At 66.7% G+C, this 57,671-nt stretch carries 51 protein-coding genes (1 of these 51 running past the window's edge); 34 read left to right on the forward strand and 17 right to left on the reverse strand.

Annotated features, from left to right (window positions below):
- The 6 genes from KVT39_RS00005 to KVT39_RS00030 form a co-directional block, all read right to left on the reverse strand.
- Positions 1-258 (reverse strand): helix-turn-helix domain-containing protein (locus KVT39_RS00005; protein WP_217586768.1); only part of this gene is annotated, 258 nt, incomplete at its 3' end.
- A gap of 110 nt (positions 259-368) precedes the next feature.
- Positions 369-680 (reverse strand): hypothetical protein, encoded by a 312-nt coding sequence (locus KVT39_RS00010; protein ID WP_034179766.1) that lies wholly within the window; start codon positions 678-680, stop codon positions 369-371.
- A 61-nt stretch (positions 681-741) separates the two neighbouring features.
- Complete coding sequence (locus KVT39_RS00015) at positions 742-2,763, reverse strand: BCCT family transporter (protein ID WP_034180097.1); 2,022 nt, start codon at positions 2,761-2,763, stop codon at positions 742-744.
- A gap of 387 nt (positions 2,764-3,150) precedes the next feature.
- Entirely contained in the window at positions 3,151-4,338 is a 1,188-nt protein-coding gene (locus tag KVT39_RS00020; RefSeq protein ID WP_034179765.1) for a porin, read from the reverse strand.
- Positions 4,339-4,451: 113 nt separating this feature from the next.
- The gene (locus KVT39_RS00025; RefSeq protein WP_217586777.1) at positions 4,452-6,872 is read right to left on the reverse strand and encodes a glycoside hydrolase family 31 protein; all 2,421 of its coding nucleotides are present in this window, start codon (positions 6,870-6,872) and stop codon (positions 4,452-4,454) included.
- A gap of 27 nt (positions 6,873-6,899) precedes the next feature.
- Positions 6,900-8,171 (reverse strand): MFS transporter, encoded by a 1,272-nt coding sequence (locus KVT39_RS00030; protein ID WP_034179763.1) that lies wholly within the window; start codon positions 8,169-8,171, stop codon positions 6,900-6,902.
- Positions 8,172-8,638: 467 nt separating this feature from the next.
- On the opposite strand from KVT39_RS00030, the gene KVT39_RS00035 reads away from it, so the two are divergent.
- From KVT39_RS00035 to KVT39_RS00070, 8 genes are all read left to right on the forward strand, one after another.
- Complete coding sequence (locus KVT39_RS00035) at positions 8,639-9,583, forward strand: MurR/RpiR family transcriptional regulator (protein ID WP_034179762.1); 945 nt, start codon at positions 8,639-8,641, stop codon at positions 9,581-9,583.
- Complete coding sequence (locus tag KVT39_RS00040; protein ID WP_217586785.1) at positions 9,580-10,584, forward strand: isoaspartyl peptidase/L-asparaginase family protein; 1,005 nt, start codon at positions 9,580-9,582, stop codon at positions 10,582-10,584. Before KVT39_RS00035 ends, KVT39_RS00040 begins: the two co-directional genes overlap by 4 nt.
- Positions 10,585-10,609: 25 nt before the next feature.
- Positions 10,610-12,496, forward strand: a complete 1,887-nt coding sequence (locus tag KVT39_RS00045; protein ID WP_034179760.1) for a dipeptide ABC transporter ATP-binding protein — start codon at positions 10,610-10,612, stop codon at positions 12,494-12,496.
- Positions 12,497-12,625: 129 nt separating this feature from the next.
- Positions 12,626-14,188 carry a glutathione ABC transporter substrate-binding protein GsiB gene (gene gsiB / locus KVT39_RS00050; RefSeq protein WP_034179759.1) on the forward strand — a complete coding sequence of 521 codons (1,563 nt, stop codon included), beginning with the start codon at positions 12,626-12,628 and terminating at the stop codon, positions 14,186-14,188.
- A gap of 67 nt (positions 14,189-14,255) precedes the next feature.
- Positions 14,256-15,176, forward strand: coding sequence for a glutathione ABC transporter permease GsiC (gene gsiC / locus KVT39_RS00055; RefSeq protein WP_034179758.1), 921 nt, complete (start codon positions 14,256-14,258; stop codon positions 15,174-15,176).
- Positions 15,177-15,183: 7 nt separating this feature from the next.
- Positions 15,184-16,077, forward strand: a complete 894-nt coding sequence (gene gsiD / locus KVT39_RS00060; RefSeq protein WP_105391251.1) for a glutathione ABC transporter permease GsiD — start codon at positions 15,184-15,186, stop codon at positions 16,075-16,077.
- Positions 16,077-17,159 (forward strand): P1 family peptidase, encoded by a 1,083-nt coding sequence (locus KVT39_RS00065; RefSeq protein ID WP_217586787.1) that lies wholly within the window; start codon positions 16,077-16,079, stop codon positions 17,157-17,159. The genes gsiD and KVT39_RS00065 overlap by 1 nt, the downstream gene beginning before the upstream one ends.
- Positions 17,156-17,983, forward strand: a complete 828-nt coding sequence (locus tag KVT39_RS00070) for a M55 family metallopeptidase (RefSeq protein ID WP_034179755.1) — start codon at positions 17,156-17,158, stop codon at positions 17,981-17,983. Before KVT39_RS00065 ends, KVT39_RS00070 begins: the two co-directional genes overlap by 4 nt.
- A gap of 35 nt (positions 17,984-18,018) precedes the next feature.
- Here the strand turns inward: KVT39_RS00070 and KVT39_RS00075 are convergent, their stop codons facing one another.
- Complete coding sequence (locus KVT39_RS00075) at positions 18,019-18,798, reverse strand: alpha/beta fold hydrolase (protein ID WP_175748531.1); 780 nt, start codon at positions 18,796-18,798, stop codon at positions 18,019-18,021.
- A gap of 142 nt (positions 18,799-18,940) precedes the next feature.
- On the opposite strand from KVT39_RS00075, the gene KVT39_RS00080 reads away from it, so the two are divergent.
- Complete coding sequence (locus tag KVT39_RS00080) at positions 18,941-19,720, forward strand: helix-turn-helix domain-containing protein (RefSeq protein WP_034179753.1); 780 nt, start codon at positions 18,941-18,943, stop codon at positions 19,718-19,720.
- A gap of 454 nt (positions 19,721-20,174) precedes the next feature.
- Here KVT39_RS00080 and pcaG read toward each other — a convergent pair whose 3' ends face one another.
- From pcaG to KVT39_RS00095, 3 genes are all read right to left on the reverse strand, one after another.
- Entirely contained in the window at positions 20,175-20,768 is a 594-nt protein-coding gene (gene pcaG, locus KVT39_RS00085) for a protocatechuate 3,4-dioxygenase subunit alpha (protein WP_034179752.1), read from the reverse strand.
- A 3-nt stretch (positions 20,769-20,771) separates the two neighbouring features.
- Positions 20,772-21,479, reverse strand: a complete 708-nt coding sequence (gene pcaH, locus KVT39_RS00090) for a protocatechuate 3,4-dioxygenase subunit beta (protein WP_034179751.1) — start codon at positions 21,477-21,479, stop codon at positions 20,772-20,774.
- A 278-nt stretch (positions 21,480-21,757) separates the two neighbouring features.
- Positions 21,758-22,321, reverse strand: coding sequence for a YiiX/YebB-like N1pC/P60 family cysteine hydrolase (locus tag KVT39_RS00095; RefSeq protein WP_217586789.1), 564 nt, complete (start codon positions 22,319-22,321; stop codon positions 21,758-21,760).
- A gap of 120 nt (positions 22,322-22,441) precedes the next feature.
- Between KVT39_RS00095 and KVT39_RS00100 the strand changes: the two genes are divergently transcribed.
- The 4 genes from KVT39_RS00100 (at position 22,442) to KVT39_RS00115 (ending at position 25,097) form a co-directional block, all read left to right on the forward strand.
- Positions 22,442-23,179, forward strand: coding sequence for a helix-turn-helix transcriptional regulator (locus KVT39_RS00100; RefSeq protein WP_034179749.1), 738 nt, complete (start codon positions 22,442-22,444; stop codon positions 23,177-23,179).
- 77 nt (positions 23,180-23,256) lie between these two features.
- On the forward strand, positions 23,257-24,243 hold the full coding sequence (pcaQ, locus tag KVT39_RS00105; protein ID WP_217586797.1) for a pca operon transcription factor PcaQ: 987 nt from the start codon (positions 23,257-23,259) through the stop codon (positions 24,241-24,243).
- Positions 24,244-24,369: 126 nt separating this feature from the next.
- Complete coding sequence (locus KVT39_RS00110; protein WP_105391246.1) at positions 24,370-24,729, forward strand: type II toxin-antitoxin system RelE/ParE family toxin; 360 nt, start codon at positions 24,370-24,372, stop codon at positions 24,727-24,729.
- 71 nt (positions 24,730-24,800) lie between these two features.
- Complete coding sequence (locus KVT39_RS00115; protein WP_011355454.1) at positions 24,801-25,097, forward strand: XRE family transcriptional regulator; 297 nt, start codon at positions 24,801-24,803, stop codon at positions 25,095-25,097.
- A 141-nt stretch (positions 25,098-25,238) separates the two neighbouring features.
- Here KVT39_RS00115 and KVT39_RS00120 read toward each other — a convergent pair whose 3' ends face one another.
- From KVT39_RS00120 to KVT39_RS00130, 3 genes are all read right to left on the reverse strand, one after another.
- The gene (locus KVT39_RS00120) at positions 25,239-26,513 is read right to left on the reverse strand and encodes an APC family permease (RefSeq protein ID WP_217586799.1); all 1,275 of its coding nucleotides are present in this window, start codon (positions 26,511-26,513) and stop codon (positions 25,239-25,241) included.
- A gap of 135 nt (positions 26,514-26,648) precedes the next feature.
- Entirely contained in the window at positions 26,649-31,091 is a 4,443-nt protein-coding gene (locus KVT39_RS00125) for a DEAD/DEAH box helicase (protein ID WP_034179745.1), read from the reverse strand.
- 225 nt (positions 31,092-31,316) lie between these two features.
- Entirely contained in the window at positions 31,317-31,841 is a 525-nt protein-coding gene (locus tag KVT39_RS00130; protein ID WP_034179744.1) for a metal-dependent hydrolase, read from the reverse strand.
- Between the two features lie 398 nt (positions 31,842-32,239).
- Between KVT39_RS00130 and ggt the strand changes: the two genes are divergently transcribed.
- The gene (gene ggt / locus KVT39_RS00135) at positions 32,240-33,961 is read left to right on the forward strand and encodes a gamma-glutamyltransferase (RefSeq protein ID WP_034179743.1); all 1,722 of its coding nucleotides are present in this window, start codon (positions 32,240-32,242) and stop codon (positions 33,959-33,961) included.
- A gap of 213 nt (positions 33,962-34,174) precedes the next feature.
- Here the strand turns inward: ggt and KVT39_RS00140 are convergent, their stop codons facing one another.
- Positions 34,175-34,375, reverse strand: a complete 201-nt coding sequence (locus tag KVT39_RS00140; RefSeq protein ID WP_034179742.1) for a hypothetical protein — start codon at positions 34,373-34,375, stop codon at positions 34,175-34,177.
- A 338-nt stretch (positions 34,376-34,713) separates the two neighbouring features.
- Here KVT39_RS00140 and KVT39_RS00145 point away from each other — a divergent pair, with 338 nt between their 5' ends.
- Positions 34,714-35,871, forward strand: coding sequence for a YfaP family protein (locus tag KVT39_RS00145; protein ID WP_051983645.1), 1,158 nt, complete (start codon positions 34,714-34,716; stop codon positions 35,869-35,871).
- A 50-nt stretch (positions 35,872-35,921) separates the two neighbouring features.
- Positions 35,922-37,085 (forward strand): polysaccharide deacetylase family protein, encoded by a 1,164-nt coding sequence (locus KVT39_RS00150; RefSeq protein ID WP_051983622.1) that lies wholly within the window; start codon positions 35,922-35,924, stop codon positions 37,083-37,085.
- Positions 37,086-37,229: 144 nt separating this feature from the next.
- Here the strand turns inward: KVT39_RS00150 and KVT39_RS00155 are convergent, their stop codons facing one another.
- Positions 37,230-38,531 (reverse strand): TolC family protein, encoded by a 1,302-nt coding sequence (locus KVT39_RS00155; protein ID WP_235212449.1) that lies wholly within the window; start codon positions 38,529-38,531, stop codon positions 37,230-37,232.
- Between the two features lie 401 nt (positions 38,532-38,932).
- Between KVT39_RS00155 and KVT39_RS00160 the strand changes: the two genes are divergently transcribed.
- The 7 genes from KVT39_RS00160 to ppk2 all read left to right on the forward strand — a co-directional run bounded on the left by KVT39_RS00160 (position 38,933) and on the right by ppk2 (position 46,512).
- The gene (locus KVT39_RS00160) at positions 38,933-39,106 is read left to right on the forward strand and encodes a hypothetical protein (RefSeq protein ID WP_175748526.1); all 174 of its coding nucleotides are present in this window, start codon (positions 38,933-38,935) and stop codon (positions 39,104-39,106) included.
- Between the two features lie 222 nt (positions 39,107-39,328).
- A complete protein-coding gene (locus KVT39_RS00165; protein ID WP_034179738.1) occupies positions 39,329-39,514 on the forward strand; it encodes a hypothetical protein in 186 nt (61 codons plus the stop codon).
- Positions 39,515-39,646: 132 nt separating this feature from the next.
- Positions 39,647-41,767 carry a peptidase domain-containing ABC transporter gene (locus tag KVT39_RS00170; RefSeq protein WP_034179737.1) on the forward strand — a complete coding sequence of 707 codons (2,121 nt, stop codon included), beginning with the start codon at positions 39,647-39,649 and terminating at the stop codon, positions 41,765-41,767.
- The gene (locus tag KVT39_RS00175) at positions 41,764-42,768 is read left to right on the forward strand and encodes a hypothetical protein (RefSeq protein ID WP_034180095.1); all 1,005 of its coding nucleotides are present in this window, start codon (positions 41,764-41,766) and stop codon (positions 42,766-42,768) included. Before KVT39_RS00170 ends, KVT39_RS00175 begins: the two co-directional genes overlap by 4 nt.
- A gap of 12 nt (positions 42,769-42,780) precedes the next feature.
- Positions 42,781-44,076, forward strand: coding sequence for an HlyD family secretion protein (locus tag KVT39_RS00180; protein WP_034179736.1), 1,296 nt, complete (start codon positions 42,781-42,783; stop codon positions 44,074-44,076).
- A 4-nt stretch (positions 44,077-44,080) separates the two neighbouring features.
- Entirely contained in the window at positions 44,081-45,466 is a 1,386-nt protein-coding gene (locus tag KVT39_RS00185; protein ID WP_034179735.1) for an OmpW family protein, read from the forward strand.
- Between the two features lie 95 nt (positions 45,467-45,561).
- Positions 45,562-46,512, forward strand: a complete 951-nt coding sequence (gene ppk2, locus KVT39_RS00190; protein WP_034179734.1) for a polyphosphate kinase 2 — start codon at positions 45,562-45,564, stop codon at positions 46,510-46,512.
- A gap of 55 nt (positions 46,513-46,567) precedes the next feature.
- Here the strand turns inward: ppk2 and KVT39_RS00195 are convergent, their stop codons facing one another.
- Together KVT39_RS00195 and KVT39_RS00200 are read right to left on the reverse strand one after the other, a co-directional pair.
- Entirely contained in the window at positions 46,568-46,858 is a 291-nt protein-coding gene (locus KVT39_RS00195) for an H-NS family nucleoid-associated regulatory protein (protein WP_034179733.1), read from the reverse strand.
- Positions 46,859-47,122: 264 nt separating this feature from the next.
- Positions 47,123-47,710, reverse strand: a complete 588-nt coding sequence (locus tag KVT39_RS00200) for a YigZ family protein (RefSeq protein WP_034179732.1) — start codon at positions 47,708-47,710, stop codon at positions 47,123-47,125.
- A gap of 497 nt (positions 47,711-48,207) precedes the next feature.
- Between KVT39_RS00200 and KVT39_RS00205 the strand changes: the two genes are divergently transcribed.
- The 11 genes in view from KVT39_RS00205 to KVT39_RS00255 are tightly spaced (at most 14 nt apart) and all read left to right on the forward strand, a layout consistent with a single transcriptional unit that may run on beyond the window.
- Positions 48,208-48,906 carry a beta-ketoacyl synthase chain length factor gene (locus KVT39_RS00205; protein WP_034179731.1) on the forward strand — a complete coding sequence of 233 codons (699 nt, stop codon included), beginning with the start codon at positions 48,208-48,210 and terminating at the stop codon, positions 48,904-48,906.
- Positions 48,890-49,684: a 1-acyl-sn-glycerol-3-phosphate acyltransferase gene (locus tag KVT39_RS00210; RefSeq protein WP_034179730.1), complete on the forward strand. Its 795-nt coding sequence runs from the start codon at positions 48,890-48,892 to the stop codon at positions 49,682-49,684. Before KVT39_RS00205 ends, KVT39_RS00210 begins: the two co-directional genes overlap by 17 nt.
- Positions 49,659-49,958: a phosphopantetheine-binding protein gene (locus tag KVT39_RS00215; protein WP_034179729.1), complete on the forward strand. Its 300-nt coding sequence runs from the start codon at positions 49,659-49,661 to the stop codon at positions 49,956-49,958. Before KVT39_RS00210 ends, KVT39_RS00215 begins: the two co-directional genes overlap by 26 nt.
- Before the next feature lie 3 nt (positions 49,959-49,961).
- Complete coding sequence (locus KVT39_RS00220) at positions 49,962-50,213, forward strand: acyl carrier protein (protein ID WP_034179728.1); 252 nt, start codon at positions 49,962-49,964, stop codon at positions 50,211-50,213.
- 14 nt (positions 50,214-50,227) lie between these two features.
- Positions 50,228-50,845 carry a hypothetical protein gene (locus tag KVT39_RS00225; RefSeq protein ID WP_235212448.1) on the forward strand — a complete coding sequence of 206 codons (618 nt, stop codon included), beginning with the start codon at positions 50,228-50,230 and terminating at the stop codon, positions 50,843-50,845.
- Positions 50,842-52,533 (forward strand): AMP-binding protein, encoded by a 1,692-nt coding sequence (locus KVT39_RS00230; RefSeq protein WP_034179726.1) that lies wholly within the window; start codon positions 50,842-50,844, stop codon positions 52,531-52,533. The genes KVT39_RS00225 and KVT39_RS00230 overlap by 4 nt, the downstream gene beginning before the upstream one ends.
- On the forward strand, positions 52,530-54,233 hold the full coding sequence (locus KVT39_RS00235; protein ID WP_034179725.1) for a glycosyltransferase: 1,704 nt from the start codon (positions 52,530-52,532) through the stop codon (positions 54,231-54,233). Before KVT39_RS00230 ends, KVT39_RS00235 begins: the two co-directional genes overlap by 4 nt.
- On the forward strand, positions 54,220-55,827 hold the full coding sequence (gene hutH, locus KVT39_RS00240) for a histidine ammonia-lyase (RefSeq protein WP_034180094.1): 1,608 nt from the start codon (positions 54,220-54,222) through the stop codon (positions 55,825-55,827). The genes KVT39_RS00235 and hutH overlap by 14 nt, the downstream gene beginning before the upstream one ends.
- Positions 55,824-56,246, forward strand: a complete 423-nt coding sequence (locus KVT39_RS00245) for a thioesterase family protein (RefSeq protein ID WP_034179724.1) — start codon at positions 55,824-55,826, stop codon at positions 56,244-56,246. Before hutH ends, KVT39_RS00245 begins: the two co-directional genes overlap by 4 nt.
- Positions 56,243-56,917 carry an outer membrane lipoprotein carrier protein LolA gene (locus KVT39_RS00250; RefSeq protein ID WP_034179723.1) on the forward strand — a complete coding sequence of 225 codons (675 nt, stop codon included), beginning with the start codon at positions 56,243-56,245 and terminating at the stop codon, positions 56,915-56,917. The genes KVT39_RS00245 and KVT39_RS00250 overlap by 4 nt, the downstream gene beginning before the upstream one ends.
- Positions 56,917-57,671, forward strand: partial view of an MMPL family transporter gene (locus tag KVT39_RS00255; RefSeq protein ID WP_217587927.1) — the 5' portion only. Its footprint extends 1,651 nt past the window's final position; only the first 755 of its 2,406 coding nucleotides appear in the window; its start codon is at positions 56,917-56,919; its stop codon lies beyond the right edge, outside the window. Before KVT39_RS00250 ends, KVT39_RS00255 begins: the two co-directional genes overlap by 1 nt.

A 57,671-nucleotide genomic window follows, 5' to 3' on the forward strand; every position in this document is an offset into this window, starting at 1 on the left:
ATCGAATACCGCGCATGTGCGCTGGTATGACAGCTCATGGCGCCACATGTGTTGCAGCACCGACATCTTGAAGTCAGCGCTGTACGTCTCGTGCTTCTTGCGCAGCCCTGCTTTGCCATGTACCCGGAAAGCGCTCACCCAACGCCGCAGTGTTGAATACCCAACTCCGTACTTCCGGCCGAGCGACTCGCAACTGCCTTCGCCGCTCAGATACGCCTTGACCAATTGTTGCTTGAACGACGGGTCATACTTCGTCATGAAAAAACCCCCCAAGGGTTGGAGTGATGTCCAACTCTTGGGGGTCAATTCAGCCGGCCTGCGCATTGCTGTTCGCGCACGACGCAACAGCGCCGCGCGACATGTACGCGTCAGCGTTTCCTCGCGCGCAGCATCAGCCACGCGCAACCTCCGGCAACCAGCACGAGGCCGAGCAGGACGGCTTCGACGCCGAGCGCGAAACCCGGCGGCATTTCACCGCTGTTCGGCACGGGCGACAGGTTGCCGCCCATCGCGATGGCGCCGCCGGCCAGCAGCGCCATGCAGACGATCCAGTAGGCCTTGCCGCGCGGCGCCGCGGCCCGGATCCGCCACAGCGCGATGCCGGTTCCGCCGAGATAAAGCACGGCGAGCGTGCCGAGCGCGACGAGGTCGGCGGCGCGGCTTTGCAGAAGCCCGTTCATCGTGCGGCTCGGTCGGACGTGGCGGACCGGCGCGGCGCAGCAAGGGCGGCGGCGTGCGCGCTCATTCGGCCTCCGTCGCGTGCCCCGGTGCGCGGCTCAGCAGATGCGTGCGCTTGTCGGCCGCGAGCGACACGTAGCGTTCGTACTGGCGCAGCACGTCGGCGATCACTTCGTCGCCGCGCAGGTATTCGACGTCGTAGCCGAGCCGCCCGTCCTCGAAGAACGTGACGATCCCATACACGTGCGCGCGCGCTGCTTCCGGCTCGGCTGCCTCGCGTACCAGGAACGCGGCCGCGGATTTCACCGTCACGCGCACGCCGTACACGAAATCGCGGTGCTCGGCGGTCGGCACGGTGAGCCGCACGGCGTCGTCGCTGTCGCGCTGCACGTGCGCATCGACGCCGCTCGCGCGGAGTTCGTCGGCGACCTTGCGCAGCGCGGGCTCGACCGTCTCGGCGACGAACTGGCGCGCCTCGGCCTCGGTCGTCTGCCGCAGGATGTGCGTCAGGCGGTGGCGCCAGTGCTGGCCGGTCCAGAAACTCGCCGCAGGCGCGATCTCCTGCGAATAGTGCGCGCGGTCGGCCGCGAGCCCGCGCCACAGCCCGTAGCAGAGCGCGAGCATGATGATGGCGACCGGCAGCGCGGCGATCAGCGTCATCGCCTGCAATGCGCCGAGCCCGCCGGCGACCAGCAGCACCGCGGCCGTCACGCCGAGCAGCACGGCCCAGAACAGCCGTTGCCAGACGGGCGAATGCGCGTTGCCGCGCGTCGCGATCTGGTCGATCACGAACGCGCCCGAATCCGCGGACGTGACGAAGAACACCGCGATCAGCACGATCGCGGCGATCGACAGCAGTTGCGACAACGGCAGGAAATCGAAGAAGCGGAACAGCAGCGCATCGACGTTGGTGGCCGTTTGCGCGAGCGCGCCGGCCGCGCCGTGCGTGTCGAGCCAGATCGCGCTGTTGCCGAACACGGTCATCCACACGAGGTTGAACGCGGTCGGCACGAGCAGCACGCCGATCACGAACTGGCGGATCGTGCGGCCGCGCGAGATGCGCGCGATGAACATGCCGACGAACGGCGACCACGAGATCCACCACGCCCAGTAGAGGATCGTCCAGCCGCCGAACCAGCCTTCCTCGCGCGGCGACGCATACGCATAGGTGCGAAACGACAGGTCGACGAGATTCGACAGGTACTGGCCGATGTTGTCGCCGAGCGCGCGGAACAGGAAGGCCGTCGGGCCCGCGACGACCACGAACGCGAGCAGCAGGAACGCGAGCAGCAGGTTCAGCTCGGACAGCCGGCGCACGCCCTTGTCGAGGCCGCTGGCGGCCGACAGGCCCGCGAGCAGCACCACGATCGCGACGAGCCCGATGCGAAACAGATTGCTGCCGGTCTCCCAGCCGACGACCGTATGCAGGCCCGCGCTCATCTGCATCACGCCATAGCCGAGCGTGGTCGCGATGCCGGCGACGGTGCCGACCAGCGCGAACGCGTCGACCGTGTGGCCGATCCAGCCGTTGATGCGCTCGCGCAGCACCGGATACAGCCCCGAGCGCAGCGTCAGCGGCAGGTTGTAGCGAAAGCCGAAGTACGCGAGCACGAGCCCCATCAGCCCGTAGATCGCCCACGCATGGAAGCCCCAGTGGAAGAAGGTCATCAGCATCGCCTCGCGTGCGGCGGCAGGCGTGCCGGGGTCGACGGTCGGCGGCTTCAGGAAGTGCTGCATCGGCTCGCCGACGCCGAAGTACATGAGGCCGATGCCCATGCCGGCCGCGAACAGCATGGCCGTCCACGATACGAAGCTGAACTCGGGTTCGGCGTCGTCGGGGCCGAGCCGGATGTTGCCGAAATCGCTCGCGGCGATCAGCACGAGAAACACGAGGAACGTGGTGACGGCCAGGACGTAGAACCAGTCGAAGCGCATGACGACCCATTGCTGGCCGGCGGAGAACAGCGTGCCGGCTTCGCTCGGGAGCAGCGCACAGACGGCCAGCAGTGCACCGATGACCGCGAGCGCGGGCAGGACGACCTGCGGCTTGAATGTCGTGCGCGGGGAGGGACGGGAATCTGGCATGTCGGGCATCCAGTTGTGGGCGCAACGAGGCGCGACGCCGTCCGGCGCGCACATTGCGCGGCGGACCCTGCTACGGCGTGCGTCGAGTGTACCGCGGTGTCAGGACTGCAAGAAGGAGCATGCAGAAGGGAAAAACCTGACGGATTGTAAGGTATTGCGGCGATCGAGAACACCCGCGCGGTTTGCGTGGCGGGCGGACGGGACGTGGAAAGCCCGGTGGACGCCGGGCCTCGGGCGCCCGGATGGCGCGTGCAGTGCGCATCGTCCGGGGTGCGGGCAGCGCACTGAAGGCGCTGCGGTGCGGGTTCTCAAGAAAACGCCGGGCCGCCCCAAGTTTTCTTGACTCCCCTCGGGGGGCCTGGCGCGAAGCGACAGGTCTGGGGGCGCTCAGAAAGTGACGGCGATCCCGGCCATGCCGACGAACTGGCCGTGCGTCGTCGACGGCGTGAGCTGCTGCGAATCGCCGACGATCGGCGCCGCATCGATGATGTGGCCGGCACCTTGCGCGCCGAGCGTCTGCCCGCTCGAATGCGTGTACGCCTGCAGCGCATAGAGCGTCGTGCGCTTCGACAGGCTGTACGACTCCTTCAGCGAATACTGCTGGTAGCGGGCCGCGCTCGCGACGCCGTTCGCCTTCGATGCCAACGTGTATGCGAATGCGCCGGCCACCGAGAACGCCGGCGTGAAGCGGTACGCGGCAAGCGCACCGTAGGTGTTGAACACGGCCGTGTCGGTGAACGCGGAGCCGTTGCCGGGCAGGTACTTCACGTTCGAATAGTTGATGCCCATCGTCAGGTCGCCGAGCGTGTAGTTGCCGGCCGCCGCGACCTGCTCGACGGCCTTCGCGGTCAGGTAGCCCTGGTTCAGCACGGACACCGCGAAGCTGCCCGACGACGCGGTGGCCGGATTCAGGAAGCCTGCCGACGAGCCCGAGCTGTTGATGCGCAGGTAGCCGGCCGCGATCCCGACCGGCCCGTTCGCATAGCGCAGCGCGGCGCTGAACGTGTTGCCCTTGCCGGTCGCGCCGGCAATGCCGCCGAATGCGTACATCGCGCTCGCGCTCAGCCCGGCGAAGGTCGGCGACGTATAGGTAACCGAATTGTTCACGCGGATCGTCGTGTCGAGGCCGTCGATGTCGCCCGGATGCGCACCCGTCGCGCCGGTCAGCCAGCTGCTCGACGCGTACGGGCCGACGAACAGGAAGTAGGGCGTGTACTGGCGGCCGGCCGTCAGCGTGCCGTAGCGAGCGTTGCGCAGGCCGACGAACGCCTGACGATTGAATATCGTGCCGGCGGCGGCCTGCGCGCCGTTGTTCAGGTTGAAGCCGGACTGCAGGTCGAAGATCGCGTGCGTGCCGCCGCCGAGATCCTCGTCGCCGCGCAGCCCGAACTTCGACGCATACAGGTTGCCGTCGCGCATGTAGATGTTCGAATGGCCCTGCTGGTTGTTCACGTACGCGATCGAATCGTCGACGACGCCGTACAGCGTCACGCTGCTCTGCGCGCGGGCAGCGGTCGTGCCGAGCGATGCGGCCGATAAAATCAGGATTGCATAGCGATTGGCGGGTGCTTTCATTGTCGATCTCCAGATCTCTTCATCAGTTCAACGGGGCGGGAGGCTGAAGTGCCTCCTCTGTGGCGGGGGGCGGGCCGCGCGAACGACCCGCCCGATCGGTGCGGCGTGCGCGGTCAGTGATCGAACGCGACGACGATGCGGCGCCAGGCGCCGTCCTGTACATCCTGCACGACGCGCGCGCCGCGGACGGCGAGCGGGCCCTGCAGCGATGCAGGCAGCAGGATCTCGACGCGGTCGGCCGGGCGGGCCGGTCGGCCGTCCCAGCGGACCGACACGCCGAGCGCGCCCGACGCCTCGCGGCCGGCCTCGATCCGCCACAGTCCGTATTCGCCGTCGCGCCACGCTTCCGTCTCGCCGTCGTCCTCGACGCATTCGCCGTACGCGACGCCGTCCTCGATGCGCGGCGCGACGAGGAAGCCGCGCGTGTCGCCGCGCGCGCCGAAATGCTGGTCCGCGACGTTCAGCGGCAGCACGCGGCCTTCACGCAGCAGCATCACCGGCGTATCGAGCGGTGCGGGCAGCGTGACGCTTGCGCCGCCGTCGAACGACTGCGCGCTCGCGCAGCACGTCCAGCGCGCGCCCGACGGCAGGTAGACCGTGCGCTCCGTGCGGCCGGGATCGACGACCGGCGCGACCAGCAGCGCGTCGCCGAGCATCATGTCGTCGCACTCGTCGTAGCAGCGCGCATCGGCGGGGAAATCGGCGAAGGTCGGCCGCAGCACGGGCTCATAGCGCGTCGTCGACAGCCACAGCAGGTGATAGAGGTACGGCAGCAGCCGGTAGCGCTGCTTGATCAGCGATGCGACCTGCGCGGCGATCTCCGGATACATCCATGGTTCGTTGACGGTGCCGTCGTCGTTCCACGAATGGATGCTGAAGCGCGGCATGAAGATGCCGAACTGCACCCAGCGCAGCAGGAGTTCGGGCGACGGCGCGGGCCCGGAGAAGCCGCCGATGTCGTGACCGATGTTCGACACGCCCGACAGCGCGAGCCCGAGGCCCATCTTCAGGTTGTAGCGCAGCGTTTCCCACGATGTGTAGTTGTCGCCGGACCAGGTCTGCACGTAGCGCTGCATGCCGGCGCCGCCGGAGCGCGACACCAGGAACGGCCGCTGCGTCGGCGCATGCGCGCGCTGCGCGTCGCGCGATGCGCGCATCATCAGCATCGTCTGCAGCACCTTAGCCTCGCGCGCGGGGAACGGCTGGCCAAAGCCGTGCGCGATCGCATCCGGTGACCAGATCTCGTATTCGTTGTTGTCGTTCCAGGTCGACTCGATCCCGTATTCGAGCAGCGCCGACGTGACCTGCTCGCGCCACCAGCGGTACGCGTCCGGCTGCGTGAAGTCGAGATACGCGCCGACCTCGTCCCAGAACTGCACCCACGCAGGCTCGCCGGACGCGGAGCGGATCAGCAGCCCGCGTTTTGCGGCCTCGTCGAATGCGGGATGGTCGCGCAGCAGGCACGGCTTGATGTTCGCGCACAGGCGGATGCCGTGGTCGCGGTAGTGCTTCACGAAACCCTTCGCGTCGGGAAACTTGTCGCGGTTCCAGTTGAACACGTAGCGCTTCGCGCCGATCGACGTATAGCCCGACGACAGGTGGAACGAGTCGCACAGGATGTCGTGCGCGTCGCACTGCTCGACGAACTGGTTCATCTGCTGCTGCGCGTCCGGCGCATCGGTATAGCTCATCGTCGAGCCCGAATAGCCGAGGCCCCATTTCGGCGTGCGCGCGGGGCGCCCGGTGAGCCACGTGAAGCGCCGCGCGGCCGCGAGCGGCGTATCGGGCGATGCGATGAAGTAGTAGTCGAGATCGCCGTGCTCGGCGACGAAATAGCGGTACGGGCCGTGATAGTTGTCGAGCTCGCGGCCCATGTCGAACGAGCAATCCGACAGCGTGTCGTAGAAGAGGCCGAAGCCCTGGCACGCAGCGGGTGACCACGTGATGTAGAACGGGATGTGCTTGTACAGCGGGTCGGTGTGCTTCGCGCTGTAGCCCATCGCGTCGATGTTGCGCATCTCGAAGCGCGCGCCCGTGCGGTCGAGGTCGCCCGCACGTTCGCCGAGGCCGAACACCTTGTCGCCGCGCTCGCGGGCGACGTAGTGATACGCGCGCTCGTCCCACCAGCCGAAGTTGTACGCCTGCGTCGCGCGATCGGCGAGCGCGACGCGCCATGCGCCGTCCGCGCCGCGCATCGACCACGTGCAATGGCCGCCTTGCCAGCGCACCGCGAGCCGGATCTGCGCGGTTTCGATGCGCAGGCCGTCGTCGTCTTCGGCAACGCTGTAGGAAGGTAGCGCGAAGCCGTCCAGGTCGAGACGGTCGCGCCCGTCGAGCGGCACGTCGTCGAGGCCCGGCGCGATCGACCACGTGCGCGGGTTGCGTGCCGTCGCATCGGGCAGCACGCGCACGCGCACGATGTCGTCCTCGAGCACGAAGATCTCGAGGGTCGCGCCCGCGTCGGACGCGAGCAGCAGGCGGTTCGCGTGCCGGGCGGCGATACGGAACACGGGCGGATGAAGAAGCGAAGTCATGAATGCGATTCCTGGTGAGAGCGAATGTCAGGCGTGCCGTGCGAGCAGGCGTTCCTGCTTCGACTGCCCGCGGATCAACACCGCGAGCAGCGTAACGCCGATGAGGTCGAACAGGCCGAGGCACGCGAACAGCGGCGCATAGCCGATCTTGTCGGCGAGCGCGCCGACCAGCAGCGAGAAGCCGAGCCCGCCGATCCACGCGGCCATCCCGGCGAAGCCGCTCGCGGTGCCGACTTCCTCGGAATCGAACACGTCGGCCGACAGCGTGTTGACGAGCGCGGAGATCATCTGGTGCGCGAAGCCGCCGACGCAGAACAGCGCGATGGCCGTGTACGGCGACGATACGAGGCCGATCATCGCGGGCCCGAGCATCAGCACCGCGCCGAGCGCGACGCCGGCGACGCGCGACCACACGAGCGGCAGCTTGAAGCGGTTGGCGAGATACGGCGACAGATAGCCGCCCGCGATGCCGCCGGCGTCGGCCGCGAGAAACGGCATCCACGCGAAGATCGCGATCTGCGTGAGCGGCATGTGGCGCTCGGTCGCGAGGTACAGCGGAATCCAGAAGCTGAAGGTCTGCCACGCGGGTTCGGCGAAGAAGCGCGGCAGCGCGATGGCCCAGAAGCGCCGCGCGGTGACGACGTCGCGGATGCGGCGCTTCGACACCGGCGGCATCGTGGCCTGGCCGTCGCGGATCAGCGCGCGCTCCTGCGACGTGATGCGCGGATGATCGGCCGGCGACCGGTACTGCGTGTACCAGAGCGCGGCCCACACGAAGCCGAGCGCGCCGGTGACCATGAACGCCGACTGCCAGCCGAACCGCATCGAGATGAACACGACGAGCGGTGGCGCGATTGCTGCGCCGAGCGACGTGCCCGCGTTGAAGTAGCCGACCGCGACGGATTTCTCGCGATCGGGAAACCATTCGGCGACGGCCTTCATCCCCGACGGAATCGCGGCGGCTTCGAACAGCCCGAGCAAGCCGCGCAGGATGCCGAGCGACAGCCAGCCCGACGCGAAGCCGTGCGCGACGCCGACCACCGACCACAGCATCGCGAACAGCGCGAACCCGAGCCGCAGCCCGATCAGGTCGACGATGAACCCGCACACGGGCTGCATGATCGTGTAGCCGATCTGGAACGCGCCGACGATGTACGAATACTGCTGCGTCGAGATCGCGAATATCTGCTTCAGCTCGGGGGCGAGCACCGCGAGGGAGTTTCGTGCGAGGTAGTTGAGGATCGTGCCGAGACACACGAGCACGATGATCCACCAGCGCAACGCCTTGACTGTTTTCACTGCTGTCTCCTGTTGGGCAGGGCGGGCATGCGGCACCTGCCTGATCCATGCAAGCCGTCCGGTCAGGGAGGCTTTTTCAGCTTATTTGTACGATGTCCGATCTTGATGGGCGCCGATTTTGCCGGTTTTCATCGAAATGACGCTGTTCGAGTGAACATTTAGTCGTCGCCAGATACGGATGTTATCTGACGACTGATCATTTTCGAACATCCTATGTTCGAATGCGAATCCGGTCAACGTGAATTTGCATTCGAATGAACTTGATCGGGGTTTTCCCGAGGAGAGGGGGAACGGCGTGGGCGGAAGCGCATGGCGGTTGCGTGCCAAAGCCCGTGCGGCGGGGCTGTGCGATGGCCTGGCGATCCGTGGGCGCAGGACGGGACGTGACAACCCTGATGAAAATTTATTTTTTTCTCGGTTGCGGATTGTGTAAATTGATTTTCATCTTCCTTGCAACAACCATTCGCATGACGCCTCTCGTTTCGCACGACGCCAGTCACGACGAACCCGCGATCGCCGAGCGGATCGCGTCGGCGATGCCGTTGATGACGCCGATCCACCGGCGCATGGGCGAATTCGTGCTCGCGAATCCGTTTCGCGCGGCGACGATGCGGATCGACGAACTCGCACAGGCCGTGAATGCGTCGATCGCGACCGCGAACCGCTTCGCGAAGGCGCTCGGCTTCGACGGCTATCCGGCGATGCGCGCGGCACTCGTGCGCGGCTTCGAAGCGACGCTCGGGCCGGTCGAGCGGTTGCGCTCGGCGCAGGAGCAGGAGTCCGGCGTGCGCGGCGCGGCATGGATCGACGCGGTGTTCGACCAGGCCGTCGCGAACATCGAGAACACGCGCGCGCAACTGGACGCGGCCGATGTCGAGGCTGCGGTCGAGGCGATCGTCGGCGCGCGGCGCGTGCTGATCCTCGGCGCGGGGTCGAGCGCGTTTCTCGCCGGGCTGATGGAGCACGGGCTGTCCGTGTGTCACGACAGCGTGCAGTCGCTCGCGCTGCTCGGCGGCCCGTCGCACGCGGCGCGGCGCCTGTATACGGCCGACTCGCGCGATCTCGTGATCGCGCTCGCGTTTCCGCGCTACGTGAAGGACACGATCGAGCTGGCCCGCCGCGCGGCGGCGCGCGGCGCGCGCGTGCTCGGCATCTCCGACGGCCCGCAATCGCCGCTTGCGCCGATCGCGTCGCTGAACCTGTACGTCAAGGCCGAACGGCGCTTCGCGGCCACGTCGGAAGCGGCGGTGCTCACGATGATCGAGGCGCTGATCGACGCGGTCGCGCTGCGCACGCACCGGTCCGCGAAGTCCGCCGCCGAGATGACCGAATTCCTGCTGCCGTGGCTCGTGCAGCCGCAAGCGGCGCTGTCGGCCGCCAACCCTTCTTCCCCCCGTCCGAAAAAATCATGACTTCTCCCGCGATCGTCGCGATTCACGGTGGCGCAGGCACGATCCTGCGCGATGCGATGGATACCGAAACCGAACGCCGGTACCGTGCCGAACTGACCGCGATCCTGCAGGCCGCGCAGCAGGTGCTGGCCGACGGCGGCAGCGCGCTCGACGCCGTCACCGTCGCGGTGCGGATGCTCGAGGACTGCCCGCTGTTCAACGCCGGACGCGGCGCCGTGTATACGGCCGAAGGCAAGCACGAGCTCGACGCGGCGGTCATGGACGGCGCGACGCTCGGCGCCGGCGCGATCTGCTGCGCGACGCGCGTGCGCAATCCCGTGCTGGCCGCGCGGCGCGTGATGGAGGCGAGCGAACACGTGCTGTTCGCCGGCGCGGGCGCCGATGCGTTCGCGGCCGCGCAGGGGCTCGAACTCGCGGAACCCGGCTATTTCGACACCGAAGCGCGTCACGCGCAGTGGCTCAAGGCGCGCGCGGCGGCCGGCATGATGCTCGATCACGACGCGGCGACGTTCGCGTTCGGCAAATCGCAATCGCAGCCGCAGCCGCAGCCGGCCGAACCGCTCGATCCGGACCGCAAGCACGGCACGGTCGGCGCGGTTGCGTGCGACCTGCACGGCCACATCGCGGCGGCGACGTCGACGGGCGGCATCACGAACAAGCAGCCGGGGCGTGTCGGCGATTCGCCGATCATCGGCGCGGGCTGCTATGCGGACGATGCAACCTGCGCAGTGTCGTCGACGGGCACCGGCGAGACGTTCATCCGGCTCGCGACCGCGCACGACGTTGCCGCGCAGATCGCGTATCGCGGCGCGTCGCTGGCCGACGCCGCGCACGACGTCGTGATGAACAAGCTGCCGCGCCTGGCGGGCCGCGGCGGGATCATCGCGGTCGACGCGCACGGCAACGTCGCGATGCCGTTCAACACCGAAGGGATGTACCGCGGCTACGCGCGTGTGGGCGAAGCGCCTGTCGTCGGCATCTATCGCGACGACGCAGCCTGATTCCGGATCGCACGAGGAGATACGCATGACTTCGAGCCGTAACCCGTCCGGCCTGGCGCTGCCCGAGCAGCGCGTCGTCGCCGTGGACGACCTGTCGGTCACGTTCCGCCGCGAAGGCGCGACGTTCGACGCGGTGCGCAACGTGTCGTTTCACGTCGATCGCGGCGAGACGCTCGCGATCGTCGGCGAATCGGGTTCCGGCAAGTCGGTCACGTCGCTTGCGCTGATGCGGCTCGTCGAGCATGGCGGCGGCGCGATCACGAGCGGCCGGATCGCGTTCCGGCGCCGCGGCGGTGCGCTGCTGGATCTGGCGCAGGCGAGCGCCGCGACGATGCGGGGCATCCGCGGCTCGGACATCGCGATGATCTTCCAGGAGCCGATGACGTCGCTGAACCCGGTGTTTACGGTCGGCGACCAGATCAGCGAGGCGATCGCGCTGCACCAGTCGAAAAGCGCGGCCGAAGCGCGCGCGGAAGCGCTGCGGCTGCTCGATCTCGTGCGCATCCCGGAAGCGCGCCGGGTGTTCGTGCGTTATCCGCACCAGTTGTCGGGCGGGATGCGGCAGCGCGTGATGATCGCGATGGCGCTGTCGTGCCGGCCGGCGCTGCTGATCGCCGACGAGCCGACGACCGCGCTCGACGTGACGATCCAGGCGCAGATCCTGCAACTGATTCGCGGGCTGCAGGACGAGATGAACATGGGCGTGATCTTCATCACGCACGACATGGGCGTGGTGGCCGAAGTGGCCGACCGCGTGCTCGTGATGTATCGCGGCGAGAAAGTCGAGGAGGGCGAATCGGAGCGCATCTTCGCGACGCCCGCGCATCGCTACACGCGTGCGCTGCTCGCGGCCGTGCCGCGGCTCGGCTCGATGCAGGGCACCGACATACCCGAGAAATTCCCGCTGCTGAAGGTGGACGGCACCAGCGCCGCGCCTGCGGCGAACGACGATGTGCAGCCGCCCGTCGACCCGGCTTCGACGCCGATCCTGCGCGTACGCGATCTCGTCACGCGCTTTCCGGTGAAGAGCGGCGTGTTCGGCCGCGTGTCGCAGTACGTGCATGCGGTCGAGCGCGTGAGCTTCGAGCTGCGCGCGGGCGAGACGCTCGCGCTGGTCGGAGAGTCGGGCTGCGGCAAGTCGACCACCGGCCGTTCGCTGCTGCGCCTCGTCGAATCGCAAAGCGGCTCGATCGAATTCGACGGCCGCGACATCAGCGCGCTGAAGGGCCCGGACCTGCAGGCGCTGCGCCGGAACATCCAGTTCATCTTCCAGGATCCGTTCGCGTCGCTGAATCCGCGCCTCACGGTCGGTTTCTCGATCATGGAGCCGCTGCTCGTGCACGGCGTCGCGAGCGGCCGCGAAGCGCAGGCGCGCGTCGACTGGCTGCTCGACAAGGTCGGCCTGCCGCCCGAGGCCGCGCGCCGTTATCCGCACGAATTCTCGGGCGGCCAGCGCCAGCGGATCGCGATCGCGCGCGCGCTCGCGCTGAACCCGAAGGTCGTGATCGCCGACGAATCGGTGTCGGCGCTCGACGTGTCGGTGCAGGCGCAGATCGTCAACCTGATGCTCGACCTGCAGCGCGAGCTCGGCGTCGCATACCTGTTCATCTCGCACGACATGGCCGTCGTCGAGCGCGTCAGCCATCGCGTCGCGGTGATGTATCTCGGCCAGATCGTCGAGATCGGCCCGCGCCGAGCGGTGTTCGAAGCGCCGCAGCATCCGTACACGAAGAAGCTGATGAGCGCGGTGCCCGTGGCCGACCCCGCGCGCCGGCATGCGCCGCGCCAGCTCGCGGCGGACGAAATTCCGAGCCCGATCCGCGCGGTCGGCGACGAGCCGGTGGTTGCGCCGCTCGTCGCGGTCGGTCCCGATCATTACGTCGCGACGCATCGCGTCGGCGGCGCGTACTGAACGCGCGGGAGGTTGCATATGGACCGCAGCTGCGCACGAGCAAGGCAACGGCGTCTTTTTCCCGAGCGGGGGCAGTCACGCCGCGATTTCCACCACGCGTTACCGAATCATCCACAGGAGCCAAACAAGATGAACAAGCCGCATTCGTTCCCGATGTTCCGTCCGCGCGCGCTGATCGTCGCGGGCGCCAGCGCGTTCGCGCTGTCGGCCGCGCTGCCCGCATTCGCGCAGCAAACCGCGGTGATCGCGGTCGGCGAGACGTTCACGACGATGGACCCGTACGATTCGAACGACACCGTGTCGCAGGCTGCCGCGAAGTCGTTCTACGAGGGATTGTTCGGCTTCGACAAGGACATGAAGCTCGTCAACGTGCTCGCGACGAGCTATACGGCGTCGCCGGATGCGAAGGTCTATACCGTCAAGCTGCGCCAGGGCGTGAAGTTCCAGGACGGCACCGATTTCAACGCGGACGCGGTGAAGGTGGTGTTCGACCGCGTGACCGATCCGGCGAACAAGCTCAAGCGCTACAACCTGTTCCGCGTGATCGAGAAGACCGAGGTCGTCGATCCCTACACGGTGCGGTTCACGCTGCGCGAGCCGTTCTCGGCGTTCGTCAACACGCTCGCGCATCCGTCCGCGGTGATGATCTCGCCGACGGCGCTGAAGAAATGGGGCCGCGAGATCGGCCTGCATCCGGTCGGCACCGGGCCGTTCGAGTTCGTCGAGTGGAAGCAGACCGACGACATGAAGGTGAAGAAATACGCCGGCTACTGGAAGAAGGGCTATCCGAAGATCGACATGATCGACTGGAAGCCCGTGATCGACAACAACACGCGTGCGGCGCTGATGAAGGCCGGCCAGGCGGATCTGGCGTTCCGGATTCCGTACGAGCAGGTCGCGGACCTGAAGACCAATCCCAAGCTCGACGTGATCGAGCGGCCGTCGATCGTCGTGCGCTACATCTCGCTGAACACGCTGCAGAAGCCGTTCGACAATCCGAAGGTGCGCCAGGCGCTCAACTACGCGATCAACAAGGATGCGCTCGCGAAGGTCGCGTTCTCGGGCTTCGCGACGCCGGCGCCGGGCGTCGTGCCGCCGGGTGTCGAGTATGCGACGAAGACCGGCCCCTGGCCGTACGACCCGGCGAAGGCGCGCACGCTGCTGAAGGAGGCAGGCTATCCGAACGGCTTCGAATCGACGCTCTGGTCCGGCTACAACAACACGACGTCGCAGAAGGTGATCCAGTTCGTCCAGCAGCAGCTCGCGCAGGTCGGCGTGAAGGTGCAGGTGCAGGCGCTCGAATCGGGCGAACGCGTCGCGAAGGTCGAGAGCGCGCAGGACCCGGCGAGCGCACCGGTGCGGATGTTCTACATCGGCTGGTCGTCGTCGACCGGCGAGGCGAACTGGGCGCTGACGCCGCTGCTCGCGTCCGCGTCGAAGCCGCCGAAGCTGTTCAATACCGCGTACTACCAGAACGGCATCTTCGACGACGCGCTGGAGAAGGCGCTGGCGACCACCGACCGCGCGAAGAAGGCCGAGTACTACGCCACCGCGCAGAAGCAGATCTGGGCCGACGCACCGTGGATCTTCCTCGTGCAGGAGAAGATCGTCTACGCGCGCAGCAAGCGCCTGCAGGGCATGTACGTGATGCCGGACGGTTCGTTCAACTTCGACGAAATCTCGCTGAAATAAGCGCGTTCGCGCGCGTCACGGCGCGCCGGCTGCGGGATGCCGGCGCGCCGCACTGGTTCGGTGCCCTATGCTGAATTTCATCATCAAACGCCTGTTCGGCCTGCTGCCCACGCTCGCGATCGTCGCGGTGCTGGTGTTCCTGTTCGTGCACCTGCTGCCGGGCGATCCCGCGCGGCTCGCGGCCGGCGCCGAAGCCGACGACGCGACGGTCGCGCTCGTGCGCGCCGATCTCGGGCTCGACAAGCCGATGCCAACCCAGTTCGCGAACTTCTTCGTGAAGATCGCGCACGGCGACTTCGGCGTGTCGACGCGCAGCAAGCGGCCGGTATCGACCGAGATCGGCGAGCGCTTCATGCCGACGCTGCTGCTGACGCTCGTCAGCATGGCGTGGGCGACGCTGTTCGGGATGGCGATCGGGATCGCGTCGGCGGTGTGGCGCAATCGCTGGCCCGACCGCATCGGCATGACGATCGCGGTGTCGGGCATCTCGTTTCCCGCATTCGCGCTCGGCATGCTGCTGATGGAGATCTTCTCGGTGAAGCTCGGCTGGCTGCCGGTCGTGCCGGACGGCACGTGGAAGAGCTACGTGCTGCCGTCGGTGACGCTCGGCGCCGCAGTCGCGGCCGTGATGGCACGCTTCACGCGCGCGTCGTTCGTCGAGGTGCTGAACGAGGATTTCGTGCGCACCGCGCGCGCGAAGGGCGTGCACGAGCCGATGGTCGTGCTCAAGCACTGCCTGCGCAACGCGATGATCCCGGTCGTCACGATGATGGGGCTGCAGTTCGGCTTCCTGCTCGGCGGCTCGATCGTCGTCGAGGCCGTGTTCAACTGGCCGGGACTCGGGCGCCTGCTCGTCGATTCGGTGACGATGCGCGACTACCCGGTGATCCAGGCGATCGTGCTGCTGTTCTCGCTCGAATTCATTCTGATCAACCTGACCGTCGACGTGCTGTACGCGGTCATCAACCCGACCATCCGGTTCAAGTGAGGCGCGTATGAACGCGACTGTCCAGACCGCGGCGCCTGCCGCATCGACCGCGATCCGCACGCCGTGGCGCGAATTCTGGCGCAAGTTCCGCAAGCAGACGGTGGCGCTCGTCGCGGGCGGCTTCGTGCTGGCGCTCGTCGTGCTGGCATTCGTCGGCCCGCACATCGTGCCGTTCGATCCGGAGAACTATTTCGACTACGACGCACTGAACGCGGGGCCGTCGGCCGTGCACTGGTTCGGCGTCGATTCGCTCGGCCGCGACATCTTCAGCCGGATCGTCACCGGCACGCGCATCTCGCTCGCGGCCGGTTTCTTCTCGGTCGCGCTAGGCGCGTTTATCGGCACGGTCTTCGGGCTGCTCGCCGGCTACTACGAAGGCTGGTGGGATCGCATCACGATGCGCATCGCCGACGTGCTGTTCGCGTTCCCGGGCATCCTGCTCGCGATCGGCGTGGTCGCGATTCTCGGCAACGGGATGATCAACGTGATCTGCGCGGTCGCAATCTTCAGCATTCCGGCGTTCGCGCGGCTCGTGCGCGGCAACACGCTGATGCTCAAGCACATGACCTACGTCGAAGCTGCACGCAGCATCGGCGCGTCGGACTGGACGATCATCATGCGGCACATCCTGCCGGGCACCGTGTCGTCGGTCGTCGTCTACTTCACGATGCGGATCGGCACGTCGATCATCACGGCCGCGAGCCTGTCGTTCCTCGGGCTCGGCGCGCAGCCGCCGACGCCGGAGTGGGGCGCGATGCTCAACGAGGCGCGCGCGGACATGGTGACGGCGCCGCACGTCGCGATTTTCCCCAGCCTCGCGATCTTCCTGACCGTGCTCGCGTTCAACCTGCTCGGCGACGGGCTGCGCGACGCGCTCGATCCGAAGCTGGAGCGCCGCTGATGCCAGCTGCACCGATGTGGGCCGCGACGCAGCCGGCCGGGCCGCGCGGCACGATCGCCGACGTGCCGGGCGTGACGGTCGGCCATTGCACGCTCGATGCCGGCAACGTGCAGACCGGCGTGACCGTCGTGAAGCCGCATCAGGGTGACGTGTACCGCAGCAAGGTGCCGGCCGGCGCGGCCGTGATCAACGGTTTCGGCAAGAGCGTCGGGCTCGTGCAGGTCGACGAGCTCGGCACGCTCGATACGCCGATCGCGTTGACCAACACGTTCGGCGTCGGCGCGGTCGCGCAGGCGCAGATCCGCGCGGCGATCGCCGCGAATCCGCAGGTCGGCCGCGACTGGCCGACCGTCAATCCGCTCGTGTTCGAGTGCAACGACGGTTATCTGAACGATATCCAGGCGTTCGCGGTCACCGCCGCGCATTACGACGACGCATGCCGCGCCGCGTCGCGCGACGTCGCACGCGGCGCGGTGGGCGCCGGGCGCGGGATGTCGTGTTTCGACCTGAAGGGCGGGATCGGTTCGGCGTCGCGCGTCGCCGTCGCGGCCGGCAGGCCCTATACGGTCGGCGCGCTCGTGCTCGCGAATTTCGGCCGGCTGCCGATGCTGACGCTCGGCGGCGTGCCGCTCGGGCGCATCGTCGCGCAGCGGCATGCGGCCGCTGCCGCGCACGCGGCGCCGCCCGAGCAGGGCTCGATCATCCTGTTGCTTGCCACCGATGCGCCGCTCGATGCGCGGCAGCTGTCGCGGCTCGCACGCCGCGCGGGCGCGGGGCTGGCCCGCACGGGCTCCGTCTACGGGCATGGCAGCGGCGACATCGCGCTCGCATTCTCGACCGCGTACACGATCGCGCACGACGCGTCGACCATCGCGCTGCCGGCCCTCGTGGCCGATGCAGCGCTCGACCCGCTGTTCATGGCCGCGGCCGAAAGCGTCGAGCATGCGATCGCCGATGCATTGCTGCAGGCCGTGACGGCCGCAGGGCGCGACGGCCACGTGCGGCAATCGCTGCGCGATGCTGTGCCCGATCTCGATCATCTGTTCAACGAACACAACGAAGGGCGTCTTACCCAGTCATGAAGATCCTGATCTCGACCGACATCGAGGGCGTCGCCGGCGTATTCGCCACCGAGCAGACGCGCGCCGGCAATCCGGAATACGAGCGCGCGCGCCGCTGGATGACCGCCGAGGCGAACGCGGCGATCGAAGGCGCGTTCGCGGGCGGCGCGCAGGCCGTCTGGGTCAACGATTCGCATGGCGGCTATCGCAACCTGCTGCCCGACGGGCTCGATGCACGCTCACGCGTCGTGCTCGGCAAGCCGCGCACGCTCGGGATGATGGCGGGCCTCGAACAGCAGCCGGACCTCGTGTTCATGATCGGCTATCACGCGAAATCGCAGACGCGCGGCGTGCTTGCGCATACGATCAACAGTTTCGCGTTCACGCAGGTATGGCTGAACGGCGTCGAGCTCGGCGAAGCCGGGCTGTACGGCGCGCTGGCGCGCGAATATGGCGCGCACGTCGTACTGGCAACCGGCGACGACGTGTTCGCCGAGGAAACGCAGCCGCTGTTTCCGGACGCACGTTTCGAGACGCTCAAGACGGCCGGCGGCGCATCGAGCGGCGACACGCTCACGCCTGCCGCGTCGTGTGCGCGCATCGCGACCGCCGCGCGCGAAACGGTTGCGCACGCGCTGTCGGCGGGCTTGCGCGCCGGCACTCATCGGCCCGCGCCGGCCGCGTGCACGCTGCGCGTGCAGACGGCCGCGCTGGCCGACCTGTTCTGCGTGCTGCCGTCGCTCGAGCGCGTCGATGCGGTGACGCTGCGCTTCGACGGGCCGTCGGTCGAGCACGTGGTGCGCACGCTGAACAGCCTGTCGGCGATGTCGTTCATGCTGCGGTGATGCGCGCCGCAACGATGCCGCTTGCGTGCGGCGGGTCAGTCGATGGCGGCGGGGTGTGCCGTCGCGGCGAGCAGGAACGCCTCCATCGCCGCGACCAGCGCGAGCGGCGTCTCGTTCATCGGATAGTGGCCCGCGTTGCGCAGCACGTCGACGCTGGCGCGCGGATAGCGCCGCAGGTAGGTGCGCGCCATCAGCGCCGCGTCGAACGCCGGATCGTGCTCGCCGATCAGCACTTTCACCGGATGGACGCCCACGATCCCGTCGCTGAAATCCGTATCGGCCCACGCGCGAAAGTACGCGCCGAACGCGTGCGGCGACGAACAGGCTGCCGAATACGCGGCTTTCCACTCGACCCAGGCGGCGGGTAGCCGGCCGCCTGTGCTGCGATCGACGATGGTCCTGCGATCGGCAAGATTGTCGGCGGCGCGCTCGAATAGCGCGCGCCGCTCGGCGTCGAACGGCAGGCCGCCGCACGGCACGGGCGCGATCGGCACCAGCGCGCGCACGCGGTCGGGTGCGACGGCGGCGATCTTCTCGATCGCCATGCCGCCCATCGAATGGCCGACGAGGCTGAAGGCCGGGAAGCCGAGCGCGTCGGCGAGCGCGAGGGCATCGGCGGCGATCTCGTCGATCGTGTAGTCGCCGCGTGCGTCGCGCATGCGGCCGTAGCCGCGGTAGTCCATGAACACATAGCTGAAGTGCTCGCGCGACAGCCATGCTTCGACGGGTTCGAACGCGCGGGCGTCGCCGAACCAGCCGTGCAGCACGAGAACAGGGTGGGGGCCGTCCCCCACGCGATGAAACGTATTCGGCATGTCCGCTCCGGTGAGGTTGCAATCCGGCCGATCAGGCCGGCGGGTCTTGCGGCCGTCAGGTCGCGCAAGCGTGGAGCGGATCGTAGATCGATCGAAGGAGACCCGCCTTCGATATCGGGTCATTGATGATGGAATTCGGGCCGTGAGAAATACGCTGCTAGATCCCTACGAACACATTCCCCGGAGCGTGGTCGTGACCGCCAACGACTATGCGGCGGGCACGACGTTTCCGGAGCACGCGCACGGGCGCGGGCAATTCGCGTTCGCGTCGCGCGGCACGATCAGCGTGTCGACGCCGCACGGCCGCTGGCTGGTGCCGCCGCAGCGCGCATGCTGGGTGCCGGCCGGCGTGCGGCACGAAATGACGATGACCGGGCCGGTCACGATGCTCAACGCGTTCGTGTCCGGCGACGCCGCGCAGGAGGCCGGCCTGCCCGGGCAGTGCGGCGTGTATGGCGTGTCCGCGCTGCTGCGGCAGCTGATCGACGATGCGATCGACCTGCCGGCCATGTACGACGTAGACGGCCGTGCGGGCAAGCTGATGGCGCTGCTGATCGCGGAAATCGCGACGATGCCGCGCCTGTCGCTGCATGCGCCGCTGCCGGCCGACGCACGGCTCGCGAAGGTGTGCCGGCACCTGTTCGCGTCGCCGTCGATCGCGGCCGATCTCGACCGGGTGGCCGCCGACGCGGGCGTGAGCCGGCGCACGTTCACGCGGCAGTTCCGCGCGCAGACGGGTGTGAGTTTCGCCGCATGGCGTCAGCAGGTGTGCATGCTCGCGGCGATTTCCCGCCTGAGCGACGGGCAGCCGGTGACGCGCGTCGCGCTCGATCTCGGGTATGCGAGCGCGAGCGCGTTCACGTCGGCGTTTCGCCGCATTCTGGGCGACACGCCAAGCCGGTATCTGGAGATTCGGCGCTAGGCGGAAGGAGTCGGCGCCACGCCCGTTCGTCACGGCCGCAAAAAAAATACGCGCCTGCCCGATTCGGTCAGACGCGTTTAAAGGCACTCGGTCAGGAAAAAACGCGCACGGCCAGCAGGGCGGTGTCGCGCATTGCTTGCGAGATTATTTCTCTTTTAGATTTAATCCTGCTGGCTCGTTGCGGATACCAAAGAATACGCCGCATAACGCGCAAACGATATCCTGTCGGCCCGACGATTCATGTGCTGCCGCAGCATGCGTTTCAATCGCGCGTTTGATGTGGGGGGCAGAAGGCCGGAGCAACGGACATCGGCAACTGTGTCCCGGCGTGCTGCGGCGCAGCATCGAAAGATTGCGACTGGATAGAAAAAACGCCGCGTGGCGCGATGCCTGTCGGTATCGCGCCACGCGGCAGTGCGTCTGCATCCGGAACCGGCCTGTGCCGGCACGTGCGTCAAACGTCGAAGAACACTGTCTCGTCGGGCCCCTGCATGCGGATGTCGAAGCGGTAGACGATCGGGCGGCCCGGCTGCGCGTCGCGTTTCGCGACGAGCGTCGCACGGCGCTCGGCCGGCACTGCGTTCAGCACGGGGTCGGCTGCGTTCGCCGCGGCTTCGTCGTCGAAGTACACGCGCGTGAATGCATGGGAGAGGATCCCGCGCATCATCACGGTCACGTTGACGTGCGGCGCTTCGTCGGCGGCGATGCGGCCCGGCTTCACCGTCTCGACGACGAAGCGGTGCTGCGCATCGGTGCCCGTGCCGACTCGCGCGAAACCGGTGAAGCCGGATTTCGCGATGTCGTCGCGCGACGTCGGGTAGCGGCCCGCGCCGTCCACCTGCGTGAATTCGAGCACCGCGTCGCCGACGACGTTGCCGTCGCCGTCGAACACCTGGCCGACCAGCAGCACGTGCTCGCCTTCGGCGTGCGACGCGGCGATCGTCGGCGTGAACAGGCTTTTCAGGTCGTAGTCGTATTGCTGCGGGCACAGGCCGTACGCGAAGTACGGGCCGACCGTCTGCGAAGGGGTTTGCTTCAGCGTCGTCATGGTTCAGCGCTCCATCGGGGTAGCGTCGCGGCCGCGCAGCACGATGTCGAATTCGTAGCCGAGCGCATAGCCTTCTTCGGTGATGTCCATCGAGAAGCGCGAGATCAGGCGATCGCGCGCGGCCTCGGGCGTGCCCTGGAAGATCGGGTCGTACGCGAGCAGCGGGTCGCCGGGGAAGTACATCTGCGTGACGAGACGCGAGCCGAAGTAATCGCCGAACAGCGAGAAGTGGATGTGATTCGGGCGCCACGCGTTCGGATGGTTGCCCCACGGATACGCGCCGGGCTTGATCGTCAGGAAGCGGTAGCGGCCTTCGTCGTCGGTCAGGCAGCGGCCCGCGCCGAGGAAGTTCGGGTCGAGCGGCGCGTCGTGCTGATCGACCTTGTGCACGTAGCGGCCGGCCGCGTTTGCCTGCCACACCTCGACGAGCGTGTTGCGCACGGGCTTGCCGCCTTCGTCGAGCACGCGGCCCGTGACGACCATGCGCTCGCCGAGCGGCTCGCCGTTCTTCACGGCATTCTTCGTCAGGTCGTGGTCGAGTGCGCCGAGATCTTCAGCGCCGTAGACGGGCGCGTACTGGTCGCGCAGCTTGTCCTTCAGCGGGATCAGCGGGCGGGTCGGGCCGCGCTTCACCGACGAGCGGTATTCGGGGTGGACATAGGCCGGATGCGACGGCCAGTCGCGCGGCGTGAGGATCGTGGGGGAATCCATCGGGCGTCTCCTGATAGGTATTTCGCGAAGTGCGATGGCAGGACTTTAGCCAATCCAGGAAGTTATGAAAAATGACCTTTTTTCGCGAGAAGCATAACCGTTCGTTATGTGCGATGCGCCAATGAAAAATCCGCCGGACAGGATGCCTGTCCGGCGGATGAAAACGATCGGGCTTTGCGTCGTCGGTGACGACCCCGCGCACGGCCCTCCAGCCAGCCCGTCGCTATTTTTTGTCTTTTGTTCTTGTTGTTATCCGGCCTCCCCGAGCCTGCCCGTCGTCATTTGTGGCCGGGATCGAACACGATCCCGTCGAATTCGAGCGACAGCGTGCCGCTGCGCAGCAGTGCGGCCGGTGTCGCGGCCCGGTCGGCGCCGAGCACATCGTTCACGTACTGCGCGCAGAACCCGCGCCGCACCCGCAGGTTGAAGCGGTTGCCGAGCAAAGCGTCGATCCGCTGTTCGGCCATTGCATGCAACCGGCGCTGCTCGTCGGCGGTCGGTGCCGCGACGCGGCGCGCCAGCGCGATGCGTCCGCCGTCGGCATGGGCGACGAAGCGCGACAGCGGCGTGAGCTTCGTCCACGCAAACGCGGGCTCGGCGATCACGGGTTCGTCGCCCGACGTATCGACGACGATGCCGAAACGATTGGCCCATGCGCCCGTCGTGCCTGCCGCGTTGCGCGGCGAGCCGGCCGGCACACGGATGAACACGAGATCGCCGACATGCGCGCCGGCGGCCAGCGTGCGGACGGTGGCGAGCGGCATCGTGCGATCCGTGTCGCGTGCATCGCGCGGTGCGGTGTGCTGCGGTTCGTAAGCGGCGGTTTCGGTTCGGGTGGCCATTTCGGCTCCGTCGTTGAGTGACAGGACGGAGCGGATTATGCAGACAAGTATCCAAAAGTGTTCATCTTCATGCGGAGGTAGCCTAATATCCGACCTTGAGCATCGTTTTTCGATACCAAAATGACCGAAACCGCCCAACTCATCGAAACGCTGAAGCGCCAGTTGAAGGCGCAGGGAATGACCTACCGCGACGTGGCGCGTGCGCTCGACGTTTCCGAGACGAGCGTGAAGCGGCTGTTCGCGAGCGGCCGCTTTACGCTGGAGCGTGTCGCGGAGATCGCGCAGTTGCTCGGCTATACGCTGGCCGAGCTCGTGCAGGAGGCATCGGCGTCGGCGCCGAGGCTGCACGTGCTGACCGAGCAGCAGGAGGCGCTACTCGTGTCGGACGAGAAGCTGCTGCTCGTCGCCGTCTGCGCGATCAACTACTGGACCGTGCAGGACATCGTGTCGGCCTATCGATTGACGAAGGCCGAGTGCGTGAAATACCTGTTGATGCTCGACCGGATGAACGTCGTCGCGCTGCTGCCGGGCGACCGGATTCGCGTGCGTGTCGCGCGCGATTTCGACTGGCTGCCCGGCGGGCCGATCCGTCGTTATTTCCATGCGCACGCGCTCGGCGATTTCCTCGACAGCCGTTTCGACGGCGCGGGCGAGACGATGACGTTCTCGCAAGGGATGCTGACGGAGGCGGCCGCCGCGGAACTCGAACTGGAATTGCGCCGGCTGCGCAGCAAGGCGGCCGCGTTGCATGCGGAATCGTCGTCAGCGCCGCTCGGGCAGAAGCACGGGACGGGCTTGCTGATCGCAAAGCGGGTCTGGGAGCCGACCGGTTTCCACGCGCTGCGGCGTGGCGCGTGACGTTTCACCGAATGCTTGGGCTTATCCGGAAAGTTATGCAAAATGGCATTTCATCGTCATTCGCATAACCACCCGTTATGAATAACCGTATCGCCGACGGCCGCGTCAAGCTTCGGCACCTGCAGTGCTTTCTCGCGGTCGCGCAGCTGGGCGGCGTGCAGAAGGCGGCCGAAAGCCTCTCGATCACGCAGCCGGCCGTGTCGAAGACGATCGCCGAACTGGAGGCGATCCTCGGCGTGAAGCTGTTCGAGCGCGGCCGGCAGGGCGCGCAGCCGACCCGCGAAGCGCAGTTGTTCATGCCGCACGCGAATGCGTGCGTGCTGGCGCTGCGGCAGGGTGTCGGGCTGCTCGCGCGCGAGGGCGGGGCCGCTGCCGCGACGCTGGAAATCGGCATGCTGCCGACTGTCGCGGCATCGCTTGCGCCCGCGTTGATGAAGGCGCTGGCGGAGCGCTGGCCGCGCATCGTCGTGCGGATCGCGACGGCCGCGAACGCCGATCTGCTCGAGCGCCTGAAGTCCGGTGCGATCGAATGCGCGATCGGGCGACTGTCGGAGCCGGAGCGGATGATCGGGCTCGCGTTCGAGCAGTTGTACAACGAGCCGCTCGTCGCGGTCGTGCGCGCAGGGCACCCGCTGCTGTCGAGCACGGCGCCGGCCACCGAGCTCGCGCGCTATCCGGTCGTGTTGCCGCCGTACGGCACGCTGATCCGCCAGTCGGCCGAGCAACTGCTCGGCACATGCGGCGTGCCGCCGCTGGATTCGTTCATCGAGGTGCTGTCGGTCTCGGTCGCGCGCGCGCTGGCGCTCGAGAACGACGCGGTCTGGTTCGTGCCGCTCTACGCGGCCGAATACGATCTGTCGGCCGGTGCGCTGGCGCGCCTGCCGCTGCCGTCCGCGGGTACCGACGAGCCGGTCGGGCTCATTCTGCGCACCGATGCGCAGCCGTCGCCGGTCGCACGGACGCTGATCGATGCCGTGCGCGACATCGCGCGGTCGCGGTTCGGCGACAAGCGCCCGCACCGGACGCCACGCGCCGCGCGCAAGCCGGGGCGCGGCGATCGCTGATCCTTCGTGCCGGGCGACAGCCCGGCTCAGTCTTTTTCTCCGTTTCCGGATTGGCCATCCGGCCAGTAGCCGTCCTCGCGGTGCTTGGCATATCGTATCGTTTTTGGTACGATCGGTGACAAGACGATGGCGAGACAGCAGATTCAGGTCACGCTCGGCGTGCGGTTCTTCAGCACGGCATGCGGCAACGAGCCGGTACGCGAATGGCTCAAGGCGCTTGAGCGCGCGGAGCGAAGGGCGATCGGCGAAGAGATCAAAACCGTTCAATTCGGCTGGCCGCTCGGCATGCCGCTGGTTCGGAAGATGGCGAAGGATCTGTGGGAGATCAGGATCGTGCTGCCCACGCGCAACGCTCGTGTCCTCTTCACGGTTGTCGGCGACACGATGGTCCTGCTGCACGGGTTCATCAAGAAGTCGCCGGCCACGCCGTCGGACGATCTCGACGTCACCGTCGCGCGCCTGACAGCGCTGACGCACGCCATTTGAATTCCCGGTTGCGCCGGAACGCACCGTCTCCGACGGTCGGGCAGCCGCAACGCCATGCACTGGAGTACGACATGACGACCACGAACAACCCGCATATCGGCAGCGATTTCGATACCTTCCTCGAAGAGGACGGCAATCTCGAAGCGGCCACCGCCACCGCGATCAAGCGCGTGATCGCGTGGCAGATCGGGCAGGAAATGAAGGCGCAGCACATCACGAAAACCGCGATGGCCGCGCGGATGAAAACCAGCCGTGCCGCGCTCAACCGGCTGCTCGACGAAACCGACACGAGCCTCACGCTGGCGACGCTCGCGAGCGCGGCCGCAGCACTCGGCAAACGGCTCAGCTTCGAGCTGGTGCCGGCCTGACCGGCGTGACGAAACGGCGCGCGGTCGGTTTGCGGCGATCGTCCGCGTGATGCGTGCAGCGAATTGGCCGGTGATCCGGCCTGCGATTCACCGGCGCGTCGCCGTGAGCGGGCAGGCGTCGGCCCAGGCGCATACGGCGGGTCATTTGCGCGGCCCGGTCACCTGCAGATAAAGCAGCGCGCCGCCCGCGAGCAGCAGCGGGCAGAGCAGATACCAGCCCGTCGTCAGGAACAGCCCGGCAACCGCAATCAGCGAAATCCACGCGCAGCGGTAAGCGATGCCGCCGCGCGGCAGCAACTTCAGCGCGGCGGCCGCACCGAGCCCATACACCATCACGAAACACCCGGACGTCACGAGCACGAGCGGTTTCGGCCCGACGTCCGAGATCGTCGTCGCGGCCAGCGCGACGGCCGCGAGCACGGCGATCACGCCGAGGCTGCGGCGCGGGACGCCGCCGACCTGGCTGCCTTGCGCGAGCCACGCGGGCAATGCGCCGTCGCGCCCGAGCGCCGCGCCGAGCTTGGCCGCGCCCGCGAAATACGCATTCATCGTGCCGAGCGTGAGCAGCAGCGCGGCCGCGGCCGCGAGCACCTGCGCGTGGCCGCCGATGCCGCCCGCGATCAGTTCGGCGAGCGGTGCGCCCGATGCGCCTGCAGACGGCCCGAGCACCGTCACGCTCGCGGCGGCGACCGACAGATACAGGAACCCGACGACCACGACCGCGATGCCGGCCGAGCGCGGCATGTCGTGCGCGGGCCGGCGGAATTCGGCCGCGAGATGCGTGATCGCTTCCCAGCCGGCGAAGCTCCACACGAGCAGCGCGGCAGCCTGGCCGACCGCGAGCCAGCCGTGCGGCGCGAACGGCTGCAGGTTCGAGGTGCGCGCATGCGGCGCGGACGCCAGCACCGCGGCGAGCAGCAGCGCGACGAGCAGTGCCGACAGTACGAGCTGCATGCGGCCTGATACGGTGACGCCGAATGCATTCGCGGCCGACACGGTGGCGATCAGTGCGGCAGCCGTGACGATGACCGTCGTGTGCCCGCCGCCCGTGACGGCCGCGACGTACGCGCCGCCGAACATCGCGGCGGCCGGCGCGCCGGCCGGCACCGCAAAGTAGAAGCACCAGCCGACGATCGCCGCCGCCTTCGGCCCGAATGCGCGCCGTGCGTAGGTCGACACGCCGCCCGCGTCGGGATAGCGTGCGCCGAGTGCGGCGAAGGTGGCCGCGAGCGGCCCGGACAGCACGACGAGCGCAGCCCACGCGAGCAGCGACGCCGGGCCGGCGACCTCGGCGGCCAGCGCAGGCAACGCGATCACGCCGGTGCCGAGCACCGCGCCGATATACAGTGCGGCACCCTGGAAAATGGTCAGCGAGCCCGCGTGATGAGCGGCGGGCGAGTCGGCATGCGCAGGCATGAGCGGCAGTCTCCGGAAGTCTTGTTGTGTGTGGGCGCGGGAGCCCGCGCGGTCAATCGCACGATGCTACCCGAACGATGGCGGCAGCGCGGCCCGGCGATCAGTAGTCTGCGCTGCGCCGTCTGTCAGCCGATGTCAGCAGTGGCGCGCGAGCCGCAGGCGCGCATCCTCGCGCGCGGCGGGCGACAGTTCGGGCGCGTAGTGGAATGAACCCGACACGAGCGATGCGACGGGCACACCGTCGCGGAACAGCACGCGATTGCCGGCCAGCGCCGGCACCTTGTCGCCGGGCAGCAGCGTGCCGGCGAGATTCAACGGGTCGGCGCCCGTCACGCATATGTACTGCCCGTCGCCGGGTTGCCGCCGCAGTTCGCGCAGGATCGGAATCGCCTCGGGCAGCGCGAACTGCTCGCCCGCGAGCCCGGCGACGAAACGTCCACCGCGAATCTCGCCGCGCGCTTCGAGGCGCTGCAGCACGCGCGCGAGTTCGCGCCAGCTCGGCAGCCAGTCGGCCTCGCGTTCGAGCAGCCGCCAGAACACGACGCCGTAGCGGCGCAGCAGCGTCCACGCGATGTGTTCGAGCGCGTCGGGATCGGTCGCGGCCGGGCCGCGTTTCGGCGCCGGCGCATCGTCCGGCGGCGCGTGACGCTGCACGAGCGCCCAGCGGCCCGCATCGTCCATCCCGCCGATCAGCGCACCGCCGCGCCGCGTGCGCGGCGCATAGGTCGCGCTGCGCTTGACGGCCGGCTTCAGCAGCGCGCGCAGGCCCGCGTAGCTGTCCGCATTCACGAGGCCGGCCGACACGAGCTCGCCGAGTGCCTGTTCGAGTTCGACGGGCAGCATGTGCAGGTCGTCGAGCAGCGCATCGAAGAACATCGCGCCGTGTGCGGCGAGCGCGTCGCGTACCTGCGTGGCCCGCGCGGACAGCGCCGGTTGCGCGTCGGGGTCGCGCAGTGCCTGCCATGCGGCGAGGTGGCGGCGCGGCAGCAGCACGATCGGCGTTGTCTTCACAGGCGTGCCGGCCGTGCGCGCCGGTGCGCCGATGCGGGTCCACACGAGCTTGCCCGAGCGGCACAGCTCGTCGAGGCCGCCCGCCATGTAGTCGGTGAGCCGTGCGGGCAGCAGCGCGTCTTCCCACGCGCTTGCCGCGGCTTCGTAGCCTTCGAGTTGTTCGACCACGGCCGCGAGTGCGTCGCGGCCCGTGCCGCGCGTGTCCGGCGTCAGGTGTTGCCAATGGAACAGGAAGCGCATGAAGTCGGCGCGCTCGACCGGTTCGATCTCGCGGCGCAGCCGCTTCACCGTATAGCGATGAATGCGCGCGAGCAGATGGCGTTCGCACCATTCGTCCGTCGTCGCACCCGGCGTGAACCGGCCGCGCATCACATAGCCTTCGCGCTCCAGCGCCGCGAGTGCCGTCGCGATCGACGCCGGCGGCAGGCCGAGCGGTGTCGCGATCGCGTCGAGCGCAAGCGGCCCGAAGCCGGTGAGCCGCGCGCGGACCACGTCGACGAGTGCGGCATCGGCTTCCCACGGTTGCGCGCAGGCGGCCGGCACTTTGATCGCAGGCGCCACGCGTGCGTCGGGATGCAGCGTGCGCATGCATACGAGCCGTTCGACCGGCACCCACAGCGCGGCGCCGCCCGGCGCGACGAGTTGGGTTGCGCGACGGCGCTCCGCGAGTTCCGCGAGCCGGTCGGGCCAGCCTTCGTGGGCCTGTGCTTCGCTGTCGGCGACGCATGCGAGCGTGAGCAGCGCATCGTGCATTTCGTCGGCGTCGCGCACGAGCGGCCATGCTTCGTCGCGCACCGCATCGATCGCATCGGCGTCGAGCGCGCCGAGATCGTCGGCCGATTCGGGATCGCTCCAGCGGCGCGACTGCACGGCCTGCGTGCGGCGCTCCTCGAGCGGCGCATCGTCGAGGAACGCGTAGGGTTTCGCGTTCAGGATCTCGGCCGCGAGCGGCGACGGCGCGGGCAGGTCTCGTGCGACGAGCTCGATCGCGCCGCTTTCGATCCGGCGCAGCAGCGCGAGCCAGCCGTCGGTGTCCATCGCGTCGTGCAGGCAATCGTCGAGCGTCTGGTCGACGAGCGGGTGATGCGGTATCTCGCGTTCGCCGACGATGTTCTCGAGGCACGCGACCTGATCCGGGAACACGGTCGCAAGCAGATCCTCGCTTTTCATCCGCTGCAGTTGCGGCGCGGTGCGCCGGCCGCCCGTGAAGCGCGGCAGCGCGAGCGCGGTCGTCGCGTTCCAGCGCCAGCGCACGCCGAACATCGGTGCGTCGAGCAGCGCCTGGACCAGCACGTGCTCGGCGCTGGCCGAACGCAGGTAGCGCCACACTTCGTCGAGCGCGAAGCTGTGCGCGAGCGACAGCGACAGGATGATCGCGTCGTCGGTCGCGGCGGCCTGCAGCTCGAAGTTGAAACTGCGGCAGAAGCGCTTGCGCAGCGCGAGCCCCCATGCGCGGTTGATGCGGCTGCCGAACGGCGAATGGATCACGAGCTGCGTGCCGCCCGATTCGTCGAAGAAACGCTCCATCACGAGCGTGTCCTGCGTCGGCAGCGCGCCGAGCGCGGCGCGCGTGCGGGCGAGGTAGTCGGCGATCTGGTGCGCGGCGTCGGGCGACAGGTGGAGATCGTCGACGAGCCAGCGCAACGCCGGCGCGAGGCGGCTTTCGGCAGGGGCGATCGCGGTGCCTGTTTCGGTTTCCGCGTTGCTCGCGGTTTTACCACCCGCGCGTTTGCGCTCGCCGGCGTCCGCTTGCCGGTCGCCGTCGGCGAACAGCCCGTCGAGCCGTGCACGCAGCCGGCCGACCGCCGCCGACAGCTCGTCGCTGCGCCCCGGCGCCTCGCCGAGCCAGAACGGAATGTTCGGCGACTGGCCCTGCGCGTCCTCGACGCGCACGCGGCCCGTTTCCACGCGAATGATCCGGTACGACTGGTTGCCCAGCTGGAACACGTCGCCGGCCAGGCTCTCGATCGCGAAATCCTCGTTGACGGTGCCGACCTGGATGCCCTGCGGTTCCAGCAGCACCGCGTAGTCGGCCATGTCGGGGATCGTGCCGCCCGACGTGGTCGCGGTCATCATCGCGTTGCGGCGCCCGCGCACCGTGCCGCCGACCACGTCGCGATGCAGGTATGCGCCGCGCACGCCGCGGCGGCTCGTGAAGCCTTCGGCGAGCATCTTCATCACTTCGTCGAAGCGCTCGCGCGTCAGCCTCCCGTACGGCGCCGCGCGCGTGAAGCTCGCATACAGCGCGTCCTCCTGCCATTCCGTGCACGCGACTTCGGCGACGATCTGCTGCGCGAGCACGTCGAGCGGCGCTTCGGGAATCCTCAACGTGTCGAGTTCGCCGCGTTGCACGCAATCGAGCAGCGCCGCGCATTCGACGAGTTCGTCGCGCGACAGCGGGAACAGCCGGCCCTTCGGCACGCCGCCGACGTGGTGCCCCGAGCGGCCGACGCGCTGCAGGAACGGCGCGATGCCGCGCGGCGAGCCGACCTGGCAGACGAGATCGACATCGCCGATGTCGATGCCGAGTTCGAGCGATGCGGTGGCGACGAGCAGCTTCAGTTCGCCGCGCTTCAGGCGCTGCTCGGCATCGAAACGGTGCTCCTTCGCGAGACTGCCGTGATGCGCGGCGATCGCTTCCTTGCCGAGCCGGTCGGCGAGATGGCGCGCCATGCGCTCGGCAGTGCGCCGCGTGTTGACGAACACCAGCGTCGTGCGATGCGCGGCCGCGAGCCCCGCGATCCGGTCGTATATCTGTTCCCACACGTCGGTCGCCATCACGGGTTCGAGCGGCACGTTCGGCAGTTCGAGCGCGAGGTCGCGCTCGCGCGTGTGGCCCGTGTCGACGATCGTGCAGTCGCGCGGCGCATCGGCCGGGCCGCCGACCAGGAAGCGCGCGACCGCGTCGATCGGCTTTTGCGTCGCCGACAGCCCGATGCGCGGCAGCGCATGGCCGGCCAGCGCGTCGAGACGTTCGAGCGACAGCGCGAGATGGCTGCCGCGCTTGGACGATGCGAGCGCGTGGATTTCGTCGACGATGACCGAGCGCACGTTCGACAGCATCTGCCGCCCCGATGTGGACGACAGCAGTACGTACAGCGACTCGGGCGTCGTGACGAGGATGTGCGGCGCGCGCTTGCGCAGCGCGACGCGCTCGGCCTGCGTCGTGTCGCCGGTGCGCACGGCGGTGCGGATCGCCGGCACCGGCAGGCCGAGTTGCGCGAGCGATTCGCCGATGCCGGCGAGCGGTGCGTCGAGGTTCACGTGGATGTCGTTCGACAGCGCCTTCAGCGGCGACACGTAGACGACGAGCGTCGCATCGGGAAGCGCGCCGTCGTGCGACAGCGCATCGCGCACCAGATCGTCGAGCGCGCACAGGAACGCGGTGAGCGTCTTGCCTGAGCCGGTCGGTGCGGCGACGAGCGTCGAGCGGCCGGCCTTGATGTGCGGCCACGCGAGCGCCTGCGCGCCGGTCGGCGCGGCGAACGTGCGCCGGAACCACGCGGCGACGGCCGGGTGGAACACGTCGAGCGCACTGGCGGCAGGGCGGGTGGCGGTGACGTCCATCGGAGCGTTGAAATGGGGTGCGAGCGCGCGGACGGATCGCGCGCGAATCGAATCGTCAGTGTGCCAGACGTCGCGCGTGCGTGCCGGGCATCGCGTGCCGTTCGGGCACGCGTGTCGACGATTCAGATCGAGATGGGGGCCCGCATCGCACTTTCAACGATGGACGTAAAGTTGCGTGCGCGCCGGCACGCCGATATCGCGCCGAAGCAACACTACTACACGCGACTACACGCGATGCAGCCAGCCGAGCCAGTGTTCGAGCAGCGGCGCGCGTGTCCACAGCGATTGCGCGAGCCACAGCGTGCCGCCCCATGCGGCGGCCACCACGATCAGGTCGCAATGTCCGCTGTTCCACAGGTTGAGCGAATGGCGCCGCCAGATCCACGGCACGCCGAGCGGGTTCGGCCAGTCGGCGAGCAGGTGCATCACGCCGCCGCACGCGAAGCCGAACAGCGGCGCGGCCCACAGCGGATGCGGATGATGGGTGAGCCCATGCCACCCGAGCGCGAGCAGCGCGATCCAGCCGATGCCCCAGTGCGTGATGGTGCGGTGCGTGATCCACAGCCGCCGCTTGCGGGTCCACCATGCGACTTCGAGCCAGTCGGGCGCGGTGCCGCCCGCGACGCCCGCTGCGAACGCGGCGAGCATGCCTGCGTGCCACGGGCCTGTTGCGCCGGTCTGTGCGACGAGGACGGCGGCGGCGACGCCGGCCGCGAAGCCGGACGCATGATGCGCATTGTGTGATGCCATAGGGAATGAGACGAAGAAACGTGAAGCGGAGCGTGAGCGAAAGAAAACGATGCGGCGCGAAAGCGGGGCGCCATCTTCTCAGATCGGGCTGGGCAACGGGCGGCTCGTCCGCAGATTTTTTTGTATGCATGTGTTGCATGCGGCGCAGTTCGCAACTTTCCGTTTTGTGCGTTGCGTGATGACGCGCACCGCATGCAATTTCGACCGGTTCGTATGCATGCTGCTGCGCTGCTGCGTGACCGGACGCACCCGATCGATGGGCTTTCGCGCCGCGTCGCGTGTTCGACCCTTTTTGTCCCCCTATACTACGAAACCGGCATATGGCCGTCGGCGTGCCAGCGGCTATAAACGGACAGGTGCTTTTCCTGCCTGAAGGAGATCCACATGGGGGACATGCAATGACTACGCTGAATCGCTTCAAATCATCCGCGGTCGTGCTCGCGACGGTGGCCGGCATCGGTTTCCTGCCGAACGCGCCCGTCTATGCGAAAGGTCCGCAACCGGCGGTCCTGACGAGCTCGGCGGTCGCGGTGGCCGACAAGTACAGCGCGGATGCCGCGGAGCGGATCTTCAAGGAAGGCGGCAACGCGATCGACGCGGCCGTCGCGATCGCATTCACGCTCGCCGTCACGTACCCCGAAGCCGGCAACATCGGCGGCGGCGGCTTCATGACGATCTACAAGGACGGCAAGCCGTACTTCATCGACTACCGCGAGCGCGCGCCGCTCGCCGCGACCAAGGACATGTACCTCGACAAGGACGGCAACGTCGTCAAGGGCATGAGCCTGTACGGCCCGCGCGCGGTCGGCGTGCCGGGCACGGTCGCGGGCATGTGGGAAGCGCAGAAGCGCTTCGGCAAGCTGAAGTGGAAGCAGGTGCTCGCGCCGGCGATCCACTATGCGCGCGACGGCTTCGTCGTCGACGAGCAGCTCGCGCAGCGCGGCGTCGACGCGTCGAAGGAGTTCGGCGGCAAGACCAACTTCGACAAGTACTTCTCCGGGTTGAAGGCCGGCGTGAACTTCAAGCAGCCCGATCTCGCCGACGTGCTCACGCGAATCTCGAACGACGGCGCGGAAGGTTTCTACAAGGGCAAGACGGCCGAGCTGATCGCGGCTTCGATGAAGACCGGCGACGGCAACGGGCTGATCACCACCGAGGATCTCGCGCAATACCGCGCGGTGTGGCGCCAGCCGGTGCAGGCGAAGTGGAACGGCTATGACGTGATCACCGCGCCGCCCCCGAGCTCGGGCGGCATCGGCCTCGTGCAGCTGCTGAAGATGAAGGCCGACCGCAAGCAGGATTTCGAGGGCGTGAAGCTCAACTCGCCGCAGTACATCCACCTCGTCGCGGAAATCGAGAAGCGCGTGTTCGCCGATCGCGCGCAGTATCTCGGCGACCCGGACTTCTACAAGGTGCCGATCGCGCAACTGACCGACGACGCGTACATCGCGAAGCGCGCGGGCGAGGTCAATCCGAAGGAGCCGTCGGACACGAAGAGCGTGCAGCCGGGCCTTGGCACCACTATGCCGGAGAAGGCCGAAACGACGCACTTCTCGGTCGTCGACAAGTGGGGCAACGCGGTGTCGAACACGTATACGATCAACGGTTATTTCGGCTCGGGCGTGATCGCCGACGGCACGGGCATCGTGCTGAACGACGAGATGGACGACTTCTCCGCGAAGCCGGGCGTCGCGAACATGTTCGGCGTGGTCGGCAGCGATGCGAACGCGATCGAACCGAAGAAGCGGCCGCTGTCGTCGATGTCGCCGACGATCATGACCAGGAACGGCAAGGTGTCGCTCGTGATCGGCACGCCGGGCGGCTCGCGTATCTTCACGTCGATCTTCCAGGTGATCAACAACATCTACGACTTCAGGATGCCGTTGAAGGAAGCCGTCGGCGCGATGCGCTTCCATCACCAGCTGCTGCCGCCGAACACGATCTTCTGGGAGCCGTACCACCCGATCGAAGGCGAACTCGCGAAGCAGATCGAGGCGCGCGGCTACACGCTGAAGGGGCAGGACTTCAGCGGCGACATCCAGGTGATCAAGATCGACGGCAAGACGCCGGAAGCGATGGCCGACCCGCGCGGGCGCGGGGTGACGCGGGTGATTCACTGACTGGGCGCGTGCGGTCGCGAATGGCGGCCGCTTGTGCATCGACGAACGCCGGGCCGATGCCCGGCGTTTTTTTGTGCGCGGCTTGTTCGGCGTCGCGTGCTGCGCATGACGGCGCTGCGCGCGAGCAAGCCGCCGGGCCGGCTCGCCGACTGGTGTTCCCGCGCCGTTGGGCCACGATCAGCGCCGTGCACATGACGGCCAGTAGCGCCGCAACTACCCGATCGAATGTCGATCGATCGCGAGCCTGGCCAGAGCGCTGCCCGCCAGCGTCGCCGCGCCGAACGCAAACGGCAGGACCCCTGCGGCGCGGTCAGCGTGCTCATTCATCTCGGCGCGCAGAATGCCGCGCGCCAGTTTCAGTGTCGGCCGCTCATGTTGACAAGCGCATCGTCTAGCCATGACGGTGGACTTCATGGGGGCATCAGTTTCCGTGAACATCGATACAAAGCCGCGGGCGGTGATGTCTCGTGCCAACCATGCCTAATCGAAATGCGATTGTCTGAATTTAACAATTTTTGCAATTGATTTGCTGGATGGTTTGCGGCGCAAGTGTTATTCGAACTTATCCGATATTTATCAATACGGCTTTCATGTAGGATTCATGTCGCAAAAATCACGGAATGAGTTTTGAAAGGCGGGCTGCGCTAAAAAGATAAGTAAATTTTAATGGTTCGTAGTTATCGATAGTGCGCGTTTCCGCCCCATCTCAATTTTCATTAGGAATGAAAATGATAAGTCGTATTGGATTTTTCATGGCTGTTCTGACCTTGTCAGTCACGGTTGGTGCCCACGCCGCTGAATCCCGCGTGCAGGTACTAAGCGCCACCGTCAAAGACCAGAAGATAGCCGGCGCGTCGGTCATTCTGCAAAAGAACGGCGAGCAGTCGATTACCGCCACGACGGACGCGCAGGGGCAGGTGTCGATTGATGCCGGTGCGCTGACCGACGGAGCGTCGCTGATCATCATCAAGAAGGGAGGTTATTCGAATCTCGTCGCCAAATGCCCCTGCACCGGTCTTACCTATGCGTTGAGTCCGGTGATGCACAACCTGGACGGTCTGCGTGTGGTGCTGACTTGGGGCGCGACGCCGCAGGATCTTGATTCGCACATGGCCTATCCGGGCAACCACATATACTTCAGAAGCAAGCGTGGCGCCAATGCGAACCTCGATGTCGACGACACCGATGGCTATGGCCCGGAGACTGTCACGCTCGAGCGCAAGCGTGACGGCGAAACCTATGTGTATGCGGTGCACGACTATACCGACCGCGACAACCCGAGCACGATGGCGCTGTCGCAGAGTCAGGCGAAAGTGTTCGTCTATGTAGGCGAATCGCTGGTACGCACCTACTATGTGCCGCGAAATCAGTCGGGCAATCTGTGGACCGTGTTTCGCATCACTGGCGCTGGCGAGTTCCAGGACGTCAATACGATGCGCGGTGTGAGAGTGGACGCCGAAGATGTCCTGAACACGCTCGCTGATATCGGCGATGAACGTAACCGTGTCGTGGCTGACAATCAGGCTCCGATCGATTCCGTACGCGCACGCGCGTTCAATCAGTCCGGTGAAAATGCCTATCGCAACGGTCAGTTGGACGAGGCGATCGTTCTGTACGGTCAGGCTATCGAGCAGGATCCGAATTACGGGCAGGCTTATAGCAACCTCGGCCTGGCCTATCAAAAGGCGGGGCGCAGTGCCGAGGCGATCTGGGCCAACCGCAAGGCAATTGCACTCGCTAGTGGAGCCACTGCCGCTACGGTACGCGCGAGTTCCCACTACAACATCGGCCGGATGTACGAGTCCGCCGGGCAGTTTGCCAGCGCATTGGAAAACTACCAGGCGGCCAAGCGCGAAAAAAACAATGCGGTTTATGACAAGGCCATCGAGCGCGTCAGCGCGCGTATGTAATCAACCAGCCCCCCGCGGGCGGGGGGCTGGTTCCCCTGAGAGTTCCGCATATGCATAAACGCCTTGCCGTGTTTAGTCTGCTGGCGATGGCCGGTCTGGCTCAGGCTGCCGGCCCAGGCGCAGTCGCGTCTGTCGACCGCAGTCTCTGGCCGGATTCCGTTGCTTCCGCCGCGGGATTCGACCGTGCCTCGCGCGCAGAAGTACTTAGCTTTGCGCACGCGTTGAGCGAGAGCGAGAGCGAGCGTGACGGCGACGGCATGCTGCGCGATCGGCTCAAACTCAAGCACACGCAATTCGACCAAGACGCGCTCGATCGTGTGCGCACGATATATTGGCGCCGTCTGGCAGCGAATTACACACTGGCATCGGTCCATTGTTTGCGGGACGAACCGTTCTGCCTTGGTCCGCTCGACGAGACGGCGTTCAGGAAGGCGGCGGCGGCTTTCACGCACGCCTCCGACGATCGCTACGCCGCGTGGTTCGCGGCGTCTCAGCGGTTCCACCGCACCTATCTGGACGAGTTGCTGCGTCTCGCGTCACTGTTCCAGCGCACCAGCAGCGAAGTGGCGACCTATTCGCCCAGCGAACTGACCGGCGACGAATTGGCCGACCGGCATTTCCTGCTCACCTTCGACGATGGACCCACCCGAAGTGGCGGCAACACCGACAAGTTGCTGGATACGCTGCGCAAACAACATCTCAGTGCCACCTTTTTCGTGCTAGGCGAACCGTTGCAGGCGCGATTGCAGCAAAATGCACCCGGGGAACTTTCTCGCACCTACCAGGGTATGTGCGTGGGCTCGCACGGCTGGCAACACAAGTCGCACAGTGCATGGCCGCAATGGCAGGACTCGGTTACGCGCAGCATTGGCCTTGTCAGCAGCAGCTTGCCTTCCAGTTATGTGCCACTGTTTCGCCCTCCGTATGGTCAGCGTCGCGCTGACAGCGGCGCGTTCTTTGATGCCCAAGGCTTGCGTGTGGCGCTGTGGAACATCGATTCGCAAGATTGGAACAGCAAGATGGACGCCGATCAGGTCAAGCAGCGAGTGTTGACTCTGATGCTCCTCTGGCGTCGCGGCGTCATTCTGTTTCACGACATCCACGCGAAGGCGTGGGCCGTTGTGCCGTGGCTGGTCGAACAGACAAGCGGAACAGGCCTCCAATGGGTTGACTGTCATACGTATGGACGCGTCCGCGGCTCGTTCGATGATTGATGTGCCGCGATGCCGTTCGTCCAGGGCCAGTCTGCCGACTTCGACACTTTGAGCGGCGTCGACGGTCGCGACGCGAAACCGCATGCAACAACTGAAGCGACGCACACGGCGCTGGACGCCGCGACCCGATAAGCGCCGCAACCGTCACTCCACGCGCACGCGTCCCGCCGCATTGCTTTCGAGAAAACTGTCCACCGCCGCCAGCGACTGTTCGTCGAGCGTGCCGAGCACGCTTTTCAGCTTCAACTGCAGCTTCAGCGCATCGAGATAGCTGTCGAACAGTTTCTGCCGGATGCCCGAGATGTCGCGCCGCAGGTTCAGCGTTTCGTACGTCGTGCTGTAGCCGACCTGATGCGCCTTCATCGACGAATCGTACGCGAGCCGGGCGGCCTGCAGCGACTGCTGCAGCGCTCGGATGCGCTTGCCGACCGATTCGAGCGCGGACAGCGCCTCGCGATGATCGGTGCCCAGTTGCTCCTCGACCTCGCGCAGCCGGTTACGGTATTGCTCGGTCACGTGCTCGGCCTCCACCTGCCGGTAGTACACGCTGCCGCCGGAGAAGATCGGGATCGTCACCTGCACGCCGAACGCGCTTTGATGGAAGTCCGAGCGATCGGTGAGCCCGCGCAGGTTCGGATTGAGCCCGCGCGAATACGACGCGAACAGGTCGACGGTGGGCAGGTGCTCGGCGCTGACGCGTTTCGCCGCGAGCCGCGCGACCTGGACATCGCGATAGGCCTGCCGGTACGCGGGGTTGTCCTGCGGCGCGTAGTCGCCGGACGGAATGCGCGGCGACGACCCGCGCATCGCGAGCCGCGGCCAGCGCGAGAAATCGATCGTCGAACCGAGCAGCGTCTCGTAGCGCGCGCGGCGTGCGTCGACGTCGGTCTGCGCAAGCGCCTCGTCGGATTGCGCGAGGCTGCGGCGCGCCTCGATCTCGGCCGTGTCGCCGATCGTCTTCATCCCCAGCTGTGCCATGCGCCGCGTATCGCTTTCGAGCCGCGTGAGCGCGCTCACTTCGTCATCGGCCGATTGCAGCTTCTCGCGCGCGCTCAACAGGTCGAAGCACGCATTCGCGACGCGCAGGATCAGGTCCTGCTTCGCAACCTCGAGCTTCTGCTTCGCCGATTCCTCGTACTCGGTCGCGCGCCGCATGTCGTACAGGTAGGGCACGTTGAACAGTGCCTGCGTGACCTGCGCGGAACCGTACGCGGCATTGCTCGAGCCGCTGACGTCGATGCCGAACAGGTTCGCATGCGTGCCGTAGCGCCCCCATTCGAGTTGCGCGGCGGCCTGCGGCAGCATCTGCGCGCGTGCCTCGGGGAATTTCTGGCGGGCCGCATCGTATTCGCTGCGCGCCTGCAGGTAGCGCGGATCATGCACGACCGCGTACTGGTAAGCGGTGTCGAGGCAGAACGCATGCGCATTCGCAGACATGCCTGCCATCGTTACAGTGAACAGTGTCACGGTTGCAAGTGGGGAATTCCACCTAGTCAGAAATCGTGATCGGGAAATACCCGCATCCTGCATCGCCGATCCGCGATTCGCGCGCCTCGTTTCAAACATGGCCGTCTCCGTCTCCTGCCCATGCCGCAATGCATTGCGGCGGGATTTAAACGTTTTGAAATTGAAATTCAAACAGCGTGAATGATTGCTACCCGCAGCGCATCGGAAAACGCGCCTGTAAGAGTGTGTCCTCCATTGAATTCCGATGCGACCGCATGATAGCCTGATTTCGGCTCGCAATCGCAGTGATTATTAGATTAATAAGTCGCTCGGGATTAAAAGCCGTTGGCATTTCAATGAAGGTGCTTTGCATCGTCTTTATTTTTTACGAGGAGATAATGATGAAGGTCATGACGACGGAGCAGGTCAGGAATGTGCATGGCGGTGGTGCGATCAGCTCGATCGGTAGCCTCGCCGTTGACGCCGCGCCGGTGGTGACTGCGCTCGGCCAGTTCCTGCCGAGCCTCGGCAATTACCTGCAGAACCCGAAGACGTTCAATAACACCGGCAAGTAACCGCCGTGCGCGGGGAGGCGCCCCCCGCGCGAAATGCCGCGGAACAGCAGGAAAGGAATCGATCGCCGCAACCGGAATAAATCGGATCAGAAATGACTATTTCTTTTCGGGCGATTGTCGGGAGGCGGGAGTGCCGGATTACCCCCGTAATAAAGTTAACGGCCGTAGAGTTTGCAATTGGCTGACGGCTGCAAGCATTCCGAAAATATAAAGGCCATAAAAATGCGAGACATCACGGAAGACCAGGCCCGCCAGATTCGCGGTGGCGCGTCGCTTTACTCCAATTCGGCCGCCTATACGGTCGATCTCGTCAACCAGTCGATCGGGTCCACGCTGCAGGGCCTGATGACCCAGTACCAGACCCGCGCCGTCGAACAGTTCCGGATATCGCTCGGCTCGTCGCGCTGAGCGGCCGGCAACACCGATCTTTCGTCGCAGCCGGCTGCGCGTCGGCTGCGCCCATGCGTATCGCGCACGACCTGCCACGGGCCTGCATCGGCAGGCTCCGGCGTCGCGTTGTCGCGCCCCGGGTGCCCGACCATGCTCTTCAATACGCGTAAAGTCCGTCCGGTCCTGCAGGACGAGGTGACGGAGTGCGGCCTGGCCTGCCTCGCGATGATCGCGTCGTGGCACGGGCGCGAAACGACGTTGCGCACGCTGCGCAACCGCTATCCGGTCCGGATCGATTCCGGGCTGTCGTTCTTCGACCTGATGGAGATCGCGAACGACCTCGGCCTGCGTGCGCGCGGGCTGCAGTTCGACGCCGGCGAGCTCGATGCGCTCAAGACGCCGTGCATCCTGCACTGGGGGATGAACCACTATGTCGTGCTGACGAAGGTCGGCTACGGCAGCGTGCACATCGTCGATCCCGCGCTCGGCGAGACGAAGCTGCCGCTCGCACAGGCGCTCACGCACATCACCGGCTATGCGCTCGAACTGAATCCGGACATCGGCTTCACGCATGCGGGGCGGGCCGACCGGATCCGGCTGCGCGACTACCTCGAAGGGCTGACCGGCATCCGCAAGAGCCTCGCGATCGGCATCGCGGGCGGCGTCGCCGCGCAGCTCCTGCTGCTGCTCGGCCCGTCGTACGTGCAACTGACGATCGACGAGGCGCTGAAGAAGACCGACGTCGACATCCTGTACCTGCTCACGATCCTGTTCGCGATCGTGTTCCTGTTCGATACGCTGTACGCGAACCTCGTCGGCAACATCAAGAGCTACCTGCGCAACATCGTGTCGCAGCAGTTGTCGGCGAACATGGTCGGGCATCTCGCGCGGCTGCCGATCGGCTATTTCCTGTTCCACAACACCGGCGATTCGATCTCGCGTGTGTCGTCGGTGTCGGAGGTCGGGCGGTTTCTCGTCGACGGCCTGGTCGGCGGGTTGCTCAATATCGTTACCTGCACGCTGACGCTCGTGCTGATGCTGTACTACAGCCCCGTGCTGGCCGGCATCAGCCTCGCCGGGATGGTGCTGTTCGCGCTCAGCCGGCTCGCGATCCAGCCGCAGCTTCAGGACGCGATGTCGCAGATCCTCACGCGCGGCGCCGAGGCCGATGCGTTGCTGATCGAGAACATCCGTTCCGCGCATTCGATCAAGCTGCTGTCGGCCGAGACCGCGCGAAGCAGCCTGTGGATCAACGCATTCACGCAGAAGCTGCAGGCGATGCGCCAGCAGGAGCGGCTGCAACTGCTGTTCGATGCGGTGTCGAAGGGGATCGTGCACGTCGAGCAGCTCGTGATCGTCACGTACGGCGCGTGGCTCGTGATGCACGGCCAGAGCACGATCGGCGTGATCTACGCGTTCATTCAGTACAAGAACCTGTTCGCGGACAAGTTCATCGATTCGATCCAGCTCTATGTGCGCCGCAAGGTGCTGCAGGTTCACATGGACCGCGTCGCGGACGTGCTGCAGACCGAGACCGAGGAGCCCGCGCCGGATGCGGTCGTGCTGCCGGTCGACGGTTTCGACGGCGCGCTGTCGATCCGCGCGCTGTCGTATACGCCGAAGGGCGGCAACCGCCCGATCCTGCGCGACATTGCGCTCGACGTGCCGGCCGGCGGCAAGATTGCGATCGTCGGCCGCACCGGCAGCGGCAAGACGACGCTGCTGAACCTGATCTGCGGGCTGGTCCGGCCCGAACCCGGCACGCTGTTCGTCGGCGGTGTCGATCTCGCGGAAGTGAACCTGCGGCAGTACCGCAAGCATCTTGCGGCCGTCACGCAGTCCGACCAGCTGTTTCGCGGGACGATCCGCGACAACATCACGAATTTTGCGCCGGCGCCGCGGATCGGCGCGATGTTCGAGGCGGCGAAACTCGCGTGCATCCACGACGAGATCGAACGGCTCGACCATCGCTACGACACGCCGCTCGGCGATACGCAGAAATTCCTGTCGGCCGGCCAGATGCAGCGGCTGCTGATCGCGCGGGCGCTGTATTGCGAGCCGCGCCTGCTGATCCTCGACGAATTTTCATCGAACCTCGACCAGGCGACGACGCACGAGATTTGCCGCAACGTGCTGACGCTGCCGTGCACGATCGTGCTCGTCACGCACGATGCGTCGATCCTGTCGATGGTCGACCGGATCTACCGGATGCACGACGGCGTATTGACCGATGCGACCCACGAGTGGCGCGCGATCGAGGAGGCACGGTGATGCTCGGGCGACTCTTTCTGCTCAATCCGTTCTCGTATGCGTTCCTGGTGCGGCGCGCGGTGCGTGCCGTCGCGCTGCACACGTCGCCCGCGCGAGGGTTGCGGCTGATGCGCTGGTGTTCGGGGGTGTGCCTGCGCTGTTTTCCGTGCATTCGCGAATCGATCGAACGCGCGGTCGCGCACATGCTGAGCGGACACTTGAACGACGATCCGGGGCGTGTGCGGGAAGTGTCGGCGGCGATCGTGCGCGAGCTGTTCGAGGCCGAATTCGCAGGGCTCAAGCTGCGCACGCACAGCCTCGAATCGATGAAGACTATGATCGACGGCATGGCATGCGAAGGCGACGAACAACTGCAGGCGGCGCTCGCGCGCGGCGGCCCGTTGATGCTCGCGGGGCTGCACTTCGGCAACCTGATGCTGTTCGTCACGAAGCTGCGCTTCATGATTCCCGACGACCGCAAGCTGATGGTGATCCTGCACCGGGACGCACCGGGCGCGTTCTTCGACGATGCGCTGCGGCTCGTCGCCGAATACGGCGCCGGCGAGGTCGAATTCATCGACATCGAGGAACGCGTACACCTGCGGAGGCTGATCACGAGCCTGCGGCGCGAGGCACCCGTGTTCCTGCTGTTCTCGGACCTGCACGGCAAATTCGGCAAGACCAACCGCTGCCGGCTTGGCGGGCGCTGGGTGCGGATGGCCGGCGGCGGCGTGAAGCTCGCGGTCGAGCAGGGGATTCCGCTGCTCGTCTCGTACGCGACGGGCGTGCCGTTCCGCGATCGCTGCGCGGTGCATTTCACCGAACTCGCGGCCAGCCCGCTCGCGCCGATGCTCGGCGCGGACGACGATGCGTCGCCCGTGCGCGCGACGCACCAGCGCATCGTCGACCGTCTCGAGCAGGCGCTCGTACGCCAGCCCGAGCAGTGGCATTTCTGGGAACACTTCACGCCTTACCTGATGCCGACGCCGCTGCTCGATGCGGCCGCGCGGCGTCGCTCCTGACGAGCCTGCCCCATGCCGACCTGGAACTCCACCCTCCGAGAACAGAAGCCGTCGCGCAAACTCGCACGCGGCACGACCTTTGGCACCGTGATACACGGCGTCGTCGACGTGCCGGTGTCGATGCGGTTCTTCTGCTACCTGTCGCTGGCGATGTTCGCGATGTTCGTGACCGCGCTCGTCGAACTGAGTTACGCAAATACCGAGAGCGTGTCGGGGTTGCTGACGCCGCGTTCGGGGCTGATCGGCGTCAGTGCGCCGCCGGGCTGGGCCGTGCGCGACATCTACGTCGGCAAGGACCAGCACGTGAAGGCCGGCCAGCGGCTGCTGGCGGTGACGCGCGACACGAGCTTCGTCAGCCAGGCGAACAACGTGCAGGGGATGCGTGCGGCACTCGACCGGCAGCGCGTCGAGGTGACGCAGCAGATCGACGCAGCGCGGCTCGAATACCGGTCGTCGGTGCAGCAGATCAACCAGCAGATCGCCGCGCAGGGCGAGAGCCGCGGGCTGATCGACCGGCAGATCCAGGACCAGAAGCGCATCGTCGACGAGTACGGCGAACGGCGCGCGCGCGTGAAGCAGTTGCTCGACGAACAGGTCGTGACGCTCGAACAGTACAACCAGGTCAACACGCAGTACCTGCAGGCCGGGCAGGCATACCAGGACCTGCTGCTGCGCCGCGCCGAACTCGCGAAGAATGCGATGAAGCTGCGCGGCGATCTCGACACGATGCAGAGCAAATACGACGGCGCGAACGCGGAACTGAAGATCAAGCAGGAGGAACTGAACGCGAAGGAATACAACATCGACGAGAACGTGAACCAGGTGCTGTATGCGCCGGCCGACGGGCAGATCGTGCGGCTCGACGTCGTGCAGGGCGGTGTGATCGACCCGCCGGGCACGCGCGTCGTCGAGATCCTGCCCGCGAAGGCCGACGGGCTGATCGCCGAGGTCTACATTCCGTCGTCGAAGGCCGGCTTCGTGAAGAAGGGGCAGGAGGTGAAGGTTGCGTACGCAAGCTATCCGGTCGAGAAGTTCGGTACGTATCGCGGCAAGGTGCTGTCGATCTCGCCCGTCGCGTTCTCGGCGAAGGAGCTGAACCTGCCGGGCGATACGGCCACGCCGCAGACCTACTTCAAGACCTGGGTCGAGCTGGCCGACCGTGCGCCGTCGTTCGACGGGCGGCCGCTGCCGCTGCGGGCCGGGATGATGCTGAAGGCCGACATCGTGCTCGAACGGCGCAGCCTGCTCGAATGGCTGTTCGAGCCGCTGTACCGGATCCGCCGGCGCCTGTTCGGCGTGCCGGCCTGAGCCGATGACGCTTCGCGACACGTGCCGCCACCGTACGCGGCCGGGCGCCGCGCATCCGCTGTCGCGCTGGCTCGGCGCGACGCTGTTCGCGTGCGCGGCTGCCGCGCACGGTGCACCGCAGCCGGACGGCGACGCAACGCCACGCTGGCAGGCCGGCGCCGACGGGATCGGCTTCTGGCCGGGCGGCGATGCGGACGGGTTCGATGCGAGCGCGTGGGCGACCGATGCCGGGCCGGCGCGCGGCGCGCGTGACGGTTCGGTCGATGCGCCGCAGCCTGCCGTACCGCTGACGGCGCGCAAGATCACACTCGGGCAGCGTGTCAACGGGGCGGGGCGCGTATGCGCGGCAGCGCACGACGACGGCACGGACGGCATCGGCTTCGACGAGGGCGGTGCGGTTGCCGGCTGCGATCCGGCCGCCGCGCAAGATGCGGCGAACGAGGCACCCGCGCGCGGCGTCGTTCGCGCCGACCGGATGCCGTACGAGCTGCATCCAGTCGATCCGTCGCGGCTGCCCGATCTGCCGGCGGCCCAGGCGCCGCCGTTGCTCGAGCAACTGATGGGCGACGACCGCAACATGGTCGGCCTCGGCTGGCACTTCGTCGCGACGACCGGCCGATCGACGCCCGTGACGACGCAGACCGATGCGCTCGGGCTGAACAGCTTCCAGAATCAGGGGTCGAGCCTGTCGCTCAGCAATACGAACACGCTGGCGTTCACGCTCACGCATTTCTTCTCGGAGAACTGGGCGGCCGAACTCGGCGCCGGCATTCCGCCGGTGCTGACGTTGCGCGGGCGCGGCAGCATCGCGCTGCCACTCGACCGGATTTTTTCCGGCGTCCACGGGCGCTTTCCGCTGATCGATCTCGCGAACACGCAAAGCAACCCGCTCGCGACCACGCGCGCCTGGCTCGGGTCCGTCGTGTTCAAGTACTACCTCGGCGAGCGCGACGATCGTTTTCGTCCGTTCGCGGGCATCGGCGTCAGCTATACGCGCTTTACGAATACGAACCTGAACCCCGTGTTCCAGCGCAAGCTCGCGTCGCTCGGCGGGCTGCTCGCGGCGGGTGCGGACATCGGCAGCCTGCAGTCGCTGCTGCTCGATCCGGCGCTGTTCCAGCGGATCTGGGATGCCGGCGGCGACCTGCTGCTGTCGGGGAAGACCAACGTATCCGCGAAGGTGAAGAGCGTATGGGAGCCCGTGTTCACCGTCGGCGCGAGCTACCAGATCACACGCCAGTTCTGGATCACCGGGATGGTGACCTACATCCCGTTGCGTACGAAGATTACGCTCGACATCAGCCAGCCGAACCGGGCGCTCGCATCGAACACGTTCGACATTTCGGCGAATCCGGTGCTGGCCAGCGTGCTGCTCGCATTCCGCTTCTGACGGGCCAGGGCCTGGCCAGGCGGTTTTCATCAAATTGACGCGCGACACTGAGATAATGGCCGAGTTAGGCTGCGTCAATGATGGAAGGAGGCCCCATGGGCGATAACGATACCCGCACCGAGACCGACAACCTCACCGATATGGAATCGATGGAGACGCGTCAGCGCCGCTTCGAGGAAGACCTCGTCGATGCTTACGACGAAGAGCTCGAGATGGAGCTCGACGACCGCCGCTTCGACAACGGCGAGGACCTGCTGTTCTCGCTGGAGCGTCGCGAGGCGCGCAAGGAGTATTTCCGCGAGCTGTTCCGGCTGCAGGGCGAACTCGTGAAGCTGCAGGACTGGGTCATGACCACCGGGCACCGGCTCATCGTCATTTTCGAAGGGCGCGATGCGGCGGGCAAGGGCGGCGTGATCAAGCGCATCACGCAGCGGCTGAACCCGCGCGTCTGCCGGGTCGCCGCGTTGCCCGCGCCGAACAACCGCGAGCGCACGCAATGGTACTTCCAGCGCTATGTCGCGCATCTGCCGGCCGGCGGCGAGATCGTGCTGTTCGACCGCAGCTGGTACAACCGGGCGGGCGTCGAGCGCGTGATGAATTTCTGTACCGACGACGAGTACGAGGAGTTTTTCCGTTCGGTGCCCGAGTTCGAGAAGATGCTCGTGCGCAGCGGGATCCAGATCGTCAAGTACTGGTTCTCGATCACGGATCACGAGCAGGAGGTGCGCTTCCAGGCCCGGATCCAGGATCCGCTGAAGCAGTGGAAGCTGAGCCCGATGGACCTCGAAAGCCGCCGCCGCTGGGAGGCCTACACGGCCGCGAAGGAAGAGATGCTGCAGCGCACGCATATTCCCGAGGCGCCGTGGTGGGTCGTGCAGGCGGTCGACAAGAAGCGCGCGCGGCTGAACTGCATCCACCACCTGCTGGGCCAGGTGCCGTATCACGACGTGCCGCGCCCGACGATCGATCTGCCGCAGCGCGAGCATCACGAGGATTACATCCGCCGGCCGGTGCCGGACAACATGATCGTGCCGGATATTTACTGAGCGGCCGGGCGGGTTTGGGCGGCGCCGAGGGGCGAGCCGCGCAAGGCGGCGCGCGTTACTCCCGGATCAGGAAGGCGGCCCGGTCGCGTCCGGCAATCCATGCGGGTGCGCGGCCGCGCCCGCTCCACGTTGCGCCCGACACGGGGTCGCGATACTTCACGCCGACGGTGAACAGCTTCGCGCGGTCGCTGTAACCGTGACCGAAGATTTCACGTGCGGTCAGCGCGTAGCTCGTGACGAGTCCGCGCACCTGCTCCAGCACCACATTGCGTTCGCGGCACCGTGCCGCCTTGATGCGCTGATCGAGTTCTGCAAGCTGGGCTTGCAGTTTTTGGATTTGCTGCATGCGTCCGTTATCCCGTGGCTGATTTGATTATTGGCGACGCGTGATGAGCTGCATGGCAGCACGCCCGGCCATGGCGTACTGCGTTGGCCGGAGGCGCATCTCACGCTGCGTGCTCCGGCCTGCCGGCAAGGCATTTGCGGAGCGTGTCGCCGGGAACCCGGAGAGATTAAGATTCGGTGCGCCGTTTTTCTATCGGACGTATCTGAATTTTCAGCTGAATTTGCATGAGGCCGTGATGGCGAGGCGGGGGAGGCGCGTCAGTTCTTACAGCTCCGGAAACCCCGACCGCCCCTGCGTCAGGTCGAACAGCTCGGTTCTCGCATCGGCCTCGGCGGTCTCCGGCAGCTTGATCACGAGCTTCACCGTCATCCCGTACGCGCTGTCCACCAGTTCATACCCGGCCTGTTCGATCCAGCGGCGCACGCGCGCCTCCTCGGGGTAGCCGATCTCGATCGCGAGCCGCGTCTGGCGGATGCGTTCGACGCGCTCGGCATCGAGCAGCGCCGATGCGATCGCATCGGTGTACGCCCGCACCAGCCCGCCCGCGCCGAGCTTCACGCCGCCGTAGTAGCGCACGACCGCGCCGAGCACGCCGTCGAGATCGTGATGGCGAAGCACTTCGAGGATCGGCCGGCCCGCGGTGCCCGACGGCTCGCCGTCATCCGACATGCCCGACTGGCCACCCGCCAGCAACGCCCAGCAAACGTGGGTGGCGGTCGGATGCTCGTTGCGCAGGCGCTGCAGCACCTGCATCGCGGCGTCGCGGTCGTCGACGGGAATCGCGTGCGCGATGAAGCGGCTCTTGCGGATCTCGAGCTCCCGGGTGGTGGCGGTGGCGAGCGTATAACTCATCGAAGGGAGGGCGTGCGATCCAGCATCGGGGTCACGGCAGTCAATTTTGAGGTGCGGCTGAAATGGCGGGCGTCGGCGGACCGTCAAACGGCCGGCGGATACTCGGTGTGCTCCGCATTTTATCTCACCGCGAATTGCCTTCCGGCCTATGCTCGGCCGAACCGGCGCGTGGTGCGCGTTGCTTATCATGAACAATATTGGACGAGGCGAAATTTTGGCCGATTGACAAACCATATTAAATGCCCCGGATTCACCGCCGTCCGATGTTGATTTTTTGTAACACGTCTGTTACAGTTCGGCCCCACCGGAATGCCGGTGGTTAAGTAATGCTGATTGATAATCCGGCTGCTGCGTTGTCCGGCGATTTTCCTTTATTTTCCCGATGGGCATGCCGTGTTGTCTGCGCGTTTCGGCCGAAAATAGCAATCGGCCGTCGGACACCCGGTGACGCGGAATACGAAAAACCCCAAAGAAAACAAGTCTAATCGAGAATAATAATGGCTGATTTGCATTGGACCATGCCGATCGCCAGATGGACGTCGATTTCGACCGCGGGGGTGCCGGGCGTCGAAGCCCTCGATCCGATGGTGCGTCGTCGATTGAGCCGGTTATCGCGGCTCGCGCTGCAGGCCGCTTGCGACTGTGCGGACGTGACGGGGGCATTGCGCGTGGTATTTGCGTCACGCCACGGCGAACTGGCGCGCACGACAACCATTCTCGATGCAATTCAGGCCGGTGAGCCGGTTTCTCCGACGGCCTTCAGCCTGTCGGTACTCAATGCGGTCACGGGCATCTTCGGTATCGCCCGTCGCGACCGATCGCCTGCGACGGCAGTTGCCGCCGGGCACGAAACCCTCGGCTATGCGCTGCTTGAGGCATTCTGCCAATACGAAACCTCTTCCGTGTCGCCGGTGCTGCTCGTTCATGCGCATGAGCCGGCCGACGCTGTCTACGGCGATGTCGGGGACGATCCGCAAAGCGGGGGAATCGCGATCCTGGTCGACGCGACCGCGCCGGCCGGCTACTTGACCTGCGACGTCGCGATCGACTGCGCAAATGATTCGCCGACGGCAGGCGGTGTGGAGGCCGATACGCAGAGCGCGGCGGTCCGGCATTGCCTGGCCGAACGTGTCGCCACGACATGGCGCGGCGGCGACGCGTACTGGCGCTGGAGCTGGCATGATCGCGCGGCTTGATTTCGGCTGGCGGCTCTTCGCGACCGGTGCCAGCCTGGCCTTCTTCGTGCTGTGCGGATCGGTTTTCTCGCTGGTCGCCATCACCGCCGCGGCGCTGTGGCCGCATCGCCGCTCGCGTCAGCGAGTCGTAACGTTTGTTATCCATTACTTCTTTCGTCTGCTGGTCGCATTGCTGCAACGCATCGGCGTGATGCGGCTGGAGGTGTCCGGCGTATCGCGCCTTGTCGAAGATGGTCCGGCAATCGTCGTCGCCAATCATCCGACCTGGCTCGACGTGATGGTGCTGTTGTCGTTGACGCCGAAAGCATGCTGCGTGGTCAAGCGCGGACACTGGGGCAATCCATGCTTCTGGGGTATCGTCCGGGCGGCCGAATACGTGAGCAACGCCGATGCCGTCGAATTGGTCGAGTCCGGCGCGCGGCAACTGGCGGCCGGCTACACGATGATCATCTTCCCCGAGGGCACGCGCAGCCCCGGCGGCGACCGTCTGCACGCGTTTTCGCGCGGCTTCGCGCACATGGCGCTGCAGTCGCGCGTCCGGATCCTGCCGGTGCTGATCGATTGCGATCCGCCGGTATTCACCAAGACGCTGCGCTGGTATCACGTGCCGTCGCGCGCATTCCGCATGCGGATCGACGTGCTCGATCCGATGAATACGGATGGATTGACTGGCGGCGCTGTGGCGCCGTCGATCGCAGCCCGCACTATCGCGCACGAAGTGGAAACGCACATTACCCAACACCTGTTTCGGCATGGATACTTTAAAACTGCAAATTAAGCAGCTTCTGATCGAGATGCTCGATCTCAACGACATGACCATCGACGATATCGGTGACGACGTGCCGCTTTTCTCGACCGACGGAATCGGACTGGATTCGGTCGATGCACTGGAAGTCGGGATCATGCTGCGCAAAAAATTTCAACTGTCGATCGCGGCGAACGATGAGCACGCGAAGGCGCATTTTCGTTCGATCAATACGCTGGCCGCGTTCATCGTGAGTCAGCAGGCGCATCACGCGCCGCAGGAAGCCGTGCCGGCAAAAGGGGTGTGACACGTGACCGACGCAGAAATCCTTGAGCGCATCCGCGCCATCTTTCACGAGAACTTCGCGATCGAACCGGAGCGCGTGACTGCCGATACGCATCTGTTCGACGAACTCGATCTCGACAGCATCGATGCAGTCGATCTCGCCATCAAGCTTCAGGAAATGACGGGCCAGCGCATCAAGCCGGAAGAGTTCAAGTCGGTGCGAACCGTCGGCGACGTGATTGCCGCGGTTCACGCGTTGCTTGCACGCGCCGGATGACATCGGTTGCGCATATGCGAGTGACAGGCACTGTCCGGCCGCGTTGGGTCGGTGTTGCAGCGCGAGTGGCGCTGGCGCTCGCGTATCCGCTCGTCATCCTGTTCGCATGGCAGATGCTGACGCCGCGCTATGTCGGCTGCCTGCTGTTCGTGCTGCTGTGGGTGCAGCGCACGGTCGGGAAAGGGGCGCTCGCGATGGCGCTCAAGCGGCTCTCCGCGCACGACTGGTGCGTGGCAGGTGCATTGACCGTCCTGTCGCTCGCGATCGCCGTGACGGACAGCGAGCGGCTGCTTCGTTTCTATCCGGCGTGCGTGAGCGCCGGCCTGCTGGTTGCATTCGGCGCGACGCTGCAGCGCGGCCCGACGATGATCGAGAAATTCGCGCGGCTGCGGTATCCCGAGCCGAGCCGGACGATCGTTCGCTATACGCGGCGTGTCACGCAGATCTGGTGTGCGTTCTTCATCGTGAATGGCGGGTTTTCCATCTATACGGCGCTGTACTGGAGTCGGTCCGCGTGGGCGCTCTATAACGGCGCGATCGTGTACGTGCTGATCGGTGCGTTGCTCGCCGGTGAATGGCTCTGGCGTCGCTTGTTCATAACGGCGCGCTCCGGCGGGGGTGACGTCGCATGATGGCGCTGTGCGACCTTCTGCGCGCCGACGCGGACGTGGCTACGATCATTTGCCGCGACGGTGGCGCATATTTCACGCTGGCCGACTTGCGCGCCCGTACGGAAGCGATCGCGCGAACGATCGTAGCCGCCGGTGCGCGTCGCGTCGCGGTCTGTGTCGACGATCCATACGATTTCGCATGCGCGTTCTTCGCCGCGATGGCGACGGCTAACGAAACGGTGATTCCGGCCAGTGCGGCTCCCGGTTACTTGCACGAACTCGCGCACGCGTACGATCTGCTGCTCGACGCGGCGGCGCTGGCGGAATGCGCGCGCGAGTACGTGGGGGGCATCGAGGCCGCTGGGCGCGCGATCGCACCGGACGCGGCGATCACGCTCTACACATCGGGCAGCAGCGGTGCCGCGAAACCGGTGCGCAAGTCGCTGGCGCAGTTCGATGCCGAGGTACGGACGCTGCAACGCGAATGGGGCGGGCAGGTCGGCGCGGCGGTCGCGCTGTCGAGCGTTCCGCATCATCACATCTACGGACTGCTTTTCAGAATCCTGTGGCCGTTGGCGGTCGGGCGCGCGTTCGACCGCGCGTCGGTGCTCGAACCGCAGCAACTGCAGCAGCGGCTCGCGGCATACGGCGACGCCATCGTCATATCGACCCCGTCGCAATTGATGCGCTGGCCGGCATTGCCGGGTTTTCCGATGCAGGATCCCGCGCCGCGCCTGTTCTTCTCGTCGGGCGGCCCGTTGCCGGCGGAAACGGCGTCGGTTTATTCGGCGGCCTTCGGCGCCGCGCCGTTCGAGATATTCGGCAGCACCGAGACGGGCGGCATCGCGTGGCGCCGTCAGGATCTGACGAGTGCGTGGCAGCCGATGGCGGGAATCGATGTGCGTCGCGACGACGACGGCGCGCTGATCGTGCGCTCTGCGCATCTCGGTCACGAGGACTGGCATCGCACCGACGATGCCGCGCGCTTCGATCGGCACGGACGTTTCGAATTGACGGGGCGTCGCGATCGCGTGGTGAAGCTCGATGGCAAGCGTGTGTCGCTGCCCGAACTCGAAACGCGGATTCTCCTGCATCCGTACATCGGACAGGCCGCGGCGACGGTCGTCGAAGGCACGTCGCGCGCACACATCGGCGTGGTCGCAGTATTGACGGACACCGGCCGACAAATATTGAAGGCAGACGGCCGCGTGGCACTCGCTGCCATGTTGCGGCACGATCTCGGCGAGTATTTCGATGCGGCCGCGTTGCCTCGCTACTGGCGGTTCCGCCGCACGATGCCGTTCGATGCGCGCGGCAAGCTGCCGGCGTCGGCGCTCGCGGCCGCGTTCGCACCGACGGCGGAGGGTTTTGAACTGCTGGCCGAGTGGCGCGACGCCGACAGCCTGCATTACGAGCTGCGCGTGCCGGCGGCGCTCGCGCATTTCGACGGTCATTTCCCCGGCATGCCGATTCTCCCCGGCGTCGTGCAGATCGATTGGGCCGCCCGGCTTGCCGGCCGCGCGTTCGATACGGCGCTCGCGGTCCGCTCGATCGATCATCTGAAGTTCAAGGCGCCGGTTCCGCCGGGCGCCGTGCTCGCGCTGCGCCTCGCGCACGATCCGGCACGCGGTTGCGTGCGTTTTGCGTTCCGGCGCGGCGCGCGCGAATGCACGTCGGGTACGCTCGTTTATGGCGAGGCGGTGCAATGACCGGCGTCTGTATCGTCATCCCGATCTACAACCATCGCGACGCGATCGGCGATACGCTCGCGCGGCTTGCCGTGCACGGGCTGCCGATCATCGTGGTCGACGATGGCAGCGACGGGCCGACGCAGCAGACACTGGCCGGGCTGGCCGTGCGGTATGCGGACTGCATGACCTTGCTGCGGCTGCCGGCGAATGGCGGCAAGGGGGCGGCGGTGATGGCCGGATTGCGCGCGGCGCGCGACCGCGGTTATCGGCATGCGATCCAGATCGACGCCGACGGGCAGCATGACGCGGCCGATGTGCCGAAGTTCGTCGCGGCCGCGCAAGCGGAACCGGACGCGGTCGTGCTCGGCCGTCCATGTTTCGATGCAAGCGTGCCAAAAGCCCGCCTGTACGGTCGCTATCTGACGCACGTGTGGGTCTGGATCGAGACGCTGTCGCTGGATATTCCCGATGCGATGTGCGGATTCCGTCTCTATCCGGTCGATGGGGTCTGCACACTGATCGACGCGGTGCCGATGCCGAAGCGGATGGCGTTCGACAGCGAGGTGCTGGTACGGCTTCACTGGCGCGGCCTGACGTTCAGGACGATTCCGACGCGTGTCGTTTATCCGGAAGACGGCGTGTCGCATTTCGATGTATTGCGCGACAACGTGCGCATCAGCGCGAGCCATACGCGACTGGCGCTGGGCATGCTGGCGCGCGCACCGTTGCTGATCGCGCGTCGGCTGTACCGGCGGCGCGGCGCGCCGGGCGCGGGCGGGGCGCAGTCGTGGTGGCGCATGCCGGAACGCGGCAGCCGCGTCGGGATGGCGCTGCTGGCGTTGAGCTGCCGCTGGTTCGGCACGCGCATCACGTCGATGTGGCTGTATCTGATCGTGGGCTACTTCGTGCTGACCAACCGCACCGCGCGCGTCGCTTCGAACGCCTATTTCACACGCCTGCGCGAGGCGGGCGGCGCGGCACCGCGTCCGGGCTGGCGCACCGCGTATCGGCACATGCTCGCGTTCGCGCAATCGAGCTTCGACAAGTTCGTCGCGTGGTCCGGCCGCCTCGATGAATTCGACGTGCGCTTCGACGACGCGTCGGCGTTCGATGCCCTGGCCGCCAGCGGGCGCGGCGCGCTCGTGATCGGCGCGCATCTCGGCAATCTGGAGATGACGCGGGCGCTTGCATTGCGCGACGCGCATACGAAAGTGACAGCGGTGGTCTATACGGAACACGCGCAGCGCTTCAACGAGATATTGGCGAAGACGAGCCGGGATTTCGGCAAGCAACTCGTCCAGGTGACGGATTTCGGGCCGGACACGGCGCTGATGATGCAGTCGCGCATCGATGCGGGCGAACTGCTCGTGATCGTCGGCGATCGCGTGCCGCCGCACGATGCGGGCAAGACGGTCGATGCGTGCTTTCTCGATGCCGCCGCGCCGTTTGCACAGGGCCCGTACATCCTTGCGCACGCGCTCGAATGCCCGGTTTACCTGTTCTTCTGCCTCAAGGAAGGGCGCGGTCATCGGCTCTACTTCGAACCGTTCGCCGAACGCATCGAGCTGCCGCGCCGCGAACGCTCGGGACACGTGGCCGCATGGGCGCAGCGCTATGCCGAACGGCTCGAGCATTACTGCCGCAAGGCTCCCTACCAATGGTTCAATTTCTTCGATTTCTGGGCGCGGCCCGATGGAGGTCCGCATGGCCGAACATAACGTGACCGACGAATTGCACACGCCTGCCGCGGCGCGGTCCGAAACGGCCCATGCGCCGGTCGTGATCGGCGCGCGGCATCTGACCATCGAGGATGTCGTCGCAATCGCCCGCGCCGGCGCACCGGTGAAGCTGAATGCGGACATCGGCTGGCGCGAGCGCATCGAGCGCGGCGCCGCGCGGCTGCGCGATTACCTCGCCGGTGGCGGGATCCTGTATGGCGTGACCACCGGATACGGCGACGCATGTGTTGTCGACGTGCCGCCGTCGCTCGTCGAGGCGCTGCCGCTGCAGTTGACGCGTTATCACGGATGCGGGATGGGCGACTGGTTCGATGCGCAGCAGACGCTGGCGATCGTCGCCGCGCGGCTCAATTCGCTCGCGTTCGGCTATTCAGGTGTGCGATTCATGCTGCTCGAACGGCTGGCCGACCTCGTGAATCATCGGATCCTGCCGCGGATTCCGTCCGAAGGTTCCGTCGGCGCGAGCGGCGACCTGACGCCGCTGTCCTATGTCGCGGCCGCGCTGGCCGGCGAGCGCACCGTCCTGTTCGACGGCGCAGAATGCGACGCGCGCGATGTGTGGAGCACGATCGGCCACGCGCCGCTGCAACTGGCGCCGAAGGAGGGCCTCGCGCTGATGAACGGCACGGCGGTGATGACGGGGCTCGCTTGCCTCGCGTTCGCGCGCGCCGACAACCTGACGCGCATCGCCGCGCGCCTGACCGCGCTGACGACCGTCGCGCTCGACGGCCGCGCCGCGCACTTCGACGCGCGGCTGTTCGACGCGAAGCCGCATGCAGGGCAGGCCGACGCGGCGGCATGGATACGCGCGGACCTGGCCGGTCGCGACGACACGCCGGGGCACCGTCTGCAGGATCGCTATTCGGTGCGCTGCGCGCCGCATGTGATCGGCGTGACGCGCGATGCGCTGACATGGGTGCGTCGCGATGTCGAGAACGAATTGAACAGCGCCAACGACAACCCGTTGATCGATCCTGACGACGGCAGCGTGCTGCACGGGGGAAATTTCTACGGCGGTCACATCGCGTTCGCGATGGACGCGCTGAAAACGGCGGTGGCCAATCTCGCGGACCTGATGGATCGCCAGCTCGCGCTGCTCGTCGACGACAAGTTCAGCAACGGCTTGCCGCGCAACCTGACCGGCGCAACGGGCGATCGCGCGGCCATCAATCACGGTTTCAAGGCGGTGCAGATCTCGGCATCCGCATGGACGGCGGAAGCGCTGAAGCACACGATGCCGGCAAGCGTGTTCTCGCGCTCCACGGAATCGCACAACCAGGACAAGGTGAGCATGGGCACGATCGCGGCGCGCGATTGCCTGCGCGTGCTCGCGCTGACGGAGCAGGTTGCAGCGGCGCATGTGCTCGCGACCGTGCAGGCCGTGCGGCTGCGCCAGCGGGATGCCGCCGGCACGCAGCTGTCGCCCGTGCTGCGCGCGTTCGTCGACGACGTGGGCAGCCGTTCGCCGCTGGTGGTGGAGGATCGGCCGCTGGAGGCCGAGCTGCGCGCGTTGACTGCCCGGCTCGCCGCGTGCGAGCCGATCGGTGCATCGTCTTGCAGGGAGGCCGCATGAGTGCGCCTGGAGCGCCGCTGACGGCGACGGCCCGTGTCGAAGTCCCGTTTCACGACGTCGACGCGATGAACGTCTGCTGGCACGGCCACTATCTGAAGTATTTCGAAAGCGGACGCGCGGCGTTGCTGCGGATGATCGACTACGACTATCCGGCGATGCTGGCGTCGGGTTACATGTGGCCGGTTGTCGAAGCGCACCTGAAGTACGTGCGGCCGGCGGCTTACGGCCAGCAGCTCGACGTGCGCACGACGCTGCTCGAATTCGAGAACCGGCTGAGGATCGGCTACGAAATCGTCGATGCCGGGTCGGGCGAGCGCCTGACGAAAGGGTACACGGTCCAGCTGGCCATCGACGCCTCGACGCGAGAGTTGCAGTTCGTTTCGCCGGCAGCGTTGATCGAACGGGTGCAAGTGCGATGACGACGAACAGAGGCTACCGGGGATTTCTCGCGGCGCTTGGCGCATGCGCGACGTTCGTTGCGGGTATTGCGCACGCGGCTCCGGCCGCGTCGACAGCGCCGGCTGCGGCGCGGCCCGAGAACACCGCGCTCGTGTCCGACATCGCGGCGAGGCTGGCGCGCGTCGGCGCAATCCGCGCCGATTTTCGGCAGACCCAGACGCTCGCGGCGATGAAGCAGCCGCTCGTCAGCACGGGCTCGATGCTGTTCGATCGAGCGTCGGGTGTCGTGTGGCGGATCCGGACGCCGTACCAGGCGACCTACGTGATTACCGATGGCGGCGTGCGCGAAGTCGGGGCCGATGGCAGGCTTGTCGCACCGAACGGCAATGGCCGCGGCGTCGCGCAGGTGTCGCGGATGATGAGAGACATGCTCGGCGGCGATCTGTCGGCGCTGTACGCGCAATTCGACGTCGAAGCGAGCGGTACGCGCGAACGCTGGCAGATGCTCCTTCGACCCAACCAGCCGCAGCTCGCGCAGGCGGTCCGCACGATCGAGATGGGCGGCGGCACGTATCTCGGCCGGCTCGACATGACGTTCGCGAACGGTAATGTAACCACGCTCGAATTCACGCGGGCAACGCCGGTGGATGGTCCCGCGCCGGCCGAGCGCGCGTGGCTGGGGACGCGCTGATGAGCGAGACGCGCGACGCGATCGACGTCCCGGCCAGGCTTGCCCGGCGCCGGCTGCGCTGCGCCGCGTGGGCGCTGGTCGCACTCGTCGTCGCGCTTTACTGCATCTGGCGTTTCATGGGGCCGTCGCCGCTGCAGACGAACCTGCTGGCGCTGCTCCCCGCGACCGAGGCGAATCCGGTGGCCGAGAAGGCGGTCGAGACGATCGGCAACATGCTCGGCGGCCGCACCGTCTATCTGGTGACCGACCGCGACGCCGCGCGCGCGAAAGCCGCCGCAAAGCAGTTCGGTGCCCGGCTCGCGCACAGCGGCGCGTTTCGCTCGGTGACGGTCGAGGTGCCCCCGTTCGACGTGTCGCGGATCGCGGCGACCTATCTGCCGGCCCGCTTCGGATTGCTGACCGAGGCCGACCGCGCGTCGCTCGAACGAGGCGACGCAGCGCTTGCCGACCGGCTGGCCCGGCGACTTTACGGGCCGCCGGCCGACGGCCTGCCGACCGCCGTCGCGGACGATCCGTTCGGCTGGCTCCAGCACTGGCTCGCGGGCCTGCCGCTGGCAACGTCGAATCTCGCGCTCGAGGACGGCATGCTCGTGTCGCACCGCGGCGGTGTCACGGGGGTGCTCGTGATGACGTCGCTGGCCGGTTCGGCATACGAATCGAAAGTCCAGCGGGCGGTGCGCAACGCGACCGCCGATGCGGAGCGCTCGGTCGGCACGGATTATCCGGGCGCGCGAATCGATCGTGCCGGCGCGGT

Origin of the sequence: Burkholderia sp. GbtcB21 (assembly GCF_019091065.1) — a bacterium.
Lineage (GTDB): Bacteria > Pseudomonadota > Gammaproteobacteria > Burkholderiales > Burkholderiaceae > Burkholderia > Burkholderia pyrrocinia_C.

Coding starts and splice junctions, on each gene's coding strand:
- KVT39_RS00010 (WP_034179766.1), bottom strand. CDS start 680: ATGAACGGGCTTCTGCAAAGCCGCGCCGCCGACCTCGTCGCGCTCGGC.
- KVT39_RS00165 (WP_034179738.1), top strand. CDS start 39,329: ATGCGAGACATCACGGAAGACCAGGCCCGCCAGATTCGCGGTGGCGCG.
- KVT39_RS00225 (WP_235212448.1), top strand. CDS start 50,228: ATGCGAGTGACAGGCACTGTCCGGCCGCGTTGGGTCGGTGTTGCAGCG.
- gsiD (WP_105391251.1), top strand. CDS start 15,184: ATGAACGCGACTGTCCAGACCGCGGCGCCTGCCGCATCGACCGCGATC.
- pcaG (WP_034179752.1), bottom strand. CDS start 20,768: ATGACGACGCTGAAGCAAACCCCTTCGCAGACGGTCGGCCCGTACTTC.
- KVT39_RS00180 (WP_034179736.1), top strand. CDS start 42,781: ATGCCGACCTGGAACTCCACCCTCCGAGAACAGAAGCCGTCGCGCAAA.
- KVT39_RS00145 (WP_051983645.1), top strand. CDS start 34,714: ATGGCTGTTCTGACCTTGTCAGTCACGGTTGGTGCCCACGCCGCTGAA.
- KVT39_RS00035 (WP_034179762.1), top strand. CDS start 8,639: ATGACGCCTCTCGTTTCGCACGACGCCAGTCACGACGAACCCGCGATC.
- KVT39_RS00195 (WP_034179733.1), bottom strand. CDS start 46,858: ATGCAGCAAATCCAAAAACTGCAAGCCCAGCTTGCAGAACTCGATCAG.
- KVT39_RS00230 (WP_034179726.1), top strand. CDS start 50,842: ATGATGGCGCTGTGCGACCTTCTGCGCGCCGACGCGGACGTGGCTACG.
- ggt (WP_034179743.1), top strand. CDS start 32,240: ATGACTACGCTGAATCGCTTCAAATCATCCGCGGTCGTGCTCGCGACG.
- pcaH (WP_034179751.1), bottom strand. CDS start 21,479: ATGGATTCCCCCACGATCCTCACGCCGCGCGACTGGCCGTCGCATCCG.
- KVT39_RS00040 (WP_217586785.1), top strand. CDS start 9,580: ATGACTTCTCCCGCGATCGTCGCGATTCACGGTGGCGCAGGCACGATC.
- KVT39_RS00115 (WP_011355454.1), top strand. CDS start 24,801: ATGACGACCACGAACAACCCGCATATCGGCAGCGATTTCGATACCTTC.
- KVT39_RS00025 (WP_217586777.1), bottom strand. CDS start 6,872: ATGACTTCGCTTCTTCATCCGCCCGTGTTCCGTATCGCCGCCCGGCAC.
- KVT39_RS00020 (WP_034179765.1), bottom strand. CDS start 4,338: ATGAAAGCACCCGCCAATCGCTATGCAATCCTGATTTTATCGGCCGCA.
- KVT39_RS00170 (WP_034179737.1), top strand. CDS start 39,647: ATGCTCTTCAATACGCGTAAAGTCCGTCCGGTCCTGCAGGACGAGGTG.
- KVT39_RS00070 (WP_034179755.1), top strand. CDS start 17,156: ATGAAGATCCTGATCTCGACCGACATCGAGGGCGTCGCCGGCGTATTC.
- KVT39_RS00140 (WP_034179742.1), bottom strand. CDS start 34,375: ATGAAGTCCACCGTCATGGCTAGACGATGCGCTTGTCAACATGAGCGG.
- KVT39_RS00100 (WP_034179749.1), top strand. CDS start 22,442: ATGACCGAAACCGCCCAACTCATCGAAACGCTGAAGCGCCAGTTGAAG.
- KVT39_RS00245 (WP_034179724.1), top strand. CDS start 55,824: ATGAGTGCGCCTGGAGCGCCGCTGACGGCGACGGCCCGTGTCGAAGTC.
- KVT39_RS00045 (WP_034179760.1), top strand. CDS start 10,610: ATGACTTCGAGCCGTAACCCGTCCGGCCTGGCGCTGCCCGAGCAGCGC.
- KVT39_RS00065 (WP_217586787.1), top strand. CDS start 16,077: ATGCCAGCTGCACCGATGTGGGCCGCGACGCAGCCGGCCGGGCCGCGC.
- KVT39_RS00205 (WP_034179731.1), top strand. CDS start 48,208: ATGGCTGATTTGCATTGGACCATGCCGATCGCCAGATGGACGTCGATT.
- KVT39_RS00160 (WP_175748526.1), top strand. CDS start 38,933: ATGAAGGTCATGACGACGGAGCAGGTCAGGAATGTGCATGGCGGTGGT.
- ppk2 (WP_034179734.1), top strand. CDS start 45,562: ATGGGCGATAACGATACCCGCACCGAGACCGACAACCTCACCGATATG.
- KVT39_RS00120 (WP_217586799.1), bottom strand. CDS start 26,513: ATGCCTGCGCATGCCGACTCGCCCGCCGCTCATCACGCGGGCTCGCTG.
- KVT39_RS00150 (WP_051983622.1), top strand. CDS start 35,922: ATGCATAAACGCCTTGCCGTGTTTAGTCTGCTGGCGATGGCCGGTCTG.
- KVT39_RS00075 (WP_175748531.1), bottom strand. CDS start 18,798: ATGCCGAATACGTTTCATCGCGTGGGGGACGGCCCCCACCCTGTTCTC.
- KVT39_RS00155 (WP_235212449.1), bottom strand. CDS start 38,531: ATGGCAGGCATGTCTGCGAATGCGCATGCGTTCTGCCTCGACACCGCT.
- KVT39_RS00130 (WP_034179744.1), bottom strand. CDS start 31,841: ATGGCATCACACAATGCGCATCATGCGTCCGGCTTCGCGGCCGGCGTC.
- hutH (WP_034180094.1), top strand. CDS start 54,220: ATGGCCGAACATAACGTGACCGACGAATTGCACACGCCTGCCGCGGCG.
- gsiB (WP_034179759.1), top strand. CDS start 12,626: ATGAACAAGCCGCATTCGTTCCCGATGTTCCGTCCGCGCGCGCTGATC.
- KVT39_RS00110 (WP_105391246.1), top strand. CDS start 24,370: ATGGCGAGACAGCAGATTCAGGTCACGCTCGGCGTGCGGTTCTTCAGC.
- KVT39_RS00235 (WP_034179725.1), top strand. CDS start 52,530: ATGACCGGCGTCTGTATCGTCATCCCGATCTACAACCATCGCGACGCG.
- KVT39_RS00095 (WP_217586789.1), bottom strand. CDS start 22,321: ATGGCCACCCGAACCGAAACCGCCGCTTACGAACCGCAGCACACCGCA.
- pcaQ (WP_217586797.1), top strand. CDS start 23,257: ATGAATAACCGTATCGCCGACGGCCGCGTCAAGCTTCGGCACCTGCAG.
- KVT39_RS00125 (WP_034179745.1), bottom strand. CDS start 31,091: ATGGACGTCACCGCCACCCGCCCTGCCGCCAGTGCGCTCGACGTGTTC.
- KVT39_RS00250 (WP_034179723.1), top strand. CDS start 56,243: ATGACGACGAACAGAGGCTACCGGGGATTTCTCGCGGCGCTTGGCGCA.
- KVT39_RS00185 (WP_034179735.1), top strand. CDS start 44,081: ATGACGCTTCGCGACACGTGCCGCCACCGTACGCGGCCGGGCGCCGCG.
- KVT39_RS00015 (WP_034180097.1), bottom strand. CDS start 2,763: ATGCCAGATTCCCGTCCCTCCCCGCGCACGACATTCAAGCCGCAGGTC.
- KVT39_RS00215 (WP_034179729.1), top strand. CDS start 49,659: ATGGATACTTTAAAACTGCAAATTAAGCAGCTTCTGATCGAGATGCTC.
- gsiC (WP_034179758.1), top strand. CDS start 14,256: ATGCTGAATTTCATCATCAAACGCCTGTTCGGCCTGCTGCCCACGCTC.
- KVT39_RS00200 (WP_034179732.1), bottom strand. CDS start 47,710: ATGAGTTATACGCTCGCCACCGCCACCACCCGGGAGCTCGAGATCCGC.
- KVT39_RS00210 (WP_034179730.1), top strand. CDS start 48,890: ATGATCGCGCGGCTTGATTTCGGCTGGCGGCTCTTCGCGACCGGTGCC.